A 57671-nucleotide genomic window follows, 5' to 3' on the forward strand; every position below is an offset into this window, starting at 1 on the left:
TTTGGTTAAATGGTGGAGATATTAAAGGTAGTGATGGAAAAGAAGTATGGCTAGATCTTGGAAAAACCATTAAATCCATTGATAAAAACCATTTAATGACTTTTCATCCCCGTGGAAGAACTGCTTCTTCTGATTGGTTCCATCAAGAGCCATGGTTGGATTTCAATATGGTGCAATCTGGCCACCGTCGATATGATCAAGACACCTCCGCCAAAGAAAAAAAACACTATGGTGAGGATAATTGGCGCTATATGGAAGATGATTGGGCTTTGAAACCTGCCCGTCCGACCATTGACGGTGAACCTTCCTACGAAGGTATCCCGCACGGTTTACATGATGTTAATGAGAAACGATGGGGTGACGCTGATGTTCGACGATATGGATATTGGTCTGTTTTTGCTGGTGCTTTTGGGTATACCTATGGGCAGAATTCAGTTATGCAGATGCATTCCGCTGCAGATACAACCACGGCATTCGGTTCCAACGAACTCTGGACAGTCGGCCTACAAGCCCCTGGAGCAAGCCAGATGAAATACCTAAAAGAATTAATGGAATCCCGTAAAGATTATTTTAACCGCATTCCAGATCAGTCGTTAATTGCGGAAAATGGGTCAAAATATGATCGATTGGTTGCTACACGGACAGACTCGTATGCCTTAATCTATAACTATACAGGGCGAGAAATGAAAATCAATATGGGGAAGATTCAAGGTGATAATGTTAAAGCGTCCTGGTTTAACCCAAGAAATGGTGAATATACTTTTATCGATGAATTTAAGAATGAAGGGACCCAGGTTTTTTTACCCCAAGGTGGACAGCACAATGGAAATGATTGGGTACTGGTTTTGGAATCCATAAAGTAATTGAAGATAAGGAATGATTAAAAAATATTATTATCAGTTGATTTGTTGTTTGGGATTGGGACTGTTCATGAACTCTTGCCAAAAGGATGTATACATGTTCAGTTCCTTCCATGAACCTGCTGATGAAGGTCTAAGGTACTTATATAGTTACGATGGGTATAACTGGAATGAAATTGATGGAATCTATTTAGCACCTACGTTAGGCTCCCAAAAAATTATGCGTGATCCATCAATAATCAGGGATAAGAAAGGAACATATCATTTGGTATGGACCATCGCATGGAAAGGTGAAAAGGGAATTGGGTACGCTTCTTCCGCAGATCTTATCACTTGGGAGAATCAACGCATAATACCAGTGATGGAACATGAACCCACTACGGTAAATGTTTGGGCACCGGAGTGGTTTTATGATGAAGCTACAGGTGAATACATGATTATCTGGGCATCAACAATTCCAGGACGTTATCCAAAAGGTGTTGAAGAGGAAAATAATAATCACCGGATGTATTATACCTCCACTCGGGATTTTAAAACATTCACGCCAACGCAGTTATTCGCCGATCCGGGATTCAGTATCATAGATGCAGTCATCCTAAGGAAACAAAAAGATGAATATGTCTTGGTTTTAAAGGATAATACGCGGCCAAATAGAAATTTAAAAGTTGCATTTTCAGACAACGCAAAGGGTCCGTTTTTAAATATAACTGCCCCATTCTCCGCTTACTTGACAGAGGGACCTTCAGTATTGAAAGTTAAGGATGAATGGTTGATCTATTTTGATTCTTATGGTAGCAAAAAGTATGAAGCTGTCTCGACTAAGGATTTCAAATCATTTGAATCAATTAACAATAAGATTCATATTCCTGAAGGACATAAACATGGGACTATATTCCATGCGACCACTAAGGATTTAAATAAGGTTTTAAAAGCTTCGAAGCTTAAAAATTAAGGGTATGAAAATAAATACTAAATTATCCTGTCTGGTTATGGCGATCATCATGTCTAATTATGTACACGCCCAAGATACGGTAAGATATACCGGTAATACATTATCAAATGTAGATTACCATCATGGCCAATTGAAGCCTGTTGTTGGGGTCCATAATATTCAGGTTTTCCGCGCAAATCGGGAATCACCTTCACTAGCTGGAGGTCATGGATTTACCTATAACCACCAGCCGTTTTTGGCGTTTTGGAATAACACGTACTATCTTCAATTCCTAAGTAACCCCATTGGAGAACATATTGCTGAGGGGAAAACACTATTGCAACAATCGAAAGATGGCTATACTTGGTCATCACCTGTAGAATTGTTTCCGCCATATTTAGTGCCAGAAGGATTTTCTAAGCCCAATCACCCAAGTAAGGCCGGAAAAAACCTGTATGCAATCATGCATCAGCGGATGGGGTTCTACACGGCTAAGAATGGAAAATTATTGACAATTGGTTACTATGGCGTTGCACTGGATAAAAAAGATGACCCGAATGATGGAAATGGTATTGGCCGAGTTGTGCGCGAAATAAAATCTGATGGCACTTTCGGGCCGATCTATTTTATTCGCTTTAATTCATCCTTTGATCAGAAACAGGCGAAATTTCCCTTTTATACAGTGAGCAAGGACAAAGCTTTTAAGGAAGCTTGTGATGAATTAATGGCAGACCCATTGATGATGCAGCAATGGGTGGAAGAAGCTGATCGCAATGATCCGATCGTCCCTTATCACAGACCAATCAAAGCTTTTGCTTATTATCATTTAAACAATGGGGACGTAGTAGGATTATGGAAACATGCTTTGACCTCTATCAGTAAAGATGGCGGCAAAACCTGGGCATATACTCCGTTGCGTGCTCCTGGTTTCGTCAATAGCAATGCAAAAATCTGGGGCCAAAAAACGAGTGATGGCAGATTTGCTACCGTTTATAACCCATCTGAATTCAGGTGGCCGTTAGCCGTATCAACGAGTGAAAACGGATTAGATTATACTGATCTTTTATTGATAAACGGTGAAATTACAACCATGCGGTATGGAGGGAATTATAAATCCTACGGGCCTCAATATGTGCGTGGTATCCAAGAAGGGAATGGCAAGCCTAAGGACGGGGCAATGTGGTTGACATACAGCATGAATAAAGAGGATATGTGGGTCGCAAAAGTTCCTGTTCCAATTCAGGCGAGCGTAGAGGGGACCGTTGAAGATAATTTTACTGATACTAATCAACAGGCATTTTCTCTTTGGAATATTTACAGTCCTCTTTGGGCACCAGTTAGGGTAGAGGGATCTGCACTCGTTCTCCGTGATAGCGACCCCTATGACTATGCAAAGGCAGAACGCGTAATCCAAGCATCGAAAAAAGTTAAACTGGAATTTAAGATTCAACCTGAACAGAATAATACGGGCTCCTTAGAAATTGATTTGCTCAATGAGGAAGGCCTGGCCGCGGCACGCATAATTTTCGATGATCAAGGTGCCATAAAAACTAAGGTTGGTTATCGGGATAACGGCGTGGAAGCGTATGAGGGCGGAAAAGATTATTTGATTGGATTAGAAGTCGACGTGCCTTCCAGATCCTATAAAATAAGTGTAAATGGAGTTGACAAAGGCACAAGATTGTTTTTTCAACCGGTGGATAAAATCTGTCGGATAGCTTTCAGAACTGGTCAAGTTCGGCGGTTCCCTGATGCCAATACACCAACTGATCAAGATTATGACGTAAAGGATGCTGGGAAAAAAGAAACTGAAGCAATATTTAAGCTCATCCAATTTAAAGCTGAACCGAGAAATTAATTAACTAACCTAGGATATGAGATATATACTTCTTCTAATGTTTATTGTGGGGGGATTTGTCGAGAGTACCGCACAATTATCACAGCGTCAATACTTATCTGGGAAGGGAAAGGATGATGGTGTATTATGGGATTTTATGGTTAGCGAAGGAATGCAGGCTGGCCAATGGACCAAAATCCCTGTTCCTTCGAATTGGGAACTTCAAGGGTTTGGCAAATATAATTATGGATTTAATAAAGAAGCCAATAAGGGTAAGGAAGTTGGAAATTACAAATACAATTTTGTTGTTGATGAATCTTGGGAAGGAAAATTAGTAAACATCGTTTTTGAAGGTTCCATGACTGATACTGAAGTCAGGGTCAATGGTCAATTGGCGGGTGAAATACATCAGGGTTCATTTTATGTTTTCAAATATGATATTTCAAAACTCTTGAAATATGGCTCAACAAATACCTTGGAGGTTCGCGTGTCCAAGCATTCTGCCAATAAATCGGTAAATGCTGCAGAAAGGGAAGCAGATTATTGGATCTTTGGTGGTATCTATCGCCCCGTCTATCTGGAAGCTGTTCCAAAAGATCATGTGGCTAGATTGTCGATCGACGCAAAAGCAGATGGTACTTTCCGAAGTAAAATATTAACGCAGGGCAATGGCGACTACATTACGGTGCAACTTTTCGATGCAAAGGGTAAGAAGTTTGGGAAAATCCAAAAAGTAGATATAACGGGTGATTCCGCATGGGTAACCACGAACTATAAATCACCTAAGCTGTGGTCTGCAGAATTTCCAAATCTTTATACGGCACATGTATCGCTCATCAAAAATGGGAAAAAGATCCATGAGAAGATTCAAAAATTCGGTTTCCGGACCGTCGAAGTAAAAGAACGTGATGGCGTATATATCAATGGGGCAAAAATTAAATTTAAGGGGGTCAATAGGCATTCATTTCACCCGGAATCAGGTCGAACAACAAGTAAAGCAATATCTATACATGATGTTAAGTTGATGAAAGAAATGAATATGAATGCCGTTCGGATGGCGCACTATCCACCAGATAATCATTTCCTGGAAGTATGCGATTCCCTGGGCTTATATGTGATGAATGAATTGGCAGGGTGGCACGGCCATTACGATACGGAGGTAGGCTCTAAATTACTATATGAAATGATGCACGTCTCTGATAATCATCCATCCATTATCTTTTGGGCAAATGGGAATGAAGGAGGGCACAACCCAGAATTAGACCATATTTTCTTTGAGGAAGATATTCAGAAACGCCCTTTGATATATCCTTGGGCATTTTATGGAGGCTTTGAAACAACTCATTACCGCGAATATAATTATGGTATTGGATCCTATGACCATGGCCATAACATTGTTATGCCTACAGAGTTTTTGCACGGGATGTTCGATGGTGGACATGGAGCAGGATTGGAGGATTATTGGAAAGCAATGTGGCAAAACCCGCTTTCTGCTGGTGGTTTTTTATGGGATTTTCAGGACCAAGGTGTAGTTCGAACTGATAAGAATGGTATCATTGATACGGATGGTAATCATGGTGCAGATGGAATTGTTGGCCCATATTATCAAAAGGAAGGTAGTTTCTATACAATTAAGGAGGTGTGGAGCCCAATATTTTTTGAAAAAAGAGAGATGACCAAGGGTTTCGATGGAAATTTTTCAATTGAAAATAGATATTCATTTACCAATACCAACCAGTGCACATTTAATTTTGAGCTTAAAAAACTAGGAACCTTTGAAAATGATCTGGGAAATAAGAAGGGAGCTATAAAAGCACCGAATATTCTTCCTTATGATAAAGGAGTTTTGGCTGTTGACTTGCCAGAAGATTGGCTAGCCTATGATGTATTATACCTTACTGCAAATGATCCCTCTGGGCATGAAATATTCACATGGAGCTTTCCAATTAGTAGACCTGCCGACGTTGCTGATCATTTAATACAACGTACAGGTGGTGATATCCAAGTTCAACAAACGGCAGCTGCATTTCAAATTACGGCGAATGGAATTTCGTATACTTTCAATAAAAAAACAGGATTATTGGAGGAGGTCCGTAATAAAAAAGGAATTATACCTTTCGCAAATGGACCTGTAATTGAGGAGGCGAAAACCAATTTTAAAGGGTTTAATCTGACGCAAGAAGAAGGCCGCGTAATAATTGAATCGACATTCGATAAAAAAGAAAGCTATAATACATTGCGTTGGGAAATTATGCCTTCAGGTCAGTTAAAGATGCATGTTCAATATTTTCCCGAGGCTTATTTTACACGATATGTTGGTGTAAACTTCTCCTTCCCGGAGGATAAGATTAAATCAGTAGAGTATATGGGGAATGGTCCTTTTCGGGTGTGGAAAAATAGGATGAAAGGTAATCAATTTGGGGTCTGGAAAAAGGATTATAATGATGTGGCAACAGGAGAGGTGCCTTTTGAATATCCAGAATTCAAAGGCTACCACAGCAACATGTATTGGACAAAATTCAACACTACGGAACAATCTTTCTTAGTCTTTACAGATCGAGAAGATATATTCCTTCGATTATTTACGCCCAAGGAACAAAAGGATACCGATTGGAAAAATATGGAACCTACATTTCCGAAGGGGGACATCTCCTTTATGAATGGTATCTCCGCGATAGGAACCAAAACCCAGAAACCCGAAACAACGGGGCCTATGGGAATGAAGCATGTGTATTATGATTTTGAAAAGGAACCGAAACGGGCATTACACATGGTTATCTATTTCGATTTTTCAGGGAATTAACATGAAGCTACAGCGTGTGATACTATTTTTTGTCTTGATTCAAACCTTAGGGTTTGGTTCAACTTCCTATGGACAGAAACTTCATAATTTACGCTGTGAATTGATGAATAATCCTAGGGGAATAGATCGACAAGCTCCTCGATTGAGCTGGGAAATTCAAGATTCCACACGTGGTGTATATCAAATTGGCTATCATGTTATCGTATCTTCCAGTCTAGCTAAGCTAGAAAGGGAAATAGGTGACCTGTGGGATTCTGGAAAGGTGAATTCCAACAATTCTACCACTGTTTATTATGACGGTCAAAAACTAGAAAGCAGGCAACAAGTATATTGGAAAGTACGCGTGTATACGAATAAACAGGATTTGGGATGGTCCGCTCCCGCGAATTGGACAACGGGTTTACGCTATTACAAAGATTGGAAAAATAGATGGATTGGTTTGGACGGTTATCAAGATACCGATGATGAACAAAAAGGTCAACTGTCAGGGCGCTATTTCCGTAAGGATTTTGAAACCAAAAAGAAGGTTCAAAAAGCCACTGCATATATCATGGGTTTGGGGTTGTACGAGCTATCGATCAATGGAAAGAAAATCGGAGACCATGTATTGGCACCAACACCAACGGATTACTCCACGAACATTAAATACAATGTTTTTGATGTGACGTCTGACCTTGCACAAGGTGAAAATACGATTGGAGTTATCCTTGGAAATGGCCGGTTTTATGCTATGAGACAAGCAAAACCTTACAAAGTAAAATCATTTGGTTTCCCTAAACTTCAATTTCAATTGGAGATCCAATATAACGATGGGAGTACCGAATATATCGAGTCAGATAATACTTGGAAAGTAAGCACAAATGGGCCAATTACCAGCAATAATGAGTATGACGGGGAGGATTATGATGCAAGAAAAGAATTTACAGGTTGGGATATGGCCAACTTCGATGATCATTCCTGGCAATCGGTTAATTATGTTCAGGAACCTGCCGGTCGCTTTGAAGCGCAGCTGAATGCACCCATGAAAGTGATGATGGATATCCATCCCGCTCAGATAATTCAACGGGAAGATGGCAAGCTGATTATTGATTATGGACAGAATTTTACGGGTTGGGTTAAGTTAAAGGTTAGCGGACCTGCCGGAACACAGGTGAAGCTGCGTTTTGCTGAATCCCTAGATGAGCAAGGCAATCTATTTGTTGCGAATCTTCGTGATGCAAAGTCTACCGATCATTATACTTTGAAAGGCGAGAAGGAAGAAGAATGGGAACCAAAATTTACGTACCATGGTTTTCGGTATGTTGAGGTCAGTAACTACCCCGGGGCTATTAAAAAAGAAAACTTTGTTGGTCGATTTGTTTATGATGACATGGCGACCATCGGATCCTTTCAAAGTAGCGATTCTCTGCTAAATAGGATTTATAAAAATGCATGGTGGGGAATTGCTTCCAACTACAAAGGGATGCCAATTGATTGCCCTCAGCGTAATGAAAGACAACCTTGGTTGGGCGACCGACCTGGTAGTGCGTATGGAGAAACCTTCCTTTTTGATAATATAAATTTTTATTGTAAATGGTTGGACGATATTAAGTTATCTCAAAAGGATGACGGCTCCATTCCTGATGTAGCCCCTGCTTTTTGGAGATACTACAGTGATAACAGTACATGGGCAGGAACCTATATTATTGTTGCACATATGCTTTACAAGCAGTCTGGAGATATCAGAATATTGAAAGATCATTATCCTGCAATGAAAAAATGGATTAATTATATGCAGGATCGATACAATGATGATTCAGGCTTAATGGTTAAGGATAGTTACGGTGATTGGTGCTTTCCTCCAGAAAGCATTGAAGCCGGTAGGGGAAAAATTGCTGACAAAAAATATCCGAGCAAACTGTTAGCAAGTGCTACATTCTATCATTTGCTCACTTTAATGGGAGATATAGGCGATGTACTACAAGATAAAGCAGCTGACCAATACGCCAAAGAAGCATTGAAAGTGAAAAAAGCATTTAATCAAACTTTCAATAACGGTGATGGAACCTATGGAAGTAATAGCCTAACTGAAAATATCCTTGCTTACAATTTTGATTTGGTCGAGGTGGAAGAACAAAAAAAGGTTCGCGAAAATATTACCAATCTGATAAACCATACTTACAACGGTCATTTGCATAACGGTGTTGTTGGGATCCAGTGGTTGATGCGTGCTCTGCACAAAATGGGTGAAGATGACTTGGCGCTAAAAATTGCGACGCAGAAAACCTATCCATCCTGGGGTTACATGATCGAGCAGGGGGCAACGACGATATGGGAATTATGGAATGGAAATACTGCACATCCAAAAATGAATTCCCAGAATCACGTCATGATGTTGGGTGATTTGCTGGTATGGTATTATGAGCAGCTTGCTGGGATAGCGTCCAAAGAGAATGCATTTCAGGTGATTTCCATGAAACCAGTTTTCCCAAAAGGGCTTGAAGCCGTAAAGGCATCATATCAAAGCTTGTACGGTGAGATTACTTCTGATTGGCAGGTAGATGGTCAAAAATTAAGGTGGCAAATCACGATTCCACCCAATACCGAAGCTGAAGTATTTATCCCAGCGCGCTCGGAAACTGAGGTGTTTGAGTCAGGCAAGCATTTAAACCAATCGGAAGGTATTGAAAAAATTTCCAGGGATGAAGATTATATAAAAGTTAGTTTAAAGTCAGGTAATTATTTGTTCAACAGTCATATTTAGTAAAGATGAAAAGGTTGTTTTTAAGTTTGATGTCTATAATGTTGCTTCTAGCACCTCCCACTTGGGCACAAGAGAATGCATTATACAAGTGGCAAAAGGGAATTGTTAAGGATGAGTTCATTTACGAAAAAGCACCTTTTCCTTCCTGTCATTCCGCGACAATGGCAGAAACGCCTACCGGATTGGTTTATGCTTTTTTTGGTGGTACCCGAGAGCGCAATCCGGATGTTGAAATTTATGTGAGCCGTCTTGAAAATGGAAAATGGTCAGCTCCCACGTCTGCTGCAGATGGTATATTATCAGATAATAAGCGGATGCCGACATGGAACCCAGTTTTATACCAGATACCTAATGGGGACTTATTATTATTCTATAAAGTGGGGCCTAAACCATCAGCATGGTGGGGGATGTTAAAGAGATCTGCGGATGGTGGAAAAACATGGTCTGCTGCTGAACGGTTACCAGACAATATACTCGGGCCGATCAAGAATAAACCAATTCTATTGAGCAATGGAAATCTGATTTCCCCATCAAGTACGGAGGGTGATGGCTGGCGTATTCATTTCGAAATAAGTCCCGATTTTGGGAAAACCTGGCGAAAAGTCGGCCCTATAAATAAGGGTAAGGATAACCTGGACGCAATTCAACCTAGCATTCTAGATCATGGCAATGGAAAATTGCAGATTTTGGCAAGGACAAGAAATTGGGCTGTAGCTGAGAGCTGGTCATATGATAATGGAGAAACTTGGACTGCGTTGAATAAGACAAGCCTCCCGAATAATAATTCCGGCACTGATGCCGTAACCATGAAAAATGGACAACATGTTCTGGTCTATAATCATGTTTTGCCGGGGCCGGAAAATCCGAAAGGTAAGCGTACGCCACTGAATGTTTCGGTATCAAAGAATGGTAAAGACTGGGACGCTGTGTTAATTCTTGAAGATTCACCGATTAGTCAATATTCCTATCCAGCAGTTATTCAGACTAGTGACGGGCTATTGCATTTTGCATATACATGGCGTAGGCAAAAGATGAAACATGTTGTTGTGGATCCTAAAAAATTAAAGAAACGAAAAATAAGGAATGGAGTTTGGCCTGAAGTGAAGGGATATAAGCTCCCTGAAGAAAAACCTTACAAAGCAGAAGAGGAATAAGATGAACGCGACGAAAAGAAATTTAAATATCGTATTTCCAAGACATTTTGTATTTGGAAATGGAGTGCTGGCACAATTGAAGGAAGAACTACATGCTGCAAAGGTTCGACGTGTTATTTTGATGAGTATAGAACCTTTAAAAGAAAGATTACAATCGGTAATCGAAGATTTAAAAAGTGCCGGAATAATGGTGACAGCGGATTACAGCATCCAACAGGAACCGTCCTTTGCAGATCTACGGTCGCTGTTGATCAAATTTTCAGAAGTGGACGCAGATACTGTCATTGGTATAGGTGGGGGCAGCGTTTTGGATATTGCTAAATTAATTGCAGCCTTATTGGATAATGATCAGAAACTGGAAGACGTTGTGGGTAATGGGTTATTGCAGAAGCGTAATAAAAGGTTAATTTGTATTCCTGCTACCTCAGGCACAGGAAGTGAAGTTTCACCAAATGCAATTTTAGTAGATGATGAAGGTCAGAAGAAAGGGATAATTTCTCCCAATTTGGTGCCGGATGCCGTCTATGCTGATCCTTTATTGACATTAACTTTACCTGGTGCAATTACTGCTGCTACAGGTCTGGACGCTTTGACCCACTGTTTGGAGGCATTTACCAATAGATTTTCCCAACCTTTTATCGATATGTTCGCCATTCGGGGAATAAAATTGATCGCAGATAATTTAGTGTCAGCCGTTCAGGATGGTGCAAATGAGAAGGCCAGAGAAGAGGTTGCACTGGGTAGTATTCTTGGTGGCTTCTGTTTGGGACCAGTAAATACAGCTGCAGTTCATGCTTTATCCTATCCATTAGGGACTGAATTTCACCTCGCTCATGGCCTATCCAACGCGTTGTTGCTACCCTATGTCATGGAATTTAATTATCGTAGTGCCCCTCAGAAATATGCTGAAGTTGCAATAGCCTTAGGTTGTCCTCGTGGTGAAAACGATGAAGAAACAGCAAGAAAAGGAATTGACCGCATACGACAAATCATTGATGAATGTGGAATTCCAAGTCGATTAGGAGAGTTGGATATTCCAAAAGAGGCCATCCCAAAACTGGCAGAGGATGCCCTGAAAATTACACGATTATTGGTGAACAATCCAAGAGAAGTTACATTGGAAGACGCCATATCTATATATAGAGCTGCATATTAATCACACTTAAACTAAAAAGATGAAAGAGATCATCGTTCCAGTTGTTGCCCCATTGAAGCAAGATTTAAGTCTTGATCGGGAAGCTGTACGACGAATATTTATGTTTTTACATGAAAATCATGCTTGTCCCTTTATTTTAGGAACTACTGGCGAAGCTGCCTCCTTATCCAAATCCTTTAGGGATGAATATTTGGAAGTAGCTGCAGAAAGTAAGGCAGAAGGTCAGCATTGGTATGTGGGGGTTTCCTCCAATATCCTTGAAGAGTCTATCAGTATTTCGCAACAGGCCCATCGCTTGGGCGTTACAGCCATTGCTGCGACATTACCAACGTACTACCAATTGTCGGTTTACCAAATGGAAAGGTATTTCATGCAATTGGCTGATGCCTGCAGTGCTGGTTTAATTGTCTATAACATTCCAGCAACAACGCATATGTCCCTGCCTTTGGACCTGATTGAGCGATTGAGTAAACATGAGAATATTGTTGGAATCAAAGATTCCGAAAGAAATATGGAAAGGTTACAAGATTCGCTGAACAGATGGTCTGACCGAGAGGATTTCAAACATTATATAGGCTGGGCAGGAGCTGCAGGATTTGCCTTGCTGAATGGTAGTTCAGGTGTTGTACCGAGTACCGGAAATTTTGCGCCTTCCGTTTATGTGCAGATGTGCGAAGCAGCAGAAAGACAGGACGTAGGATTGGTAAAGATGATGCAGAAGCAGTCTGATGAGTTGGGTAATCTCTACCAGGCGAACAAGTCATTAGGGGAATCGCTTTGGGCCCTTAAAGTGTTGATGAAGGAACTTGGCCTCTGTGAGGAATATATGATGCCTCCGTTAAACAGTTTAGGCGATAAGGAACGGCAGGAAATTCTCCGTGGATTTCATGAATTAATTAATAACCAACATATTAAATTGACAAGTAGCCATGTTTAAGCCCCTTATAGGTATCACAATGGGTGATCCTGCCAGTATAGGTCCTGAAATTGCGCTGAAAGCAGTATTGGATCCTCAAATTCATGAAATCTGTAAACCAATCATAGTTGGAGATGCTGCTGTATTTGAGCAAATTGCTGGATTATTAGATCTCCCTGTTTCGATCAACAGAATTTATGATGTTAATGATGCAAAGTTCCAGTTGGGCATTGCTAATGTTTTTGATCTAGATAATACAGATTTAAATCAAGTAAAGTTCGGTGAAATTTCTGCTGAAGCCGGAAGAGTATCATTTGAATCTGTTGCTAAGGTAATCGAATTGGCATTGAATAAAGATTTAGATGCTACCGTGACAGGTCCCATTAATAAAAAATCAATCAATGAAGCGGGATATCATTATGCAGGCCATACAGAAATTTATGCCGATAAGACTGGCACCAAAAAATATGCTATGCTGTTGGTTGAAGACAATATGAAGGTTATTCATGTGTCGACACATGTTTCTTTACGCAATGCATGTGATTTGGTGAAAAAGGAGCGCATTTTGGAGGTAATAGAATTGTTGCAGAATGGTTTGATTAGTCTAGGCGAAAAAAACCTTAAAATTGGCGTAGCGGGTCTAAACCCTCATGCAGGAGATTCTGGATTGTTTGGAACGGAGGATGATGAAGAAATTGTCCCAGCAGTTGCTGAGGCTCGCAACCTAGGTTTTGATGTGGAAGGTCCTATTCCAGCAGATACGTTATTCTCTAAAGCGGCAACGGGGTTTTATGGAGGAATTGTAGCGATGTATCATGATCAGGGACATATTCCATTCAAGTTGACCGGCTTTAAGTGGAACCCGGAAAAGAAACAGATGGATAGTGTGAAAGGAGTCAATATAACCATGGGTCTGCCAATAATCCGGACCTCGGTAGATCATGGAACAGCTTTCGAAATTGCAGGCAAGGGTGTTGCAAGCCCAGATGCTATGGTATTGGCGATTAAGTCGGCGGTTCAATTGGCACTAAATAATAAATAAGATGGGTACTGTATTAGTTTTAGCAGATGATCTAACAGGGGCAACCGAATTGGGAGGAATTGCATTGCGTTTCGGGTTGCAGGTACGCATTTGTCATAATCTCATACAGACCCCAAAGACAGATGTTGTCATTCTGAATACCAATAATAGAGCATTGCACAGGGGGGAGGTTTTAAAGAACCTAGAGGATCTATTTAAGGATTTTGATTGCCAATGCTATGATTTCGTTTATTTAAAATTTGATTCAGCCCTACGTGGATTTATTGATTTTGAAACATCTTGGTATTTGAAAAAATTCAAACGTCAAAAATTGCTATTCTGTCCAATAAATCCATTGTTGAAACGGGTCATCCAAAATGGTGTATACCTAATCGACGGTGTTCCCATTCATGAAACATCCTTTAAAGATGATCCTGAATTTCCTATCCAATTTGGGGAAATAGACCGTAATCTGGGTGGGGAATGGCTAACGCTTCCCGTTGAAAATCTAAACGGAACGCAGGGAAAAATAATTATTGAGGCAGATGACTTTACTGATTTGAAAAAGTTGGCTAAATTGGTTACTCCGGATACCTTGTTTGCTGGAGCTGGAGCTTTTTTTACCGCTCTGTTAGAAGACCGGTATCAATCCAGTTCTAATCAGCATAAAATCATCCCAAAGCCAGATATAATTATCTGTGGTTCCACACACGATCAGTCTAGAGAATGGTTGAAAGCACAGGATGAAAAAGTAAAAGTGGTATGGGATGGCTTAGATTATGAGATTGTATATCGATTAATTGCCATAAAAAGGAGTGGCAGAATTCCGGTGTTTGCCTATTCAGATGTTGTTGAAGGCTCACCGAAATATTTGCGCCATAGGATGGGACATGTTATCTCGTTATTCCTGGAGACCTGTCCTTGTAATGAACTTTTTATCGAAGGTGGATCAACAGCATCCGCCATTTTGAAAATTTTAGGAGTTGATACCTTGATACCAGAACAGGAGATCCTTCCGGGGCTCGTGCGTTCAAAAGTACCTGATTTAAACCTATACATCAGTATGAAACCGGGAAGTTATTCTTGGGGAAATATTGCATTTTAATACATAGCCATAACCTAGCTACGAATGGATAAACCTCTATTAAGTTTAATTGATTATTGCATTATTATTGCCGTCCTTTTGGTGACACTTTACTTTGGTTTAAGATATGCCAAGAACCAGCGTACAACGGCGGACTACTTTTCAGCAAAAGGACGGGTTCCTTCGTGGGCGATCGGAATGTCTCTTTTGGCAACCTTAATCAGCAGCGTTACTTTTCTGGGGTATCCCTCTGAAGGCTTTGCAAATAATTGGATTCTTCTGGTTCAGGGGTTAATGGTGCCTATAGTACTCCTTGGAACTGTTTGGTTTATTGTGCCATTATATAGAAAAGTTATCGGCTTAAGTACATACGAGTATTTTGAAAAACGATTTGGCACCTTCGCTCGTTATTATAGTTCTCTGGCTTTTGTGTTGCGCCAATTTTCCGGTATGGGAACAGTTTTGTACCTATTGGCCATAGCCCTTTCGGGGATGACAAATATCAATACCTATTGGATTATTATTGTTGTAGGTGCTCTGATAGTTGCAGTAAATTTATTGGGTGGGATTGAAGCGGTAATCTGGTTAGATGTCTTTCAAGGGTTTATGTTGTTTGCAAGTGGTATTTTGTGTCTACTTGTGGTGATTTTTGCTGTAGATGGAGGTTTACCAGAGGTCTGGAAAGTTGCATCCGCAAATGGCAGGACCGGTTTTGGACCATTTGATTTGGACTTCACGAGATTAACGTTCATTGTTATGGCCATAAACGGTGTGTTCTATGCCATTCAAAAATATGGAACCGATCAGACGGTAATTCAACGTTATCTTACTGCGAAGTCAGATAAATCTGCTATTCGGGCATCACTTTTGGGCATCCTTCTTACCGTTCCTGTTTGGTCTCTATTTATGTTTATAGGAACTGCACTATTTGTGTATTATACACAAAATAGCTTACCAGCTGATATTGGTCCCAACGCAGTTTTCCCATATTTCATCATGACCGAATTACCAGTGGGAGTTGTCGGATTCATTTTAGCGGCAATGATCTCTGCCGCTATATGTAGTCTCAGTGCAGACTTAAATTCTTTGGCTGCTGTAGGAATCGAAGATTATTATAAAAAATTGAAGCCTAATCTCACAGATAAGAAATATTTATTTGCCAGTAAATGGATGGTTGCAATTGCCGGTCTATTGTCGGTTGTTATCGGCTTTATCTATGTGAATTTGGGAAGTGAAAGCATCCTGGGGATAGTGTTTACCCTCTATGCTATTTTTTCCGGCGGAATTGTAGGTGTCTTTTTATTGGGCGTTTTTTCGTCAAGAGCAAATGCACAAGGAGTTAATATTGCGATTATTGTTTGCATCGTATTTACAGCATATGCTTTTTTGACCAGCACAGCGATAGAATTTGGTGATAAGAGTTATAAATTGTTGGATTTTGGTTCATTTAATTTTACACATAATAAATTAATGTTGGGTGTTTATAGCCATCTGATTGTGATCGGCGTAGGTTATATAGCCAGTTTGTTTTTTCCAAGCCCAAAATTAGACCCAAGTTTAACATATCGAGGATGGCGTAAAGGCCGTCAGCTCGAAAAACAACTAATGGAGGATGAATAATGAAAAATAATGTTTCTGTTTTTCTCTTTTTATTGGGGATGTGTTTTCACCATCTGACCTATGCGCAAACGGTTGAATCGAAATTTCAGCAACCTCTAAAAGAAGTATTGGATGAAATTGAAGAAAGGTTTCAAGTAACCATAAAATACAATGATAACCAGGTAGAGGGAAAAGTGGTTACCTACGCCTTTTGGCGTTTCCGACCGGATGTTGATTTGACTCTCCAACAGGTGCTGGCGCCCTTGGATATGAAGGTTAACAAGGAAGGCCCAGGAAGATATAAATTGAAAGAGTTTGAGTACCATCGATGGAAAGAAGAAGATGGATGGGCATTTCTACAACACCTTTCAAGTCAATACAACGATCGCTCGAGTTGGGAATTACGCCGCGATTCCTTAATTCCCGCATTACGAAAAGCTTTGAAATTAGATCCCTTGCCGGCAATTGGCAATACAAAGCCAATCCTATCCAAAAAACGGCAGTTCAACGGATACAGTGTAGAGAATTTTGCACTGGAGCTTCTTCCAGGGGTCTATGTAAATGGGTCTATTTATCGTCCGCTAAAATATAACGGTAAAGTACCGGTTGTATTATCGCCTGATGGTCATTGGGGAGGACATCGATTCAGAAAAGATGCCCAAATACGGTTTGGCATGCTGGCAAAAATGGGTATGGTTGCGGTAAGTTATGATCTTTTCGCATGGGGTGAGTCCCTGCTTCAATTTAAATCCGAAGATCATCAGCGTAGCTTGGCATTGACCTACCAAATCCTAAGCGGAATCCGCATTTTAGACTTTATGTTGTCTGATCCTTCTATTGATAGGCATAGAGTTGGTATTTGCGGTGGTTCTGGAGGAGGTAATCAGGCTGGTTTATTAACCGCTATTGAGCCAAGAATCACGCTAAGTATTCCGGTTGTTTCTCTATCATCTTATCATTTTGGTGGGTGTCCATGTGAAAGTGGTCTGCCTATTCATGCGGTAGGCAAAGGTACCAATAATGTGGAGATTGCCGCCATGGCAGCACCAAGGCCCATGCTCGTAGTTTCCGACGGAAAGGACTGGACGGCGCATGCTCAGGAACATGACTTTCCTTATCTAAAACGGGTTTATGGATTTTATAACGCTGCCGATCAAGTTGCCAATGTGCATTTAACTGCTGAGGGTCATGATTTTGGATACAATAAAAGGAAAGCAGTCTATGATTTTTTAATTCAACATTTTAATCTGGAGGCGAAGGGTATCAAACAAAAGAGTGGTGAATATGATGAGTCCTCCATCGTTGTGGAAGAAAAGGAAGCATTATACTCCTTTGGAGCAAACGGTGAACTACTACCCAAGAATGCAATAAAAGGCTATGATAAATTAGAAATATTACTACCATAATATACTATAATTTTTAGATAAAAACCTATTGATATTGCACTGGAATTCTCCTTAGTTTTCGGATAATTCCCAGTGCTTTTTTTTATGCATTGAACAAGAGATTTTTGACCACGAAACTCTTGGAATTTAAATAGATAAACCTATTTGCCAATTTATACTATACAAAGGGATATGAATACAATTCATAGAAGAGATTTTTTGAAGGGTACGTTGTTTTTAAGCGCGAGAATACTTTCGCCATCTGCATTATGGGCCTTTGGATCTAAGGATCAACGCTATCAGGTTGCAGTCATTGATTTAATGATCTTGAAACGTCAAAAGCTAGGAGCCATAAAATTGGCAAAAGAAATAGGGGCCGATGGTTTGGAAGTTGACATGGGTGGATTGGGAAATCGAGAAACATTCGATAATAAATTCTTGGATAAAGAATTTCGGGACACCTATATACAGGAATTAAAAGATCAAGGTATTAAAATTTGTTCTGTGGCAATGACAGGTTTTTATGCACAATCCTTGGCAACAAGACCAACGTACAAGCGAATGGTGGGTGATTGTCTGGAAACCTGTAGGTTACTGGGGGCCAAAGTAGCATTTTTGCCGCTTGGCGTGCAGGGTGATTTGGTAAAAAATCCCGAACTAAGGCCAGCACTTGTAGAAAGGTTAAAAGTCATCGGTGAAATGGCGAAAAAAGCAGGTGTTATTGTGGGAATTGAAACTGCATTAGATGCGAAGGGTGAACTGGATCTTCTCCGTGAAATTAATGCTAAGCATATTAAGATTTATTTTAACTTTTCCAACCCACTCAAAGAAAACCGTAACCTCATTCAGGAATTGAAGATTTTAGGTAAGAAGCATATCTGTATGATCCATTGTACTGATGAGGATGGTGTTTGGTTGGAAAATAACAAACGACTGGATATGCGTGAGGTAAAGAGAACATTGGACAAAATGGGGTGGTCAGGTTGGTTGGTTATCGAACGTTCAAGAGATGCCAATCTATCCCCAAAGATGGTTAAAGAAAATTTTGGAGCCAATACCCGATTTGTGAAAAGCATATTTCAATAACATGAAAAAGATAGCCATATATTTCTTGTTTATTTTCGGTTTACAAAGTTGTGCGGTGAAAAACAATCCCCACGATCTGTTAAGTAGGTTGGTGAAAAGGAGCGAGGTGGGTGCCGAAAATATGCCAAATATAATTGCTGCTGTTTACTCGCCATATTTTAATGCTGCCTTCAAGAAACCAACTTTTCCAAATAATGTAATAACAGTAGAACCAGGGGGTGAACCTATTCAAAATGCCATTGACAGTTTGGAGAAGATGGGTGGCGGAACTGTTAAACTTGCACCAGGTCATTTTCTCTCTGGAAGAATTACGTTGAAATCCAATATAGAACTTCAGGTCCAACAGGATGCAATTTTGGAATTCAAATCTGAAATTGAAGATTTCTTGCCTGTAGTATTTACCAGAAATGAAGGAATCGAACTGTATTCGTTGGGGGCATGTATCTATGCCGAAAATGCCACCAATATAGCCATTACCGGAAAGGGTAAGATTTATGGTCCTGGGCAGGGCTCTGTTAGGGAGCGAACCATGACGCATGATGTAATAGAAAACATCGTTGACCACAAAACACCAGTAGACCAGCGTATTTATGATGGCAAAACAGCTGATTTTATTTTTCCGCCAGCCTTGATAGCACCTATTCATTGTAAGGGAGTTTACATAGAAGGTGTTAGTTTGGCGCAATCGGCCTTCTGGAATATTGTTCCAACTTACTGTGAGAATGTCATCATTAGGGGGATATCGATCAATTCGATTGGTATTCAGCGGGGAGATGGGATTGATGTCGAGTCATCAAGAAATGTATTGATTGAATATTGCAGCTTTGAAACCGGGGATGATTGTATTGCACTGAAAGCTGGTCGTGGATACGATGGTCTTCGAGTAAATAAGCCAACCGAAAATATCGTGATTCGCAATTGTTATGCAAAACAAGGACACGGCGGCATGACCATTGGAAGTGAAACTGCGGGAATGGTTCAAGGGGTCTACGTACATAATTGTGTTTTTGATGGGGTTGATGTAGGCTTACGATTCAAGACACGCCGACCACGAGGTGGGGGCGGGAAAAATATCCTTTTCGAGAATATTTATCTCAATACAGTACATTCCGCCTTACGATGGGACATGCTTGGACAAGCTCTTCATGTCGGAAATCAGGCGGATAGAAATTTTAAAGTAGAGAAAAACCCATTAACCCCTAGGTTTTCGGATATCGAGATGCGTAATATCTATATTGAGAATGCCGCAGACTGTATTCGGATAGAAGGAATTCCTGAATCTAAGCTGGAAAATGTCAAGATATCGGGTGTGAATGGCAAAGGGAAACGATTTTTGGTCGCTCGAGATGCCAAATCAATAACCATACAGCACAGTGTTTTTGCTGTAGAAGATGCTGAAATTGACACCATAAATGTACAGGACCTTAATCTAAAAGGTATTGAATTCAACAGAACACTTAACTTCTAAACGCTTTATTGGCATGAAATCTTTTATCCGATTTTGTTTATATATTATTTTCAGCGCTATGCAAATGGCGTATGGCCAGTTGAGGGTGTCAGAGGTCACTGTCGAGGGCAAGGAGAATCCTATCGGAGTTCAAACTTTAGTGCCTCAATTTAGTTGGAAGCTTTTGAGTAATGCAAATGGAACGTATCAAAAGGGGTATCGGATTCAAGTCTTTCAAGAAACAATAAATCAGCAAGAAAGAGCGGTATGGGATTCCGAATGGGTATCATCTGAAAAATCATTGTATATACCCTATGATGGGGCATCACTCCTGCCAGGAACTTCCTATCGATTCCATATTGCTGTAAAAGATCAGCATGGAAACTTGGCAAAAAAAGAAAATAATTATTTCCATACGGGATTGTTGAAAGAAGAAGATTGGGGAAATGCCAAATGGATTGCCAAGGAGCAGCTTCCAGATTCATTAATAAATCCATTACCCTTAAGTTCAAGTAAATTACGCTTAGAGAAGCAGTATGAATTACCTGTTTTTAGAAAGTCATTTAAGGTAACTAAAAAATTGAGTTCAGCTTTCGCCTATATTTCAGGCTTAGGACATTTTGAACTTCTATTGAATGGAGCAGCTGTAGATGATGCGTTCTTACAGCCTGGTTGGACGAAATATGATAAGGAGGCATTTTATGTTGTATATGATTTAACCAACCGTATCCATCAAGGAGATAACGTATTTGGTGTTCTGTTGGGAAATGGATTTTATTATGTGCCCCCAATAAAAGGAAGATATCAGAAACATAAAGTAGCTTTTGGCCTTCCAAAATTAAAGATGAAGCTAATCCTTCGCTATGACGATGGTTCATCTGAGGTAATCGATTCAAATCAAAGTTGGAAAACACATCGGTCTCCAATAACCTTTTCCAGTATTTATGGAGGAGAGGATGTTGATGCGCGAATTCTTCCAGAGAATTGGGCTACCAATACCTTTAACGATGATTCTTGGGCAAAAGCACTGCAAGTTGAAGGTCCTGCTTTAATCGCTCAAGAAATCTATCCAAACAAAGTAATGCAGTCCTTCAAGCCATTGACAGAAAAGGTAATCGATGAAAAAACAAGGTTGTATGATTTTGGTCAAAATGCTTCCGGCATTATAAATATTCGGATGAAGGCTAATAAAGGGGATACCATTCGAATTTATCCTGCTGAATTATTGAAAGATGGTCGAATAACGCAAAAACATACCGGTAGTCCACATTATTATCAATACGTCTTTGCTGATGGAAAAGAAGTGTCATGGTCTCCCAAATTTTCTTATTACGGGTTCCGTTTTGCTGAGGTTGAGCTCATGCCAAAATCGGGTAGTTCAGTGAAAATCTTGGGGATTCAAGCTGACCATATTCGAAACAGTACTTCTCACAGTGGCACATTTACCTCTTCTGATACTTTATTCAATCAGATTCATAACCTAATCAATTGGGGAATTAAAAGTAACATGGTTTCCGTATTTACAGATTGTCCTCATCGCGAAAAATTGGGCTGGCTAGAACAATTGCACCTCATGGGGCCCTCCGTTCAATATAATTTCGATGCCAAACTGCTCTTTAAAAAAGCATTGCGGGATATGCGAAACTCACAAACTTCATCAGGTTTAATTCCAGAGATAGCACCTGAATATGTTCAGTTTGATTGGGGAGGAGATATGTTCCGGGATTCTCCAGAATGGGGAAGCAGCGCCATAATCCTCCCATGGTATGCATACCAATGGTATGGAGACATATCCTTCCTGCACGATAATTATGACATGATGAAGGGATATTTGCAGTATTTGCAAGGTAAAGCGAAAGACCATATCCTATTCCAAGGATTAAGTGATTGGTACGATATAGGACCAGAAAGACCAGGCGTATCTCAACTTACACCAAAGGGTATTACCGCGACTTCAATCTACTATTATGATTTAGGAATAATGGCTAAAATAGCGAAGCTATTAGGGAAAGAGAATGATGTTAATACTTATACTATCCTTCAAAATAAAGTTGGAGAATCTTTCAACAAGCATTTTTTTGATCCAAAAACAGCCAAATATGCGACCGGTAGCCAGACTTCGCAGGCAATGCCGCTCTATTTAGGCTTGGTATCACCTGAAAATAAAGAAAAGGTGCTTGAAAACCTTATACAAGATATCTATTCTAAGGACACCAGTTTTACAAGTGGCGATGTAGGTCACCGGTATCTCATTCAAGTGCTTTCGGACCATGGATATGATCAACTCATTTATGATATGCATAAAGATGATACCAGACCAGGTTATGGATATCAAATCCGTAAAGGTGCAACCGCTTTAACCGAGTCTTGGGCAGCATTACCCAACGTATCGAACAACCATTTTATGCTCGGTCATCTTATGGAATGGTTTCATAGCGGCTTAGGAGGAATTAAGCAGGCACCTGAGTCTGTAGGATTTCAACATGTATGGATTGCACCAAAGCTATTAGATCGGAAAATGGATGTTCAAGTCCAATACGAAACTCCATATGGTCCTGTGGAGGTGGATAGAAAAACGAGTATTTCTGGACAAATATTGACGATTCAAATTCCTGTTGGCGCGCGTGCAACAGTCGAATTGCCTAAAGCTAATCATTGGAAAGTTTTGGGAGAAGGTGCCCAACCGATAAAGGACGCAGCCAATCCTTTATCTCAGTATTGGCAATTACCTTCAGGAAAGTATGAGTTCCAGCATGAGGTAATCGATTGAAAAATTTCGCGAAGCTTTAAAATTAAGATATGAAACACCTGATAAATATATGCATTAGTTTATTTTTCTCCACTTTTTTAATCGCTCAGACGGAATTTGCTTCTGTCTCGCAAGAAGAAATGCAGAAAATTTATGAAGAGGTCAAAACTCCCTACAAATATGGTTTGGTTGTGCTTCCAGCAGATCCTTCCTTTCAAATAGATTGTCCAACCATTTACAGGGAAGGAAGCATGTGGTACATGACTTACATCGTGTTCAATGGCCAGGGATATGAAACCTATCTGGCGAAAAGTAAGAACCTTTTGGATTGGGAAACACTTGGTAAGCAGATGAGTTTCGGTTCAGGCAATGGATGGGATGTCAGCCAAAAAGCTGGGTATAATGCATTAGTTGATACCGAATGGGGCGGGAATTATAAACTGCATACCTATGATGGGAAATATTGGATGTCCTACTTCGGTGGATCGTCGGTAGGTTATGAACCCGAACCATTGGCTATCGGTATGGCATTTACAGCTAAAAAGCCGACCTCGGCATTTGAATGGAATAGACTTCCAGAACCCGTACTCAGTAATACGGATAAGGATATTCGCTGGTGGGAAAACCGGAATAAATTGTTTAAAAGTTATGTAATTGAAGATCCTCAACGGAATACTGGTCATCGATACATTATGTATTATAATGCTGTTGGCGATTCATTGGTAAATAATAAACCAACCAGATGGTACGAGCGAATAGGTATGGCGGTATCAGATGACATGCGGTCTTGGAAAAGATATTTAACTGACCCTGTGGTTCACCATCCGGTAGGAATAACCGGCGATCCGATGATTCAACGCATTAACGATACTTGGGTCATGTTTTACTTCGGTGCCTTTTGGAAAGATAAAAAAGGGGCATTTAATCGATTCGCCGCTTCGAAGGATTTAATTCATTGGACAGATTGGAACGGTCAGGATCTGATTCAATCATCCACACAATTTGATGAATTGTATGCACATAAGTCATTTGTCATTAAACATAAAAAAGTTGTTTATCATTTTTATTGTGCAGTAGATAAATCAGGAAACCGAGGGATTGCGCTAGCAACTTCCAATAATCTAGGGAAAAGTCCCTTGCAATTTACACCTAAACAAAAGAATTAATCATGAAACATAAATGGTATTTAACCTTACTTTCTATATTCTTATTCCATAGTTTATTTGGTCAGGGACGGGAAGAGATTCCCTTTAATTCGAATTGGAAATTTACGCTTTCTGATGATTCCAGATTCAGCGCATTGGATTACAATAGCGAAGACTGGAAGACCGTAGAATTACCTCATGATTGGAGCATTGCTTCGGATTTCGGAAAAGAATATCCAGCAGGGAATGCAGGTGGTGCTTTGCCAGGTGGAATAGGGTGGTATCGCAAAGACTTTAAATTAAATGAAATCGATCGAATGAAACATGTTTTCATTCGTTTCGGGGGTGCCTATCGATACACCGATGTTTGGATAAACGGAGTTCATCTTGGAAAAAACAACAATGGATACCTCTCATTTGAGCGGGAATTAACAAAACATTTGCACTATGGAGATCAAATAAATACCATAGCAGTTAAAGTAGACAACAGTCTCCAGCCAAATTCAAGGTGGTATACCGGATCTGGGATTTACAGAAACGTGACGCTGGAAAAAAGAAATCCTTCACATTTATTAAGGGAAGAAACTTTCATTACTACCCCAAAAGTAAGTAAAGAAGAAAGTGTGATTCGGATTCAAAGTTCAGTAAATACTCCTGCCGAAGATGGTGAAATTGTGCTCCAAGATCCGAACGGTGAGGAGGTGTTACGCAAAAAAGTAACCTTTAATTCAGGGAAGTTGGATGTTCGATTTTCCATTCCTGAGATAAAACTTTGGAGTGTCGAGGATCCTCAGCTATATCAACTGCAGATTAATATCCTTGGAAATGGGAGAAACGTGAAAGATATGCTCACATATCGAGTAGGTTTTAGATCATTTCATTTTGATACGGATAATGGATTTTTCTTAAATGATCAATTTTTGAAAATCAAGGGGGTTTGTCTTCATCATGATTTAGGCCTATTGGGCGCAGCTTTTAACAAGTCAGCAGCAAAAAGGCAACTATTGATCATGAAGGATATGGGCGTCAATGCTATTCGTACTGCACATAATCCTCCAGCAGAAGAGTTGTTAGATCTCTGTGATGAAATTGGGCTTCTGGTTTATAATGAGGCATATGATATGTGGAACAAAAGGAAGAACAAGTTCGATTATCATATTGATTTTGCTGAACATCATTTAAGGGACTTGGAGACATTTGTTAAACGAGATCGTAATCATCCATCCATTATTTTATGGAGTATTGGAAACGAAATTCGAGAGCAATTTGATAGTACGGGAATGGGATATACCAAAGGTATGGCATCATTGGTGAAACAATTGGATCCAACACGACCGGTAACGGCTGCATTGACAGAAAACAATTACAGTAAAAATTTTATTGCCCAGGCAAATGCGCTTGACGTGTTAGGGTTTAATTATAAAATTTTCGATTATGACCGGTTGCCTAAAGAATTTAAGGGGATTCCTTTGATCGCATCGGAAACGACTTCAGCACTGCAGACTCGCGGAGTATATGATCCTTTGCAGGATACCATTCAATTGTGGCCAGCATCTTCCAAAGATAAATTTGTTGTAAATGGAAATAGCGACTTTACGGTATCGGCCTATGATAATGTTGCGGCATATTGGGGAACAACCCATGAAAAAGCATGGTTAGAAGTTAAAAAAAGAAATTATTTAGGCGGTATTTTCGTATGGACTGGTTTTGATTACCTAGGGGAGCCAGTTCCTTATCCTTTTCCTGCCAGAAGTTCCTACTACGGAATCGTTGATTTGGCAGGAATTCCAAAGGATGTTTACTATATGTACCAATCTGAATGGACTGATGCTGAAGTGTTACATCTCCTTCCACATTGGAATTGGGAGGAAGGACAGCACATCGATGTCTGGGCCTACTATAACAACGCTGATGAAGTAGAGTTGTTTCTCAATGAAAAAAGTCTAGGTAAATCCGCTAAAACTTCTAACAGATTACACGCTAAATGGGAAGTGCCATTTGCCCCAGGAACTTTAAAGGCCGTAAAATATAAAGATGGAAGAGTGGTGCAAGAAGTTATCAAGCGAACAGCTGGTGCTCCAAGAAAGCTATTAGTGGCAACTGAGCATGAACGCTTTGCTGTAGGGGACACCACGGATCTGTATTTTATTCAAGTTTCCCTATTGGATGCCCAAGGAAATCCTGTTCCGAACGAGGAGTTAGATCTCCAGTTCAAAAGTATAAAAAATATAAGAATTTTAGGTACGGACAACGGATTTCAAGCAGACCTCAAAAGCTTGAGTCTACCGAATCGGCAAACACATAAAGGAGTGTTAGTAGCATTTGCTAAAAAAGATAATCCAGATGAAGAGGCCATTATTCATATAGAATCCAAACTTGGAACAGAGAAATTAATTCTCAATGCAGATAAAAAACCTAATTAACAATTATAAATCAACGCCATGGTAAATCAAATTAAGAAAGGACGATTTTGTCCATTACCACGATTTTTGACCCTCCAAAGGACAATTCTTGGTTTTGGAATAGTACTGGGATGCCAGTCCACAATGTTGGCAAGTCCGCATGGAATTAAAGCATTGGACCGTGTAGTTCATTACCAGGAACAAGAAGTGAAAGGAAGGGTGACGGATGACCAAGGACAGCCCCTATCTGGAGTGACCGTAGCCTTGGAAAATTCGGTTATTGCTACTTCAACAGATATGGAGGGTAATTTCACTATTCGTTTATCTGGTCAGAACGGAAGATTAAAATTCACCTCTTTAGGATTTCAAGAAAAATTTGTCGATGTAATTGCAGGACAATCTTACCAGGTAAACTTGTTAGCTGATAATGAAAATTTGGATGAAGTGGTGGTTATCGGTTACGGGACGACAAAAAAGCGTGATCTAACTGGTTCTGTCACCTCATTGAAACAAGATGATATCGTTCGATCGCCAGCATCCAATGCATTGGAATCCATCCAAGGACAGGTACCAGGATTGGAAATTACGCGAAACTCAGGGAGTGCTACCTCTGGTATTTCCATGAATATTCGTGGAAAGCGTTCATTGGCCAAAGCAGAGGGTGCAAATTCACCATTGGTCATCATTGATGGAATGCAAGGCGGAAATATAGCTGATATTCATCCTCAGGATATCGCTTCCTTTGATGTGTTAAAAGATGCTTCTTCAACGGCCATATATGGTTCTCAGGGAGCAAATGGAGTTATCATAGTGACCACGAAACGTGGGCAGAATGGCAAACCACGAGTGAATTATAATACCTACCTGGGTATGAACGGTTGGGCGCTTTATCCGGAGATGCGTACGGGAGATGCCTATATAAATTTGCGCCGGGAAGCAGCGAAAACTGCCGGACAATGGAGTACCCCAGAGGATGACCAAACACTGTTTAATGCCGGTGAATGGACAGCTCTGAATAATAACCAATGGGTAAATTGGAAAGATGAGGTTTTTCAAACAGGTTTTGTACAAAATCACCAATTATCGGTTTCTGGTGGGAATGCCAATACCCAAGGTATGCTTTCCGGAGGTTATTACAAGGAATTAGGCTCTTTTAAAAACGACAACCTTAGTAAGTACAATTTGCGGTTAAATGTTGATCAAACAATCAATGATTTTATTAAAGTAGGAACCACTTCCCAGATTACGCATTATGACGGAAACACAAGAGCAGATAATGTTCTTTGGAGGGCTTCTACGAATGTCCCGCTAGGCACGGTGTATGATGACGCTGGAAAGGTGGTATTGTGGCCATTGGGTCGAGAGGGCAAGGTTAGCCCTTTGGCAGATGAACTTTCAGAATATACTGCACAGCATCAACTCGTAAACACAAACCTCATAGCAAATGGGTTTGTGGAATTGAAACCATTTACCGGATTTTCCTTCCGGTCAAATTTTGGTGCAAACTTATCCTTCAATAAAAACAACAATTTTGACAGCGCAAACTCTATCGATCGAGCAGGGGAGTTCCCTGATTCCAAAGCGAGTATTTTCAATAATGATCGGAAATTCTTAAACTGGGATAATATTGTCAATTATACGGTTCCTTTAAATGAAGATCATAACCTCGCATTCACAGGTTTAACCTCTTGGACAAAAGGAAGAACTACCACATCTTATTTAGAAGGAACTGGGCAACTTGTTGAAGAACAGTTGTGGCATAATTTAAGCGCGAACGATAAAGACTCGTATATTATTCGTTCGGGATTCATCCAAAGCCAAACCTTTTCCTATGCCCTTCGTGCAAACTATTCATTTAAAGGAAAATATTTATTAACTGTCTCAAACCGATGGGATGGTGCATCACGCCTTTCAAAAGATATGAAATGGGCGGCATTTCCTTCTGTGGCTGCTGCTTGGCGAGTAAGCGATGAATCGTGGTTTAAGACAGAGAAAATTAGTGATTTGAAATTGCGTGTCAGTTATGGACAAACTGGAAACTCCGGCATTAGTGAATATGGTACACAATCAGGACTTTTAGGCTATTCAAACGCAGCATTTCAAGATCAAGGATTTGTATACTATGCTTATAATACCCTATTAGGAAATGAAAACCTGGGGTGGGAGCGATCGGCCCAGTGGAATATAGGTATGGATATGAATTTATTTTCAAATCGCATAAATCTTGTTGTCGACCTTTATGACACCAAGACGACTGACATTCTGTTACCTAGGACATTACCAACTTCTATGGGGTCAGGTAATAACACGCCATTTCAAATTTATCAAAATATTGGAAGTACCCGGAATAAGGGAATTGAGGTTGTGTTAAATACCAAAAACCTAGATAAAGAATTTAAATGGAGTAGTGATTTCACCTTCGGAGCCAATAAAGAAGAAATTACGGAATTAATTGACGGTCGTGATATTATTGGTGCGACCACAAGGGAGACAGAAAGTTTATTGATCGGTCGCCCATTGCAATCTTTCTATACGTTCAAACGGTTGGGAATCTGGCAGGAAAGTGAAGCTGATGAGGCTGCGAGATATTTCAAGGATCAAGCAAAAACCCAAAGCTTTAAACCGGGGGATATAAAACTTGCCGACCTCAATGGTGATAACATTATTGATGACGTAAATGATGTAACATACATAGGAACGACCTCGCCCCGTTGGACTTTGGGGTTCAATAATACGTTCACCTATAAGAATTTTGATCTAAACGTTTATGCGCTTGCCCGTTGGGGACAGATGATGGAATATGATTTTACAGCCTCATTTGATCCACAGGGAAAAGGGAATTCGCCGGCGTACTTAAATTATTGGACACCAGAAAATCAAAGCAATGATTTCCCGAGACCTAACTTAACCAACTTCTACAACTATTTGGGTTATCAATCTTATAATTATGTAGATGGATCATATATCAAGCTAAAGACCATTACGCTTGGTTATAAATTGGATAAAGACCTTCTCCAGCGAGCTAAGCTCAATGGTGTCCGTTTTTATGTAAGTGGTAACAACCTGTTTTCATGGGCCAAAAGTGAATTTGTTCAGGATTATGATGCAGAAAGAGGTGGTTCGGCAAAAAGTCCATTATTGCGTCAGTTTGTGTTTGGTGTAAACTTAGATTTTTAAGGAGGAATTATGAAAATATCGAAATATATTATCGGAATCGGCTTATTCAGTGCGTTAAATGCATGTAGCCTTGAAGAATATAATCCAGGAGGCACGACATCAGATGTTGTGTTCTCTATAGAAGCCGGAATGAACGCCCTAGTAAATTCCGCCTATGTTTATTTTGGCTCCCAGTTTTATGGTCGTGAAGATATATTAATGTTGACCGAAGGGGGTACAGATCTTTGGATAAACATCGCAAATTCCGGATATGGTCGTCAAATGACGAAATATGATGGTTTAAATGCAACGGTTGGTCAAATACGAAATACATGGAATCGTTTGTATGAGATCGTAAATTATTGCAATGCAGGTCTTGAGCGCATCAACGAAGTGCCATTTGCCAATGAAACAGAGAAAAAATCGAGAATTGGAGAATTGTCCTTTTTGCGGGCTTACGCCTACTGGCATATCGTTGAACAATTCGGAAATGTCGATCTGCGCACTACAGAGACTAAAGCTGTAGTCATGGAGGCACAGCGGTCGCCTGTATCAGCGTTTTATGATTTAATGCTTGCAGATTTAGATGTAGCTATTCAGAATTTGCCAATTGATCCCATCCCGGCAACCGATGTAGGACGGGTAACCTTAAAGGCAGCTTATGGGCTGAAAGCAAGATTAGCATTAACTCGTGCGGGACACGAAACAAATGCAGCTGAAAAAGATAAATATTACAAGATAGCGTCGCAAGCAGCAAAATATGTTGTTGATAATCAAAGCCAGCTAAAAGTATCACTTTACGATTCACCCGTGGAGGTATTTGCACCAGCAAATAACAAAAATAATAAGGAGGCGATGTTTATAATCACACATTCGACGGTTAATTCCTTAAATCCTCAGCCAAATAATCCAAACCGATTACATATATGGTTTAAAGCCAAATATTCTGCGAAGGCGGGAATGATTCGAGACCTGGAATATGGTGCTGATAGGAATTCCAATTCCGGAGGATGGGTTTTAATGCCTACCCGACACTTGCTTGAACTCTATAATGAGCAAATCGATCGCAGATACCAAGATTGGTTCAGAGAAAAATATAATCTTAATGTGGATTCCTATACGTGGAAAGTCGACGACTTGGCAGCATTTGAAAAACCGGCAAGTCTGGTGAATACAACTTTGAAAAGAGGAGATTTGGCTTTATGGTTTACTAAACAGAAGGTTAGTGGAGATAAACGGAATACTCCATATGCATTGGTTGATATCGATGACACCTATACAGGCGATGTCGTGACTTCTAATGCACGTTTTAATGTACATTTTCCTGCACTGAAAAAGTACGACGATCCAGATTTGCCAGAAGCAGGGTCACAGGCAGGATCCAAAGATGTAATTGTTATGCGTCTTGCCGAGATGTATCTTATTGTTGCCGAAGCCGAAGCCATGCAGAGTGGGGGAAATAAAGCATTGGCAACAGAGATGGTAAATGTTTTACGTCGGCGTGCTGCGATGCCAGGGAAAATTAATGAGATGTTGGTAGATCAAGGAAATCTGAACATCGATTTTCTATTGGAGGAACGAGGACGTGAGCTTTGTGGCGAGCATATCCGTTGGTTTGATCTGAAACGAACCAAAAAGCTGTACAATTATGTGCAGTCCTACAATAAGAACATTACCTTAATGCAACCATATCATATAAACCGACCTATACCTCAGCAATTTTTGGATGCTATTAGCAATGCTGATGAATTTGGTCAAAATGAAGGGTATTAATCAATGAATACGTTAATTAAGGGGATCGTTTTTATACTGGGCCTGTTGATTTGCCTTCAAGCAGTTGGAACAGAGCTATATGTAGGTAAGACTTCATCTGCGACGAAAAGAGATGGTTCGGCATCCGCACCGTATGCTTCTTTGGAAGATGCATTGCGACATGTCCGTGAACTACGGAGATTAAACGATCCTCAAATTCGAAAAGGTGCGAAAATTTATGTTCAGGATGGTGTTTACCATCCTGAACAACCAATCTTGATCAGACCGGAGGATAGTGGGACATCAGAAAGTCCTACAGAAATAATTGCTTTAGGAAAATCCGCAATTATATCTGGCGGTGTGGAAATTCGGACCTGGCAAAAATTGAACAAGCACCCTGAAATCTCCTCCCACATAGCGAAGCATATTTATGTTGCAGAGGCTCCGCGCAAATCAGGAAGGTACTTTTCTTTTAGGCAATTATGGGTTAACGGTAAAAAAGGAATCCGTGCAGAGAGTCATGATGATCAATCCCTGCCGAGGATCCTCAATTGGAATTTTGAGAATGGTACGGCCATAATACCCAATGTATTTCCGGAGTTTGAACTCAAACCAGGGATGGAATTTTTCATTCACCAATGGTGGGCTATTGCTCAACTTCGCGTAAAGGATGCCAAAGTAAGTAAGGATAGTATCGTACTGTCTTTTCATGAACCAGAAGCAAAGCTTCAAAATGAACATCCTTGGCCAAAACCATGGTTGTCCAAAGAGCATGGTAATTCTGCATTCCGTTTAGTAAATAGTCTTCAATTTTTAGACCAACCCGGTGAATGGTATTTGGATGAAGATAACCACAAAGTTTATTATTATAAACGCAGTGATGAGCAGTTAACGGAAGGATCAGTAATCGTTCCTTATCTGGAAACGTTGGTGGATATAGTCGGCAGCCCAGAATCTCCAGTTCAGTATGTTTCCTTTAATGGCCTACAATTCAAACACAGTTCATGGCTGCGCCCCCATTTCCAAGGCCATGTAGCATTACAGGCAGGCATGTATTTTTTGGATGCTTATAAATTAAAAGTTCCGGGTACCGCTGATAAGAAGGGGTTGGAAAATCAAGCTTGGTTAGGTCGACCACAGTCGGCAGTTTCAGTGAAGAACTCTGCTTTTACATCATTTCAGAATTGCCGATTTGAACACTTGGGCGCTTCGGCTATCGATTTTGTAATCGGCAATGTCAATGACACACTAACAGGAAATGTCTTCAAGGATATTGCAGGAAATGCAATTGTATTGGGTAAGTTTTCAGATCCGGAATTTGAAGCTCATCTTCCTTATCTTCCGAATGACAATCGCGTAGTAACGACAGGGACAATCATTCGGAATAACCTAGTGACCAATGTGGGAAATGAAGATTGGGGAGCCGTAGGAATTGCAGCAGGCTTTGTTAAAGATGTTGTCATTACCAACAATGATCTTAGCGATCTGCCCTATACCGGAATCAGTTTAGGATGGGGATGGACCCCAACAGTAAATGTGATGAAGAATAATACTGTCAGTCGAAATAATATTGTTCGCTACGGGAAGTATATGTACGATGTAGCAGGAATCTATACATTGTCTGCCCAGCCAGGGACTAAAATTCAAGAAAATAGAATCGATAGTATCTATGTTTCTCCATATGCACATCTACCTGAACACTGGTTTTACCTTTATACGGATGAAGGTTCGGCATATATGCAGGTAACTGACAATTGGTTCCCTTCGGAGAAAATTCTTCAAAACGCAAATGGTCCTGCCGTAATTTGGGAAAATAACGGTCCTGCTGTTAGCAAGGAAAAATTAAAATATACAGGACTAGAATCGACATACAGCCATCTACTAAGTGAAAGACATGTAGTTCCAGCAAGCGCTAAATTTAACGCTTACACTCCCTTCACAAAGCCTGTTTTTGTCCAATTTCGGATTAAAGGCCAGGAACTGTCCAAAGCTGAATTAAGTCAATTTTTGAAAAGGCAAGGAGCAGATGTCAATGAACTTTATCATTGGAGCGAATATGCTGTTTTAAAAACCAGCGATGAATTGGGAAAGAAAATTGTTTCAGCGGCAGTGGCAAATTATCCTACTGTTGAAATTAAGCTTTTTAATGATCTATTCTATGCTTTTGATCGTAGTCGCTGCGGTGATGATCAACTTTCGGACTCTTTGGACTATGTTGTTTTAACATGTGCGCTAAAGGATGATAAGGAGATGCAAAAGACATATTATCAAATGCACGCTACCCAGTTTGAGGAGTGGCCTCAAGTAGCCAAAGGTTTCTGCCAGGCAGGCTTTCAAGAAGTGCTTTTATATAGAAAGGATAATCAATTGATGCTGTTTATATCCTTTCCGAAAGGAAAACGATTTGAAGATATAGACCCTTTGACAGTGCGGAACAATCCTAAGGTAAAGGAATGGAATGAAATAATGAGCACGTTCCAGGTAGGGATACCAGGAACAGATAGCCATGAAACATGGATTTTTATTGAAAAATAGATATTAAAGTGAAAAAATTAAGATTAGGGATTTTAGGTTTAGGTGAGGGCCGAAGTACAATGTCTGCCGCCCTACAAAGTGAGTTGTTGGATTTGATTCAGGTTTGTGATCTGAATGAAGACTTAGGAAGAAAAAGAAGCAAGGAATTTGATTTTCATGCCTACACAAATAATTATCAAGTCATGCTGGACAATAAGGATATTGATGCCATTGCTATTTATACTCCTGATCATTTACATGCCAGCCATATAAAGCAGGCATTAATGCATGATAAACATGTTATCTGTACAAAACCTTTTATCGATAATTTGGCCGATGCAATGGATTTACTGCAATTGGCAAAGGATAGAAATAAAAGGGTTTTCGTTGGCCAAAGTTCACGGTTCTTTGAGCCAGTTAGGAAACAACGGCAGGATTTTGAAGCTGGATTAATTGGTGATTTGATAACCATTGAGGGCTATTACCATGCCGATCACAGGTGGTTTTTAGAGAAGCCATGGTCCTTAGAATCAAAGTTTAAATGGTTATATGGTGGCCTAAGTCATCCTGTTGACTTTATTCGATGGTATTTGCCGAATATACAGGAGGTGATGGGCTATGGCATGCTCAGTAGTAATGGACAAAAAGGAGGTTTAAAAAATTATGATACCATGCATTTTATCTTTAAAGCGGAAGATGGTCGAGTCGCTAGGGTTAGTGGGGCCTATACCGGACCGATTCAACCGGTAACTCGCGATAGTGAAATGAGTTGTATTCTCCGAGGGACCAATGGGGCTAGCCAAGCGGACTACATGGATCTACGGTATGCAATTACAGATAATACAGGGGAAGAACGCATGATCACTTGGGAACACAAACTGAAACATTATTTCCGTTTTGAAGGCAAAAGTCATCATGCAGGGGAATATCAGAATTATCTAGAATATTTTGCTCAAGCAATTTTGAACAATACGGAGGCTTTCCCGGATATGAAAGAAGGAATCGGTACAATAGCGTTATTACAAGCAATGGATGAATCTTTGGAAACAGGAAAACCTGTTTCCCCTAAAGATCTTCTGGCCCGATTCGGAATAAACCCAAGTGATTTAGCATGAATTCAATCTTAAATAAACTAACGCTATTCGATTACATCATTGTATTTGCATACTTAGCCGCTTTATTATTGATTGGCTTGTTGTCCTCCAGAAAAAAAGCCGAAGGTGCCGGACATTTTTTGGCCAATAAATCATTAAGTTGGTATAGTATAGGATTTAATATGTGGGCAACGAACGTGGGGCCTTCCATGTTATTAGCTTTTGCAACCGTGGGGTATGTAACAGGGATGGTTGCGGTCAATTTCGATTGGTATGCATTTATTTTTCTATTTCTGTTGGCAGTCGTATTTGCTCCACGGTATTTAGCTTCTAGCGTGCGCACGCTACCAGAATTTTTGGGCATTCGTTATGGAAAACAAACACAAACCATCCTAGCTTGGTATTCATTGGTAAAAATGTTAATTTCCTGGCTTTCTCTGGGCCTGTTTGCCGGAGGATTTTTGGTTCGTCAGATCCTTGGAATTCCAATGTGGCAATCGGTTACATTTTTAGTCGCATTGGCAGGATTGTTCGCTTACACGGGAGGACTAAAAACGGTTGCTAAGGTCAATATTTTTCAAATGATTCTCCTGATTGTCGTATCAGCCCTCTTAACAGGCTTAGGACTTTCCAAAATAGGGGGGTGGGGTGCATTGGTTGACCAAACACCTCCGGATTTTTGGACCTTAATTCGACCTGCTTCCGATCCGGATTATCCATGGTATGCAATTTTGTTGGGGTATCCCGTTGCGGCTGTTGCATTCTTCTGTACAGATCAAGCTATGGTGCAATCTGTTCTTGGTGCGAAGAATCTGGAACAAGGCCAATTGGGGGTGAATTTTATTGCTTGGCTTAAAATATTATCCTTGCCATTGTTCATCCTACCAGGCATTATCTGTTCTGTTCTATTCCCTGGATTGGAAGATCCATCTTTGGCCTACATGACCATGGTTACCACACTATTTCCAACAGGATTAAATGGATTGGTCATCGTAGTCCTCATAGCCGTTCTGGTGGGAACTATTGGATCATCTTTAAATTCATTAAGCACTGTATTTACAATGGATATATACCTGAAACGCATAAATCCGAATGCTGATAATAAACAGATTGTGCAAGTAGGACGTTACTGTATCATTGCAGGTTGTTTTATTGCGGTGATGATGGCCATTGCTATCGATCAGATAAAAGGCCTTAATTTATTTGATGTTTTTCAGTCGATTCTTGGATTTATAGCCCCGCCATTGACTGCGGTATTTTTATTGGCTGTTTTATGGAGAAGAGCAAATAAAGCTGCAATTAATACAATATTAACATTTGGTTCAGTATTAAGTCTGGGAGTAGGTGTCTGTTTCCTCTGGGTGTTCCCAAAGGATCAGTATGATTTTTGGCCGCATTATTTAATGTTGTCTTTTTATCTGTTTATTCTATTACTGTTCATCGGTATAATTATTTCTCTTGTAATACCACCTTCTAATTTTGAAATTGGATATGGTAAAAATGAAGTTATCGTATTGGAAAGACCTGTTTTAAAGGTCAAGATTGCATGGTTGTTATTGTTTATTACAATGATTATCTTATATCTAATATTCAGCTGACCGAAACTTATATAAATTAAGAGATTATTAGGCTTTTTCATAATGCAATTTCGCTGGCTCATATTTTATGGCCAGCGATTTTTTTATACCTCATTTCTCAATGGTAATATCATACAAGACCTGGGGAACATCATATAAGTGCTGCGCATTCTATTTATTTAAGTTTGTTATTGGCCAGCCCATTGAATTGGCAATTTAGATTGTCAATTGATGGCCAATTATAAACCATTTCAATCGTGTTTCTTGTTATGAAAAAGCTTCTTTTCAGCTTCAGTCTAATTTTTCTTTTAAATAGTGTATTTGCCCAACAAAGTCCCACTTGGATTTGGTATCCGGGAGATTTTGAAATTTGGCTCAGTAATGAAATGCAAAATCGTCGGACAGAAAGAGAAACTTATTTCCCCCCATTTTGGCGAATGGATTCACACTATGTATTGGTGGAATTTCATAAAGAATTTGAACTATCCTCTCCAGAAGAGATAACCATTGCTGCAGAGGGTAAATATAATGTAAAAGTAAATGGGAAAATGCTCCCTGGTATGCCTAGTAAGGTGGCGCTTAATGCCGGAAAACAAAAAATAAATATTAAGGTGTATAATCAACAGACTGTTCCAGCTTTATTTGTGGAAGGAAAGCAGGTTACCACTGATAAGGACTGGAAAGTAACTTTTGAAGATAAGGAATGGATCGATGAGACTGGTAAGGCATCCAGCCAATCAGGTACGATTTATGTCAATGCAGGAACTTGGAATTTCAACTCTTTAGACAAAAAACCTTCTGCTTTTAAATTGCCAACGCGTCTGGAACAGGCTGTTAATTCCAGTAAAATAGGAGAAGGAACGCTGATCGACTTCGGTAAAAATACGTTTGGATTCCTTACACTTCATATACTCAAAGGAAACGGTAAGGTTGGAATATATTATGGCGAGTCAAAAGAAGAGGCTTTAGATACTAACCATGGCGAAACGTTAGATGTATTAAACGTAAACCTTCCTCAAGCAAAGGATTCTACTCTGGTAAACTCGAAAGGGTTTCAATATGTTTATGTTGTACCCAATGGTAATGTGGCGTTTGATAAAGTCTCCATGCAATATGAGTACCTTCCTGTAGAAGATCGTGGGTTTTTTAAAAGTTCTGATGAGCAAATGAATAGAATTTGGGAGGTTTCAAAATATACAATGGAATTGACTTCACGCGAATTTTATATCGATGGAATCAAGCGAGATCGTTGGATTTGGAGTGGAGACGCTTACCAATCCTATGCAATGAATTATTATTTGGGATTTGATTCAGAGACTGTCAAACGTACAATTCTAGCTCTACGAGGGAAGGAACCAACCATGACGCATATAAATACGATTATGGATTATACCTTTTATTGGTTCCTAAGTATTTATGATTATTACCAATATTCAGGAGATAAAGAATTTATTGCATTGATCTATCCGCGGATGAAAACCCTTATGGATTTTGTCATGAAGCGTCGCAATAAGGACGGATTATTGGAAGGCCTTGCCGGAGATTGGGTTTTTATAGATTGGGCAGAGGGGTTAAGTAAAAAAGGAGAAGTTAGTTTTGAACAACTTCTTTTTACTAGAAGTTTAGAAACCATGGCATTGTGCGCAGACATTTTAGGTCAACAGGAAGATAAAGCTGCATTTACCAAAGAAGCTTCATTAATGAGGGATAAGTTTATGGATTATTATTGGAATCAGAATAAACAGGCTTTTGTCCATAGCCGTGTCGATGGTCAACAGACTGATGATGTAACAAGATATACCAATATGTTTGCTATATTCTTTGACTATCTGAATCCACAACAGCAAGCCGGTGTAAAAAAGAATGTTCTTCTGTCAGATGAAGTCCAAAAGATCATGACCCCATACATGCGATTCTATGAATTAGAGGCTTTATGTGTTCTTGGTGAGCAAGATGAAGTTTTTCAACAGATGAAGGATTATTGGGGGGGTATGCTCCAACTCGGCGCCACAACATTCTGGGAAGAATACAATCCTGCGAAATCTGGAATAGACCATCTGAGTATGTATGGGCGGCCATATGGGAAAAGTCTATGTCATTCTTGGGGAGCCAGTCCGATATATTTATTGGGGAAATATTACCTGGGTGTAAAGCCGACTTCTCCAGGGTATCAAACGTATGTGGTAGAGCCCCATTTAGCATCCATGAATTGGATGGAAGGGAAAGTACCAACGCCAAATGGTGATATTAATCTACATGTCACTAAAAATAAAGTGAAAATTAAAGCAGATACAGGAGTTGGAAACCTGAAGCTGAAAAGCAAAAAAAGACCAACATCCAAACAAGGAACTTTCTTAGACATTGGCGACCAAATGTATGAATTAAAGATCGAACCGAATAGATCTTACGAAATTGATTATTTAGCAATATAGTACACGATGATGGCATTTTTAATTAGAAATTTAATAAGCCTTGCTATGGTTTTGTGTACTTTTAATCTGGCTACAAGTCAAATAAAAGGTATTCCAGAGCATATCGTGCCATTTGCAAAAGATTCCTATGCCAATGCTAAACCATGGGTAGTCTGGTATTTCATGTATGCAAGTTATTCAAAGGAAGGAATTAAGGCTGATCTTGAGGCAATGGCAGCAAATAATATTGCTGGAGCCTACTTTACGCCTATAAAAGATAAAAAATCACCGGTTTTATTTAATCCTCCGACAGAGACTTTATCCCCGGAATGGTGGGATATGTTTACCTATCTGACCACTGAGGCAAAAAGGCTTGGGATACAGATTGCTATGTTCCCGAATGATGGTTTTGCCACAGCAGGTGGGCCATGGATAACGCCCGAAATGTCCATGCAGAAAATCGTTGCTGCTGATACCATAATTCAAGTGACAAATAAAGACAGCCAAAGCATAAAAATGCCACAGCCTGAAATTTTGGAGAATTATTATAAAGATCTTCGAATTTTAGCCTATCCTGTCAAAAAAATATACCGAAGAAGTGATAATGAAAAGGTGGAAGTAAGCAGTAGTTATGGAGAAGATTTGTCTCGTCTTGCTAAACGGGGTAATCGCATCCATTTTGCCAGTTCCAAGCCAGGATGGTTTCAATTTGAATTTGAGGAGGAATTTACCTGTAACTCAATTAAAATTGATTGGAACGCTTCAAATTATCAAGTCAATAGGATGAAAATTTTTGCCAGTGTAGATGGTGAGCATTTTAACGAAGTAGTTCAGTTAAAATCGCCACGCATGGGTTGGTTGGATTGGGATAATGGTGTAACACATACGATTCCTAAAACAACAGCAAAATATTTCCGTTTCGTTTATGATCCTGAAGGTTCTGAACCTGGAGCAGAAGATCTTGATGTAGCCAAATGGAAACCTTCCGTTAAACTCACAGGAATTACGCTATTTGAAGAGCCTAAAGTCAACCAATTTGAGAGCAAGACCGCGGAGATTTGGCGTGTATCGGAATTTACCGATAGTACATATATAAATCGCGAAGACATTATCGAGGCGGATGCAATACAGGTCTTAACACCGAAGATTGATGACAAGGGTAATATGGATGTGCATCTTCCAAAAGGGATTTGGAAGATATTGCGAATAGGACATACTTCTACAGGACATAGGAATGAAACAGCTGGAGCTGGAAAAGGCTTGGAAGCAGATAAATTGAATGCACAAGCGATGGCACTTCAATTCGAAGAGTGGTATGGGATGGCGAAAAATAAAATTCCAAAGGACATTGCCAATGAAGTATTAACTGTTTATCATATTGATTCATGGGAATGCGGCAGCCAAACTTGGACCGCTGATATGGAAGCGGAATTTCGAAATCGAAGGAATTATTCCATCGACCAATTTTGGCCAGTTCTAGCTGGCTATGTAGTGAATTCCGTTGAAGAATCAGAAGCTTTTTTGTACGATTTTAGAACAACAATTTCAGAATTGCTCAATGAAAAAGGGTTTGGAACACTAAGGGCAAAAACCGAAAAATATGGTGTGAAATTCACTGCTGAGACCACTTCGCCAGTGATGGTTGGCGACGGATTGAGCCATTTTCAATTTACAGATAATACCATGGGTGAGTTCTGGTTCCGGAGTCCTTCTCACGACAAACCAAACGATGTGTTGGATGCTGTTTCCGCCGGACATATTTATGGAAAGAATATAGTGATGGCTGAGGCCTTTACGCAAATCCGAATGCAGTGGGATGAACATCCAAGATTATTGAAACCAGTACAGGATAGGAATTATGCGCAGGGAATCAATAATCTAGTATATCATGTGTATGTTCATAATCCTTGGATGGATAAGAAGCCTGGGATGACCATGGATGGTATTGGAATCTTATTTCAACGTGATCAAGTTTGGTGGAAACCGGGTAAAGAATGGGTAAATTATGGTATCCGGTCTCATCAGTTATTGCAATCAGGAAGGCCAGTTCGGGACATCGCTGTATTCATTGGTGATGAAATTCCTAGAAGGGCAATATTACCAGATCGATTAATCAATTTTATTCCAGGCATTATTGGCGCAAATCGGGTTGCAGCAACCAAGAAGAAACTTGAAAATAAAGGCATTCCAATGCGGAAAATAGCTGATGTAAATACCACAGCAGGACTCTACAGACCGGAAGAGTGGGTTGATCCATTACGTGGGTATGCTTATGATTCTTTTAATCCAGACGCACTATCCAATGCATCGGAAGTTATAAACGGAGACTTTGTTTTAGGTAATAATATAGCTTATAAACTTATTTTAATTCCTTCAAAACATACATTAAATCCTACTGGTGCAACATTTTCATTGAAAACACTTGAAAAATTAGTGGAAACTATCCATAACGGAGCTACGGTACTTTTTGAAGAATTACCAAAAGGTTATAAAGGGCGATTAGAAAAAGAAGATATTCAAAAATTCAATAAGCTGGTATCGCAACTATCGGAAGGATTGGTATCCGAAAAAATTGGAAATACCACTTTGAGATCAAAAGATTTAGGATTGGGCAAACTTTATGTAGGTAGATTTTTAGAGTCTAGTTTTGAGGATTTGGGAATAAAGGAAGACATTATTTTCGATCAGAAAGACAATGAAGTAATTTCGTGGCTCCATAGAACCACAAAGAATTCGGAAATCTATTTTATTGCAAATCAAGATACCACCTCTAGGGAAGTAAACCTTTCAGTTCGATCAAAAAAAGAATATGCTTACCTCTATGATGCCGTAAGTGATGAAATTCAACCGATCACTTATATAAGCAAAAATGATCGAGCGGCATTAAAGTTAAGGTTAGATCCTTCTCAATCTAAATTTATCCTTTTTAGTGATGTACTTATCGATGCTCCAATATGGAAAAAACAAAAGTCGGAGATAATCAAGGGTGAATGGACTTTAAAGTTAAAGGATGTCCCTCATCAGGATTTGAAAATGGATACACCTCGATACTGGACAACATTTTCCGATTCGGACATAAAATACCACGCTGGAGAAGGTAATTATGCATTGAATTTTACCATGAAGAAGCCTCATGCTGCGGAGCGGATTCTGCTAAGCTTGACAGCGGTGGAAAGCATGGCTGAAATTTGGTTGAATGGAAAGCAGGTCGGAGTGATTTGGACAAATCCATTTGAAATAGATGTCACCGAATTTTTGAGAGAAGGGAGAAATATGTTGGAGATCAAAGTATTCAATACATGGGGGAACCGTTTCTGGTATGAAACACAAAACCCTGATATTAAAGTAAAGAAAATGGAAACACCAGCCCCAAGTAAATATCTCAAGGGATTCTTGCCAGCGGGATTAAATGGTCCAGTTTCATTGCATTGGTTCACTCAAGAACACTAAAGAAAATCACATGAAAATTAAGCTCCTAATTACAATTATAAGTTTCTGTTATTGTTTCCAAGCAATCAGTCAGGTTCGGTTATCTGCTTTATTTACAGATCAAATGGTTCTTCAACAGCAGCGCCGTGTTCCAATTTGGGGGTGGGGAACACCAAAAGAAAGAATCACAGTTGTAACTTCATGGGACAACAAGGAATATGCTGGAGAGGTATCTGAGGATGGAACTTGGAAACTGTATATAAACACCCCAAAAGCGGGAGGACCTTTTAAAATTACAATAACACAGAAGACAAGTCTTGTCCTTACTGATGTGCTTATTGGAGAGGTCTGGTTATGTTCTGGGCAATCGAATATGGAGATGCCTTTAAAAGGATATCCTGGTCAACCAATAATCGGAAGTACGGAAGCTATTTTAGGGTCAACGAATGATAAACTGCGCTTTTATACCGTTCCTCGGAATCCAGTGTTGAAACCAGCAGTAGATAGTAAACCGGGTTCTTGGAAAACTGCTAATCCTGAAAACGTAGCTAACTTCAGTGCCACGGCATATTTTTTTGGTAAACGGATTTACGAAGTGTTGGAGGTTCCCATTGGATTAATCCTGAGTGCTTATGGAGGCTCTAATGTAGAAGCTTGGATGGAGCAATCTTGGCTTTCGGATATGGAAGGCTTGGAAGTTCCAAAAACAGAGGAGGGGTTAAAGGATAAAAATAGAGTGCCGACTATGTTATATAATGGAATGATTCATCCGATTGCTGAGTTTGGTATTCGTGGCATGATTTGGTATCAAGGGGAATCCAATTATGAACGCGAGGGCTCCTATGATCTTCTTTTTCCCAAGATGGTGGAGGAATATAGAAAGCTTTGGAAACAGGAAAACTTACCATTTTATTTTACACAAATTGCACCGTTTGATTATAAATCATTACCCCCTCACCATGCCGGCGAAAAATTTAATTCCGCTTACCTGCGGGATGCACAGAGAAAATCGCTCAATAAAATTAAATACAGTGGCATGGCCGTGACTTTGGATCTAGGAGAAGAAAACTGCATTCATCCTGCCCATAAAAGGGAGGTCGGTGATCGTTTGGCTTTGTTGGCTTTAGGAGATGCCTATGGCACAAAAGGAATATTTTATCGAAGTCCATCTTATGAGAAAATCGAAATAATCGATGGACAGATTAAAGTTTCTTTTACTGAGGCACCTCTGGGGTTGACCACATTTGGAAAACCGTTAAGATCATTTGAAATCGCAGGTGAAGACCGCATGTTTTATTCCGCAGAAGCAAAGATCGTAGGAAAGCAGGTTGTTGTTTCTTCCGAGCAGGTTAAAAATCCGGTGGCTGTGCGTTATGCCTTCAAAGATTTTGTTATAGGGGATTTATTCGGAGTAAATGGGCTTCCGGTCGGGTCCTTTCGTTCAGATGATTGGTAGTAACAGTTATGAAAGTACAACTTTTAAAGAATATTTTATTGTTTTTGGCACTGTTGAGCTTCGGAACGGAGGTTTTAGGTCAGGATCAGGATAGCCAATTTGCCGAATACAATGTGAAATGGACCTCAGCAAGCCAAAATTCTTCGGAATCAATGCCCGTTGGTGGAGGCGATATTGGGTTAAATGCTTGGGTGGAAAATGGTGATTTGCTGGTTTACCTTGGAAAAACAGGAGCATTTGATGAAAATAATACCTTGCTCAAGTTAGGTCGATTACGAATTAAATTATCACCTAATCTTCTGCTGAGTTCACGATTTTCACAAGAACTCCAAATTGAAAAGGGACAGATCGAAATTAATGTTGAACAAGGTAACATTCAAGCTAAACTATTTATTTGGGTCGATGTCTTTAGTCCAAACATCCACATTGAAGTGCATTCAAATAAGGCTATTGATGTTGAACCGGCTTATGAAAGTTGGCGGTATGAAGATCTTTACCCCTTAAAAAAGGAAAATAACATGAATTCATGGAAATGGGCTCCACCTCACCGTGTGATTACCCATAGCGATAGTATTCGTTCCGAAAGACAACAAGTCATTTTCTACCACCGTAATAAGGATATCACAGCTTTTGATATTGTAGTACGGCAACAGGAAATGGAAAGTGTAAAAGATTCTCTATTTAATCCGCTGCTGAATTTAATATCGGGAGGAATTCTCCAAGGCGATGGATTTGAATTTCTTGGCACAGCAATGGGTAAGTATATGGATACGCCCTTTAAATCGTGGCGTTTAAAAAGTAGCAAACCACGTAAAAATCATCATATCCAAACCACGTTGCATGTCGGTGCTAATTCTACTTCCAGCATGTGGGAGCAAACTACACAGCGATTCGCATCATCCAGAAAAGCGAACAAGACAATTAAGCAAGAGAATGAAAATTGGTGGCGGGAATTTTGGTCAAGAAGTCATATTAAAATTTTTCCAGGAAATAGGAACGCAGCGGATGAGGCGTGGCAGGTAGGGAGAAATTACCAGTTGTTTCGGTTTATGCTTGCCTGTAATGCATATGGCGAATATCCAACCAAATTTAATGGAGGCTTATTTACTTTCGATCCATCAAGTATCAATAGTGAATTTACCTTTACCCCTGACTTTAGAAATTGGGGAGGTGGGACACATACTGCACAGAATCAGCGATTAGTTTACTGGCCAATGTTAAAAGCAGGTGATTTTGATATGATGCCTTCTCAGTTCAAATTTTATAAACGCATTTTGAAAAATGCTGAATTGAGATCAAAAGTTTATTGGGGGCATGGGGGAGCGAGCTTTACAGAGCAAATAGAAAATTTTGGTCTGCCCAACCCAGCTGAATATAATTGGAAGAGACCCGCAAACTTTGATAAGGGGTTGGAGTATAATGCATGGCTGGAATACCAATGGGATACCGTTTTTGAATTCTGTATGATGATTCTTGAATTGGATAATTTTAATAAGGAAAATATTCAGCAATATATGCCCTTGATTTTGAGTTGTATTCAGTTTTTTGATGAACATTATCAATATCGAGCAAAGCAGTTAGGGAATAAAGTTTTGAATGATAAGGGTCATTTAGTCATCTACCCAGGTTCCTCTGCCGAAACCTATAAAATGGCCTATAATGCGTCAACAACAATTGCTGCATTGCGAGTAGTTACTGACAGGTTACTGAAATTAGGAGATAAATATTTGACAATAAGCGAAAAGGAAAACCTTGAAGAATTTTCTAAAAAGATTCCACCATTGCCTACACGTATTGTTGAGGGACGTGAAATGTTAGCCCCTGCAGAAGTATGGGCACGCATTAACAATACCGAATCTCCTCAGCTGTATGGGGTATATCCTTGGGGAATTTATGGTATTGGACGGCCTGATCTTGAACTTGCAATAAACACCTATTGGCATGATCCTGATGTATTAAGGTTCAGAAGCCATATTGGATGGAAGCAAGATAACATATTTGCGGCAAGACTAGGTATTGCCGATGAAGCCAAACGCTATACCACATTGAAATTAAAGGATGCAGAACGCAGATTCCCAACTTTTTGGGGCCCTGGATTTGATTGGGTACCTGATCACAACTGGGGAGGATCCGGCATGATAGGACTTCAAGAGATGTTGATGCAGGTTCATGAAGATACCATCTATCTTTTTCCAGCTTGGCCAAAGGAATGGGATGTTGATTTTAAATTGCATGCCCCTCAACAAACCGTTATCACTGGGAAATTGATAAATGGACAGGTGCAAGATTTGCACGTGTCACCACAGTCCCGATTGAAAGATGTCCAGCTATTGTTAAAATAATTCATTGTAGTTTATAGTTAAATATTGACGCATTCAGGTCTTCATATTTATGAATGGATGTCAAAATCATATAAGAGGTGGGAAAAATCTTATAACCCGCACCTCTTTAATTCAATTAAGTTTGTGTATAGCCAAAACGGCATAAGCTCATAACCAGCTTTAATTATAAATCTATTTCGGATAAAACTTAATGAATGCAATAAGTAGCGTTTTTTTTCATTTCATCGGAGGATTTGCTTCGGGAAGCTTTTATGTACCCTACAAGAAAGTAAAGGGTTGGTCCTGGGAAGCTATGTGGATTTTAGGCGGTCTATTTTCATGGATCATCGTTCCGTTTTTTGCTGCATGGATCACCATCCCCAATTTTTTGGATATAATTTTTGATGCTTCAAATTCAACCTTGGGCTATACTTACTTTTTCGGTTTGCTATGGGGAATTGGTGGGTTGACCTATGGATTGGGAGTTCGGTATTTAGGCGTTTCATTAGGTAGCAGCGTCATGCTGGGACTAAGCATGGTGTTCGGTTCCCTGATGCCAGCAATCTATTATTATTTTAATAAAGCCCCTGGAAAGCAAGGTATTGACTATTTTCTAACGACGGCTGCGGGACGTTGTGTTTTGATTGGGTTGGCAGTTTGTGTGGTTGGAGTCTATTTATGCGGTAAAGCCGGTATGATGAAGGAAAGAGACCTTGCGCAAGAGGCACCAAACTCAAAATCTGAATATAACTTTGGGTTGGGAATTACTGTGGCAATTGTGTCGGGAATATTAAGTGCTTGCTTTAATTATGCTATTGAAGCAGGAAAGGATATGGCTATTGTAGCTAACGAAGTATGGAAGACCGTGAATCCAAATGAAGGAGAATTTCTTTACCAGAATAATGTAACGTATGTGGTTATTCTGTTGGGTGGCTTTACCACAAATTTCATATGGTGCGCTTACCTTTTAATAAAAAATGGGTCTTTCAGGGATTATAGCAATTCAAAATTACCAATCCTTCGCAATGTTTTGCTTTGCGCACTTGCTGGAACAACATGGTACCTGCAATTTTTCTTTTACGGTATCGGAGAAAGCCAAATGGGAAATGGGGCAAGCTCATGGATACTTCATATGGCTTTTATCATATTAATTTCCAATGCATGGGGAGTCATCCTTAAGGAATGGAAAGGCGTGAAAAAAGCCACCTATTTTACGATTGTAGCAGGAATAGCGACCATTATCCTTTCAATCTGTATTATAGGATTTGCTAAAACATTAGAATAATCAATCAGATAAAATATAACAACGTGAAAACATTCAAACATGTAGAATATCTATGGGATGATGACAAAGCAAGCGCTTTAGAAGGTGATGAGGTTGCCCTTTTACTTTACAGATCCAATTTATTGGGAGCAGACTTACGTATTACCAATTACGGAGGAGGAAATACCTCTTGTAAGGTAATTGATAAGGATCCTTTAACTGGGGAAGCAGTGGAAGTGATGTGGATAAAAGGCTCAGGAGGGGATATCGGAACGTTGAAAAAGTCGGGATTAGCTGCTTTGTATGTTGATCGATTACGGAATTTGGAAAACGTATATCGGGGAATTGAACATGAGGATGAAATGGTGGAGTTGTTTAACCACTGTATTTTTGATCTTTCCTCGAAAGCACCTTCAATCGATACACCACTTCATGGATTTTTGCCGTTCAAACATATAGACCATTTGCACCCCGATGCGGCTATTGCGATTGCCGCTGCAAAAGATGGAAAAAAAATTACGGAGGAACTTTTTGGAGGATCCATTGGTTGGGTGGATTGGCAACGTCCAGGTTTTGATCTTGGAATCAAACTGCGTAGCTGTCTGGAAGAAAATCCTAACATACGTGGAATTATGCTTGGTTCACATGGTTTGTTTACCTGGGGTGACACAGCCTATGCCTGTTATATGAATTCGCTGGAGGTCATAGAAAGGTGTGCTGAATACCTAGAGCAAAATTACGGTAAAAAGGGGCCTGTTTTTGGTGGTGAAAAGATTTCAAGCTTACCACCTAACGAACGTCAAGCACGTGCCGCAAAAATTGCACCCATCCTTCGTGGATTTTGTTCGAGTGAAAGAAATATGATCGGTCACTTTACAGATGATCCTAAAGTATTGGAATTTATTAATTCCAATGATCTTGATCGCTTGGCAATTATGGGAACAAGCTGTCCAGATCATTTTCTAAGAACAAAGATTCAGCCTTTAACATTAAAAATAGCAAAAGATGCCGATCTCAATGATGTAGAAGCTGTCAAGGCGGAGTTGGAGTCTTCTTTTGAAGAATATAGGGAATTGTATTCTAGTTACTACGAATCCTGTAAACATGAAAATAGCCCAGCAATTCGAGATAGAAATCCAGTCATAATTATTTATCCAGGTGTTGGTATGTTCGCTTTTGCCAAGGATAAACAAACCGCACGTGTAGCTTCTGAATTTTATGTAAATGCCATTAACGTAATGCGTGGTGCTGAAGCAGTTAGTTCTTATACTGCACTTCCCCGACAAGAAGCTTTTGATATTGAATATTGGCTGCTGGAAGAAGCAAAATTGCAGCGTATGCCCAAGCCTAAATCATTATCTGGAAAAATTGCTTTGGTAACGGGTAGCGCTGGAGGAATAGGAAAGGCTATTGCCAAAAAATTCGCTGAGGAAGGTGCAGTTGTATTGCTGAACGATATGAATGAAGAGCGATTGGCATCTGCCAAAGATGAATTTATCGCCTTGTTTGGTAAAGATGCTGTTGCAACAGCTGTTTTGGATGTTACGCAACAGGATCAAATCGAAAGTGCACTTAAAACTGCAGCAATTGAATTTGGAGGGGTTGATATCGTTGTCAACAATGCTGGATTATCGATTTCTAAAACAATCGAGGATCACGTACAAAAGGACTGGGACTTATTATATAATGTTTTGGTGAAGGGTCAGTTTTTAGTTACCCAAGCCGCAACGCACGTGTTAAAAGCACAAGGCATTGGAGGTGATGTCATCAATATCGTCAGTAAGAACGCTTTAGTTAGTGGACCTAATAATGCAGGTTACGGCAGTGCCAAGGCTGCGCAACTTCATCTCAGTAGACTAAATGCGGCAGAATTAGGAATGGCGAAAATTCGAGTAAATGTCGTAAATCCCGATGCTGTAATTTCTGATAGCAATATCTGGGCTGGAGGCTGGGCTGAAGGACGTGCAAAGGCTTATGGTATTTCTGTCGAAGAATTACCCGCATACTACGCTAAACGAACGCTGCTGAACGAAATTATTTTACCTGTTGACATTGCAAATGCATGTTTTGCCTTTGTGGGTGGAAATCTAAATAAATCAACAGGGAATGTCCTGAATGTGGATGGGGGAGTTGCCATGGCTTTTGTACGCTAGGAGATAAGTTGAATCTGTTACTGTTTAAATATTGAAGACGTGAAATTAGAACAAAATAAAATTGATAGCCACAATGCTGACCTATATGAAAAGCATCAAAAGAAATTGGCTTATCTTCAAAAAGAGTTACCGGAATCTGAAGAAATCATTAAGAAATTACAAGATTTCCAAATAGCGATACCAAGCTGGGCATTAGGCACAGGCGGTACCAGGTTTGGTCGTTTTTCAGGAGCGGGTGAGCCAGGTTCTCTGGAACAAAAAATAGAAGACGTGGGATTATTACATGCAATAAATAAAAGCAGCGGAGCGATATCATTACATATTCCATGGGATATCCCCCAAGATGCCGAAAAAATAAAAAATCTTGCCAAATCTTATGGACTAAAATTCGATGCAGTTAACTCCAACACTTTTCAGGATCAAAAAGGGCAGGAGCATAGCTATAAATTTGGCTCCCTTCACCACGTCGATCCAAATGTTAGGAATCAAGCAATAGCCCATAATATTGAAGTTATTAAATATGGAAAAGATTTGGGATCCAAGGCTTTAACCGTTTGGTTGGCTGATGGTTCCTCTTTCCCAGGGCAATTGAATTTTAGGGAGGCCTTTCAGAATACACTTGCATCTTTGCAAGCCATTTATGCTGAATTACCGGAGGATTGGAAGATGTTTGTTGAATATAAAGGTTTTGAACCAAATTTTTATTCTACAACGATTGCTGATTGGGGACAATCCCTTCTTTTAGCAAATAAACTGGGAGAAAAGGCCTACACCTTAGTTGATCTAGGGCATCATCAACCTAATGTTAATATTGAACAGATTGTTGCCATTTTATTAGGCGAGAATAAATTGGGAGGTTTTCATTTCAATGATAGTAAATATGCAGATGATGACCTCACTGCGGGAGCGATTAAACCGTATCAATTGTTTTTGATTTTCAATGAACTTGTGGATGGTTTAGCTTATCAAGGATTAGATTTCGCATCCAGTTTAGGTTGGATGATCGATGCCTCGCATAACCTTAAAGATCCATTGCTTGACCTGATGCAGTCTGTGGAAGCCATTAAAATTGCCTATGCACAAGCTTTACTGGTGGATAGGAAGGCCTTGAAAATTGCACAACAGGAGAACAATGTTGTCCGAGCTCAAGAAATTCTCCAAGATGCGTACAGAACAGATGTTCGACCACTGCTTGCTGAGTCTAGGCATCGGAATGGTGCAGCTCTTAATCCTGTCCAATTATTTGAAGATTTAAACTTGCGCGCGGCATTAATTAAGGAACGTGGTCATCAAGGAATTGCCACTGGGTTATAATATAATGGTGAAGAAGAGGATACCTGTGATTGCCATCTTTGATGTCGGCAAGACCAATAAGAAATTGTTTCTATTTGATGAACATTATCAAATTGTTTTTGAACGCACTGCGAGATTTCTTGAAACCGTAGATGAGGATGGTGATCCATGTGAAAATATCGATAGCCTACGGTTATCGGTATTTGATTCGCTCCACGAGGTATTTAGACATACGGAATTCGAAATAAAGGCAATCAATTTTGCCTCATACGGAGCCAGTTTTGTCTATCTTGATCAATCTGGTAAACCTTTAACCCCGTTATATAATTACCTGAAATCGTATCCTGAACCGTTAACAAACGAGCTGCACGCTTCGTATGGAGGGGTGGAGCAATTTTCTATTGACACAGCATCGCCCGCACTGGGGAGTCTAAATTCAGGTTTACAAGTCTTCCGGTTGGCTAAGGAAAAACCTGATATATATACACAGGTTAAATATGCTGTTCACCTTCCACAATACCTGAGTTTTTTGGTGACAGGGCAAGTATTCTCAGATATGACAAGCATTGGTTGCCATACTGCTTTATGGGATTTCAAGCAAAACGATTACCATCAATGGGTTCGGGATATTCAATTGGATCAGAAATTACCACCGATCGTAGCAGGTGATGAGGTGTTTCCAGCTGCATTCCCCGGTAGTCCCTTTAAAGTCGGGATTGGTCTTCATGATAGCTCATCTGCCTTGATCCCTTATCTACTGAACTTTCATGAACCTTTTATCTTAATATCTACTGGCACTTGGTGTATCTCCTTAAATCCATTTAATCAGGAGCCGTTGACGAAGCAAGAATTAACGCAGGATGCGCTGTTCTACATGAATTATACCGGTAGACCGATTAAGGCTTCAAGATTGTTCGCGGGATATGAACACGAGCAGCAAACGCAAAGAATAGCTCAATATTTTTCTATCTCTAAAACGAAATTTAGACACTTGGAAATTGATTGGAACTTAATAGATGAAGTTAAGCAAAAATATGATCATGCGACCCTGGAAGATTTCAAATTAGTGGATCTTGCGGAATTCAGAGATTATGAACATGCTTACCATGCGTTCATGCTTTGTTTGATACAATCGCAAGTAGAAAGCCTGAGTTTAATTTTGGAGGAAGGAAATGTTTCTAAAATCTTTGTAGATGGGGGGTTCAGCAATAACGATATTTATATGAATCTCTTGGCTAAATCATACTGTAAAATTGAAGTCTATGCAGCTTCTATGGCACAGGCAACAGCTATTGGAGCAGCACTTGTCATTCATGACCATTGGAATAGCCAATCTATTCCGAGTAACATCATCAATCTCAGGTATTATCGGTGCTAAAGAAGGATCTACATTATTTTGCAATAAACTCCGTTCCTAGGATAATGTGCTCGTAAGCCTCTTCACGATGTTTGGACTCAATCTGTCCAATCAATAATTCCGCAGCTCTTTTGCCAATTTCAAAAGCAGGTTGTCTAACCGTCGATATTTCAGGGGTAAAAAGACTTACTACCTTGGAATTTGTAAAACCCGCAACTTCAATGTTTAATTGAAGGTATTCTTGATTTTGTTTGATAGCTAATAGATAACCTGTGGTTAGCTTATCACCTGATATGAAAATACCATCTATATCCTGCTCAATCAATTCTGCTACAGCCTGATTGATTTCGTCTTGGTGAAGACCTCCATATTTGCAATATTTTACAAGTTTCGGATCGAAATCCAAACCACCTGCTAAAAGACCAGTTTTGTACCCAGATAATCTCTCCTTTGTAATCGAAAGATGTTCTGCACTGGTTAAATGGCCGATTCTTTTTTTTCCAGATTTTTGTAGGTAATCTACAGCCTGATAGGCACCCATTCTGTTATCTATGGTTACTTTGTGGGCTTGGATTTCGGATGGTACGCGGTCAAAAAAAACAATAGGGAATCCTTTCTCTGTCAAATTTTGTAAATATTGGATGTCTGTAGTTTCAGAAGATAAGGCCATCAGTAATCCGTCCATGGACCGTGAATAAAAATGTTCTACATTTAGCCTTTCCCGATCTGCAGATTCCCTCGTCTGTGAGATCACAACCTGATAGTTCTTATCATAAGCAATTGACTCGATGCCATCAATAACCTGGGAAAAGAAATTATTTGCTATTTCACTTACTATAATGCCTAAACTATAACTCTTGCGTTCCTTTAAACTCCTTGCAATAGGATTTACCCTGTAATTTATCTTCTCCGCATATGCAATGACCAATTTCTTTGTCTCCGTACTGATTTCATAGCTGTCGCGTAATGCTCTAGATACAGTAGATGGAGAAAGGTTCAAGGCTTTCGCAATATCTTTAATGGTATAATTTTCAAAAGGCATAGTCATAAATGTACAAAAAAATGAAATGGAAATGATGTAATTAATTTGTTGCCAATATAGTGCAGAAAATAATAAAATACTGAAATATGAGGCAGCAATCGGAAATAAAATAAGGCTGTATTCGAACGATACAGCCTTGGGTTGTTTATTTGTATTAATTTAAGGAGAGACTAAAAAATAAACTTTGTACTCAAGAAGTTGGAAGTGTTTTCATTCACGATGCCATTTAATAGCTTTTTGTTTTGATCCGTTTCCTTCGTAGCTACTAAAGATCGGATGGAAAAGGAACGAAGGGCATCAAAAACAGATAATGTTCCTTCGGCACTATCCTTTCGACCTGTGAATGGAAAGGTGTCTGGTCCTCTTTGACACTGGCAATTGATATTTACACGACTTACTTGGTTCACCAAAGGTGTTATCAATGAGGATATAACTGATTCATTGTTGCTGAAAACACTAACTTGCTGGCCATGTGAAGATTCAATAAGGTAGTTGATTGGTTCTTCCAGATCATCAAAAGGAATGACAGGGATTACAGGTCCGAACTGTTCCTCCCGATAGAGTTTCATTTGTGAATTTATAGGATAAACGATAGCAGGATAGAAGAAGGATTCCAATGACTCTCCACCATGTGGATTGATAATTTTAGCACCCTTCTCTTTCGCATCATCGAGGCATTCCTTAAGATAACCTGGCTTATTTGGCTCTGGCAGGGGAGTCAAGAACACTCCTTTTTCCCATGGCATCCCGTATTTTAACTGACCAACCTTTTGACTTAGTTTCTGTAGGAATTCCTGGGCCAGGCTTCTGTGCACATAGACGATCTTGATTGCAGTACATCGCTGTCCATTAAAGGATAATGAACCCAAGACAGTTTCAGAAACTGCCAAATCTAGATCCGCATCCCGAGTTATGATTGCCGCGTTTTTTGCGTCCAGCCCCAAGATAGCACGGAGACGATTTACTTTTGGATGTAATTTTTTCAGTTCATCAGCTACTCTACTGGATCCAATTAATGTCAAAACATTGATTTTTCCAGATTTCATCAACTCAGGTACGATTTTATTTCCCCTTCCGTAGATTGTATTGACAACTCCTTTGGGGAAACTTGTTCTAAATGCATCCAGTAGAGGATAATGTAATAAAGTTCCGTGTTTAGGTGGTTTGAATAAAAGGGTATTTCCCATGATCAACGCTGGAATCAAAGTCGTAAAAGTCTCATTCAGCGGATAGTTAAATGGACCCATACATAATACCACGCCTAAAGGTGAACGACGAATCTGCGCTATAATACCCTGCTCGATCTGAAAACGAGAAGAGTCGCGATCAAGGTCCTTTAATGCCTCAATCGTAGCGTAAATATATTCCACAGTTCGGTCAAATTCCTTTTCGGAATCTGAAATGGATTTGCCAATTTCCCACATGATCAATCGCACAACAATTTCCTTTTGCGATATCATTTTCTGGGTAAATGATTCTACGCAAGCGATCCTATCCGCCACACTCATGGTTGGCCATTCGCCACGTCCATTATCGTAAGCATTTACAGCGGCATCTAAAGCTTCCATAGATTCTTTTTCTGTACCCACTGGATAGCTCCCAATCCTTTTCCTTTGAAGTCCATTCTTGGTTTGAATACAAATAGGGGAGAAAACGTCATTGACTTCTCCCTGCCAAGGTAACAACTCCCCATTGGAGAGGTATTCCCGCTGATCAATTTCTTCTGTTAGGACGAATTCTCTAGGAATGTCCTCTTCTTGAAGAAAGATTTGTTGTAAATCTAATTCCATATTTATTCCGTTATAGGTTGATTATATACTAAAATGCATGTGGGATTTTTTAGGTTGGGGGTCAATGAAGCCCCCCAACACTAAAACCAAACAAATACAATAGGTTTTTTACTAATTTTCTTTACCAAAAATATTTTTAGGCTGGAACTTTTGGTTGTTCCTTTCATCGTCAAGAAATGATGATGAATGCATCTTAACTTTTAAAAATTGAAATATGTTTTTGCATTGTTGTAGCTAATATCTTTGATGATGCCACCGATCAAATCACGGTCATCGGGAAGCTCACCATTTACAACATCCTGACCAAAAATATCACAGATTAAACGTCTAAAGTATTCATGACGCGGAAAAGAGAGAAAACTTCTTGAATCGGTCAACATTCCGACCAAGCAACTCAGCAATCCCATATTGGATAGTGCATTAATTTGCTTCGTCATGCCATCCTTCTGATCCAAAAACCACCATGCCGATCCAAATTGAATCTTTCCCTTTATGGAACCATCATTGAAATTTCCGATCATAGTCGCTATCAATTCATTATCCGCGGGATTTAAATTGTATAGAATTGTTTTGGCTAATTTATCTTGATCATCCAACCTATTTAAGAATTTGGATAGCGCACGAGCCTGGCTAAAATCACCAATGGAGTCCCATCCCGTATCAGGACCATTCACCCGCAACATCCGTGCATTATTGTTCCGGAGGGCACCCAAATGGTATTGTTGAACCCATCCTTTTTCATGGTCCCATTCCGCAAATTGAAGGAGCATTGCTGATTTAAACTTTAAGACGTCCTCCGGCGAAAGTGCTTTTCCTGTCCTTAACGTGTCGAATATTTTCGAGATCTCACTGTCGGAAAAATCTTCGGCATAAATCTGTTCCAAACCATGATCGGATATGGAACATCCGTTTTCAGCGAAATAGTCATGTCTAGATTTTAAAGCCTGGATATATTCTTGATACGTTCCGATGGATTTGTTGCTTACTTTTTCCAAACTTTGGATATAATCATTCATACCAGCGACATCCTCTGCCTGCATTGCTTTGTCAGGTCGGAATGCTGGTAACATCTTAAAAGATTCCTTCTCCGAAGCAAATTGTTTATGGTAATTTAATGAATCGATCGGGTCATCTGTAGTACATACGACCTCTACATTCATTTTCTTCAGTAAACCGCGAACAGAGAATTCAGGTTGTCCTAATTTTTCTGCTGTTTGTTCGTAAATCTTTTCTGCCGTTTTGGGTGTCAAGAGATCCGTAATGCCAAAATAGCGTTGCAATTCCAGATGAGTCCAATGATACAATGGATTTCGCATGGTATAAGGCACGGTTTCAGCCCATTTCAGGAATTTTTCCTTATCTGTAGCATCTCCAGTTATATATTTTTCCTTGATGCCAAAAGTGCGCATTGCTCGCCATTTATAATGATCACCATTTAACCAAACCTGTGTAATGTTATCAAATTGCTTATTATTGGCAATTTGTTCTGGGATCAAATGGTTATGGTAATCAATAATCGGCTGTTGCTTAGCAAAGTTGTGATATAGGTCCTGAGCAATTTCGCTCTGTAATAAGAAGTTTTCGTCTAAAAATTTTTTCATGATCGTTCTTTATAAGCTTACACCCCTTTTCCAAGGGATAAAGTCATCTTGATTTAATTGTACCGCTTTTGGAATAATTTCGCCACTTGCCGCTTTGATGCAATACGCTAATATTTCTTCCCCCATTTCCTGAATGGTTTTTTCACCCTCGATGATGGGGCCGGTATTGATATCTATAATGTCACCCATACGTTCCGTAAGGGCATTATTGGTACTCACCTTAATTACTGGACAGATTGGATTTCCTGTAGGTGTGCCTAATCCTGTTGTAAATAGGATCAATGTTGCTCCAGATGCTGTTTTTCCTGTGGTGGCTTCCACATCATTACCTGGTGTACAGACTAAATTTAAACCTGGCTTTGTTGCCTTCTCCGTATAATCAAGGACATCTACAATAGGGGAGGTTCCACCTTTCTTTGCTGCCCCCATACTCTTTATGGCGTCGGTAATTAGACCATCTCGAATATTACCCGGAGATGGGTTCATGTGAAAGCCTGAACCCGCTAATTCCGCAGATTGGCTATATGCAGACATAAGGTCCATAAATTTTTGCGCGGCTTTTGGATCAATTGTTCTTTCAATGAGATTCTGCTCTGCTCCACAAAGCTCAGGGAATTCCGCTAATAGTACCTTCCCGCCTAATGCCACCACGAGGTCAGACGCATAGCCGACCGCCGGATTCGCAGAAATCCCAGAAAAACCATCACTACCTCCACATTTAACACCTAAAACCATTTTATCCAACCCTACAGGTGTTCGTTCTTCTTTATTGATCTCTATAAGTCCAGCAAATGTTTTCTGAATTGCTTCCTTGATGAGAACTTCCTCACTGATGGACTGTTGCTGTTCAAAAACATATAAGGGCTTTTGGAATTGTGGATTTCTAAGTTTAATATTTTCTAATAATTCCGAAGTTTGTAGATTCTGACACCCCAAGCTCAAGACAGTAATGCCAGCTACATTAGGATGATCAGCGTAGGCAGCGAGTAATTTTCCCAGCACAGTTGCATCTTGTCGAATACCGCCACATCCTCCTTGGTGGAGTAAAAATTTTATGCCATCAACATTCTTGAATACCCGGCTTTTGGTTGTGGCGGGAAAGTCCAAGTCCTGCAACGAAACGGATGAAACATCTTCACCAGC

Annotated in this window: 34 protein-coding genes (2 of these 34 cut by a window edge); 30 read left to right on the top strand and 4 right to left on the bottom strand. The window is 39.8% G+C overall.

Annotated features, from left to right (window positions below; translation table 11 throughout):
* From G6N79_RS10860 to G6N79_RS11005, 30 genes are all read left to right on the top strand, one after another.
* Positions 1-863, top strand: partial view of a glycoside hydrolase family 140 protein gene (locus G6N79_RS10860; protein WP_234993268.1) — the 3' portion only. Its footprint begins 547 nt before the window's first position; 863 of the gene's 1410 nt are visible here — the last part of the coding sequence; its start codon lies off the left edge, out of view; its stop codon occupies positions 861-863.
* A 13-nt stretch (positions 864-876) separates the two neighbouring features.
* Positions 877-1812, top strand: coding sequence for a glycoside hydrolase family 43 protein (locus G6N79_RS10865; RefSeq protein WP_200818838.1), 936 nt, complete (start codon positions 877-879; stop codon positions 1810-1812).
* A gap of 4 nt (positions 1813-1816) precedes the next feature.
* Positions 1817-3649, top strand: a complete 1833-nt coding sequence (locus G6N79_RS10870) for a sialidase family protein (RefSeq protein ID WP_103907611.1) — start codon at positions 1817-1819, stop codon at positions 3647-3649.
* Between the two features lie 16 nt (positions 3650-3665).
* Positions 3666-6431, top strand: coding sequence for a glycoside hydrolase family 2 TIM barrel-domain containing protein (locus G6N79_RS10875; RefSeq protein ID WP_103907610.1), 2766 nt, complete (start codon positions 3666-3668; stop codon positions 6429-6431).
* 1 nt (position 6432) lies between these two features.
* Entirely contained in the window at positions 6433-9174 is a 2742-nt protein-coding gene (locus tag G6N79_RS10880; protein WP_103907609.1) for an alpha-L-rhamnosidase, read from the top strand.
* Positions 9175-9179: 5 nt separating this feature from the next.
* Complete coding sequence (locus G6N79_RS10885; protein WP_103907608.1) at positions 9180-10328, top strand: sialidase family protein; 1149 nt, start codon at positions 9180-9182, stop codon at positions 10326-10328.
* A 1-nt stretch (position 10329) separates the two neighbouring features.
* Positions 10330-11484: an iron-containing alcohol dehydrogenase gene (locus G6N79_RS10890; protein WP_103907607.1), complete on the top strand. Its 1155-nt coding sequence runs from the start codon at positions 10330-10332 to the stop codon at positions 11482-11484.
* A gap of 19 nt (positions 11485-11503) precedes the next feature.
* The gene (locus G6N79_RS10895) at positions 11504-12421 is read left to right on the top strand and encodes a dihydrodipicolinate synthase family protein (protein ID WP_103907606.1); all 918 of its coding nucleotides are present in this window, start codon (positions 11504-11506) and stop codon (positions 12419-12421) included.
* 19 nt (positions 12422-12440) lie between these two features.
* A complete protein-coding gene (gene pdxA / locus G6N79_RS10900; protein WP_234993266.1) occupies positions 12441-13442 on the top strand; it encodes a 4-hydroxythreonine-4-phosphate dehydrogenase PdxA in 1002 nt (333 codons plus the stop codon).
* Position 13443: 1 nt separating this feature from the next.
* Positions 13444-14526: a four-carbon acid sugar kinase family protein gene (locus G6N79_RS10905; protein WP_103907604.1), complete on the top strand. Its 1083-nt coding sequence runs from the start codon at positions 13444-13446 to the stop codon at positions 14524-14526.
* Between the two features lie 24 nt (positions 14527-14550).
* Complete coding sequence (locus G6N79_RS10910; RefSeq protein WP_103907603.1) at positions 14551-16125, top strand: sodium:solute symporter family protein; 1575 nt, start codon at positions 14551-14553, stop codon at positions 16123-16125.
* Entirely contained in the window at positions 16125-17510 is a 1386-nt protein-coding gene (locus G6N79_RS10915) for an alpha/beta hydrolase (protein WP_234993265.1), read from the top strand. Before G6N79_RS10910 ends, G6N79_RS10915 begins: the two co-directional genes overlap by 1 nt.
* 171 nt (positions 17511-17681) lie before the next feature.
* Positions 17682-18575: a sugar phosphate isomerase/epimerase family protein gene (locus G6N79_RS10920; protein ID WP_103907601.1), complete on the top strand. Its 894-nt coding sequence runs from the start codon at positions 17682-17684 to the stop codon at positions 18573-18575.
* A gap of 1 nt (position 18576) precedes the next feature.
* The gene (locus G6N79_RS10925; RefSeq protein WP_103907600.1) at positions 18577-20043 is read left to right on the top strand and encodes a glycoside hydrolase family 28 protein; all 1467 of its coding nucleotides are present in this window, start codon (positions 18577-18579) and stop codon (positions 20041-20043) included.
* A complete protein-coding gene (locus G6N79_RS10930; protein WP_146060669.1) occupies positions 20015-22792 on the top strand; it encodes a family 78 glycoside hydrolase catalytic domain in 2778 nt (925 codons plus the stop codon). Before G6N79_RS10925 ends, G6N79_RS10930 begins: the two co-directional genes overlap by 29 nt.
* 29 nt (positions 22793-22821) lie before the next feature.
* On the top strand, positions 22822-23937 hold the full coding sequence (locus G6N79_RS10935; RefSeq protein WP_103907598.1) for a glycoside hydrolase family protein: 1116 nt from the start codon (positions 22822-22824) through the stop codon (positions 23935-23937).
* A 2-nt stretch (positions 23938-23939) separates the two neighbouring features.
* A complete protein-coding gene (locus G6N79_RS10940; RefSeq protein WP_103907597.1) occupies positions 23940-26339 on the top strand; it encodes a glycoside hydrolase family 2 TIM barrel-domain containing protein in 2400 nt (799 codons plus the stop codon).
* Between the two features lie 123 nt (positions 26340-26462).
* Positions 26463-29495 carry a SusC/RagA family TonB-linked outer membrane protein gene (locus G6N79_RS10945; protein WP_262508105.1) on the top strand — a complete coding sequence of 1011 codons (3033 nt, stop codon included), beginning with the start codon at positions 26463-26465 and terminating at the stop codon, positions 29493-29495.
* 9 nt (positions 29496-29504) lie between these two features.
* Positions 29505-31247, top strand: a complete 1743-nt coding sequence (locus G6N79_RS10950; protein WP_103907595.1) for a RagB/SusD family nutrient uptake outer membrane protein — start codon at positions 29505-29507, stop codon at positions 31245-31247.
* A gap of 3 nt (positions 31248-31250) precedes the next feature.
* The gene (locus G6N79_RS10955) at positions 31251-33761 is read left to right on the top strand and encodes an L-rhamnose mutarotase (RefSeq protein ID WP_103907594.1); all 2511 of its coding nucleotides are present in this window, start codon (positions 31251-31253) and stop codon (positions 33759-33761) included.
* A gap of 8 nt (positions 33762-33769) precedes the next feature.
* Positions 33770-34855, top strand: coding sequence for a Gfo/Idh/MocA family protein (locus G6N79_RS10960; protein WP_234993263.1), 1086 nt, complete (start codon positions 33770-33772; stop codon positions 34853-34855).
* On the top strand, positions 34852-36432 hold the full coding sequence (locus tag G6N79_RS10965) for an SLC5 family protein (protein ID WP_103907592.1): 1581 nt from the start codon (positions 34852-34854) through the stop codon (positions 36430-36432). Before G6N79_RS10960 ends, G6N79_RS10965 begins: the two co-directional genes overlap by 4 nt.
* 248 nt (positions 36433-36680) lie before the next feature.
* A complete protein-coding gene (locus G6N79_RS10970) occupies positions 36681-38843 on the top strand; it encodes an alpha-L-rhamnosidase-related protein (protein WP_103907591.1) in 2163 nt (720 codons plus the stop codon).
* A 6-nt stretch (positions 38844-38849) separates the two neighbouring features.
* Positions 38850-42272, top strand: coding sequence for a glycosyl hydrolase (locus G6N79_RS10975; protein WP_103907590.1), 3423 nt, complete (start codon positions 38850-38852; stop codon positions 42270-42272).
* Between the two features lie 10 nt (positions 42273-42282).
* Complete coding sequence (locus G6N79_RS10980) at positions 42283-43707, top strand: sialate O-acetylesterase (RefSeq protein WP_103907589.1); 1425 nt, start codon at positions 42283-42285, stop codon at positions 43705-43707.
* Between the two features lie 8 nt (positions 43708-43715).
* Complete coding sequence (locus G6N79_RS10985; RefSeq protein ID WP_103907588.1) at positions 43716-46049, top strand: DUF5703 domain-containing protein; 2334 nt, start codon at positions 43716-43718, stop codon at positions 46047-46049.
* A 190-nt stretch (positions 46050-46239) separates the two neighbouring features.
* Positions 46240-47313, top strand: a complete 1074-nt coding sequence (gene rhaT, locus G6N79_RS10990; RefSeq protein WP_103907587.1) for an L-rhamnose/proton symporter RhaT — start codon at positions 46240-46242, stop codon at positions 47311-47313.
* 23 nt (positions 47314-47336) lie between these two features.
* Positions 47337-49445 (top strand): bifunctional aldolase/short-chain dehydrogenase, encoded by a 2109-nt coding sequence (locus G6N79_RS10995; protein ID WP_103907586.1) that lies wholly within the window; start codon positions 47337-47339, stop codon positions 49443-49445.
* 39 nt (positions 49446-49484) lie between these two features.
* Entirely contained in the window at positions 49485-50759 is a 1275-nt protein-coding gene (locus G6N79_RS11000) for a sugar isomerase (protein WP_103907585.1), read from the top strand.
* Positions 50728-52116, top strand: coding sequence for an FGGY-family carbohydrate kinase (locus G6N79_RS11005; RefSeq protein ID WP_317046387.1), 1389 nt, complete (start codon positions 50728-50730; stop codon positions 52114-52116). Before G6N79_RS11000 ends, G6N79_RS11005 begins: the two co-directional genes overlap by 32 nt.
* Before the next feature lie 13 nt (positions 52117-52129).
* Here G6N79_RS11005 and G6N79_RS11010 read toward each other — a convergent pair whose 3' ends face one another.
* The 4 genes from G6N79_RS11010 to G6N79_RS11025 form a co-directional block, all read right to left on the bottom strand.
* Entirely contained in the window at positions 52130-53137 is a 1008-nt protein-coding gene (locus G6N79_RS11010; RefSeq protein WP_103907583.1) for a LacI family DNA-binding transcriptional regulator, read from the bottom strand.
* A 170-nt stretch (positions 53138-53307) separates the two neighbouring features.
* Positions 53308-54927, bottom strand: coding sequence for an NADP-dependent glyceraldehyde-3-phosphate dehydrogenase (locus G6N79_RS11015; RefSeq protein ID WP_103907582.1), 1620 nt, complete (start codon positions 54925-54927; stop codon positions 53308-53310).
* A gap of 200 nt (positions 54928-55127) precedes the next feature.
* Positions 55128-56528, bottom strand: a complete 1401-nt coding sequence (gene uxaC, locus G6N79_RS11020) for a glucuronate isomerase (protein WP_103907581.1) — start codon at positions 56526-56528, stop codon at positions 55128-55130.
* A gap of 9 nt (positions 56529-56537) precedes the next feature.
* Positions 56538-57671 carry the 3' portion of a UxaA family hydrolase gene (locus G6N79_RS11025; protein WP_103907580.1) on the bottom strand. 513 nt of this gene lie beyond the right edge of the window, so only the last 1134 of its 1647 coding nucleotides appear in the window; its start codon lies off the right edge, out of view; its stop codon occupies positions 56538-56540.

Source organism: Sphingobacterium lactis (genome assembly GCF_011046555.1).
Taxonomy (GTDB): domain Bacteria; phylum Bacteroidota; class Bacteroidia; order Sphingobacteriales; family Sphingobacteriaceae; genus Sphingobacterium; species Sphingobacterium lactis.

What these genes read in the sequence shown, in the direction of transcription:
- G6N79_RS10865 (WP_200818838.1), top strand. Translation starts at nt 877, where the DNA reads ATGATTAAAAAATATTATTATCAGTTGATTTGTTGTTTGGGATTGGGA.
- G6N79_RS10870 (WP_103907611.1), top strand. Translation starts at nt 1,817, where the DNA reads ATGAAAATAAATACTAAATTATCCTGTCTGGTTATGGCGATCATCATG.
- G6N79_RS10875 (WP_103907610.1), top strand. Translation starts at nt 3,666, where the DNA reads ATGAGATATATACTTCTTCTAATGTTTATTGTGGGGGGATTTGTCGAG.
- G6N79_RS10880 (WP_103907609.1), top strand. Translation starts at nt 6,433, where the DNA reads ATGAAGCTACAGCGTGTGATACTATTTTTTGTCTTGATTCAAACCTTA.
- G6N79_RS10885 (WP_103907608.1), top strand. Translation starts at nt 9,180, where the DNA reads ATGAAAAGGTTGTTTTTAAGTTTGATGTCTATAATGTTGCTTCTAGCA.
- G6N79_RS10890 (WP_103907607.1), top strand. Translation starts at nt 10,330, where the DNA reads ATGAACGCGACGAAAAGAAATTTAAATATCGTATTTCCAAGACATTTT.
- G6N79_RS10895 (WP_103907606.1), top strand. Translation starts at nt 11,504, where the DNA reads ATGAAAGAGATCATCGTTCCAGTTGTTGCCCCATTGAAGCAAGATTTA.
- pdxA (WP_234993266.1), top strand. Translation starts at nt 12,441, where the DNA reads ATGGGTGATCCTGCCAGTATAGGTCCTGAAATTGCGCTGAAAGCAGTA.
- G6N79_RS10905 (WP_103907604.1), top strand. Translation starts at nt 13,444, where the DNA reads ATGGGTACTGTATTAGTTTTAGCAGATGATCTAACAGGGGCAACCGAA.
- G6N79_RS10910 (WP_103907603.1), top strand. Translation starts at nt 14,551, where the DNA reads ATGGATAAACCTCTATTAAGTTTAATTGATTATTGCATTATTATTGCC.
- G6N79_RS10915 (WP_234993265.1), top strand. Translation starts at nt 16,125, where the DNA reads ATGAAAAATAATGTTTCTGTTTTTCTCTTTTTATTGGGGATGTGTTTT.
- G6N79_RS10920 (WP_103907601.1), top strand. Translation starts at nt 17,682, where the DNA reads ATGAATACAATTCATAGAAGAGATTTTTTGAAGGGTACGTTGTTTTTA.
- G6N79_RS10925 (WP_103907600.1), top strand. Translation starts at nt 18,577, where the DNA reads ATGAAAAAGATAGCCATATATTTCTTGTTTATTTTCGGTTTACAAAGT.
- G6N79_RS10935 (WP_103907598.1), top strand. Translation starts at nt 22,822, where the DNA reads ATGAAACACCTGATAAATATATGCATTAGTTTATTTTTCTCCACTTTT.
- G6N79_RS10940 (WP_103907597.1), top strand. Translation starts at nt 23,940, where the DNA reads ATGAAACATAAATGGTATTTAACCTTACTTTCTATATTCTTATTCCAT.
- G6N79_RS10945 (WP_262508105.1), top strand. Translation starts at nt 26,463, where the DNA reads ATGTTGGCAAGTCCGCATGGAATTAAAGCATTGGACCGTGTAGTTCAT.
- G6N79_RS10950 (WP_103907595.1), top strand. Translation starts at nt 29,505, where the DNA reads ATGAAAATATCGAAATATATTATCGGAATCGGCTTATTCAGTGCGTTA.
- G6N79_RS10955 (WP_103907594.1), top strand. Translation starts at nt 31,251, where the DNA reads ATGAATACGTTAATTAAGGGGATCGTTTTTATACTGGGCCTGTTGATT.
- G6N79_RS10965 (WP_103907592.1), top strand. Translation starts at nt 34,852, where the DNA reads ATGAATTCAATCTTAAATAAACTAACGCTATTCGATTACATCATTGTA.
- G6N79_RS10970 (WP_103907591.1), top strand. Translation starts at nt 36,681, where the DNA reads ATGAAAAAGCTTCTTTTCAGCTTCAGTCTAATTTTTCTTTTAAATAGT.
- G6N79_RS10975 (WP_103907590.1), top strand. Translation starts at nt 38,850, where the DNA reads ATGATGGCATTTTTAATTAGAAATTTAATAAGCCTTGCTATGGTTTTG.
- G6N79_RS10980 (WP_103907589.1), top strand. Translation starts at nt 42,283, where the DNA reads ATGAAAATTAAGCTCCTAATTACAATTATAAGTTTCTGTTATTGTTTC.
- G6N79_RS10985 (WP_103907588.1), top strand. Translation starts at nt 43,716, where the DNA reads ATGAAAGTACAACTTTTAAAGAATATTTTATTGTTTTTGGCACTGTTG.
- rhaT (WP_103907587.1), top strand. Translation starts at nt 46,240, where the DNA reads ATGAATGCAATAAGTAGCGTTTTTTTTCATTTCATCGGAGGATTTGCT.
- G6N79_RS11010 (WP_103907583.1), bottom strand. Translation starts at nt 53,137, where the DNA reads ATGCCTTTTGAAAATTATACCATTAAAGATATTGCGAAAGCCTTGAAC.
- G6N79_RS11015 (WP_103907582.1), bottom strand. Translation starts at nt 54,927, where the DNA reads ATGGAATTAGATTTACAACAAATCTTTCTTCAAGAAGAGGACATTCCT.
- uxaC (WP_103907581.1), bottom strand. Translation starts at nt 56,528, where the DNA reads ATGAAAAAATTTTTAGACGAAAACTTCTTATTACAGAGCGAAATTGCT.